55 protein-coding genes, 2 tRNA genes and 2 pseudogenes (2 of these 59 cut by a window edge) are annotated in these 57,671 nt (G+C 34.4%); 34 read left to right on the forward strand and 25 right to left on the reverse strand.

Annotated elements, in window-relative coordinates; genetic code table 11:
• The 4 genes in view from O6P34_RS01430 to O6P34_RS01445 are tightly spaced (at most 25 nt apart) and all read left to right on the forward strand, a layout consistent with a single transcriptional unit that may run on beyond the window.
• Positions 1-789, forward strand: the 3' portion of a protein-coding gene (locus O6P34_RS01430) for a SusC/RagA family TonB-linked outer membrane protein (RefSeq protein ID WP_269685557.1). 2,349 nt of this gene lie to the left of the window's left edge; the window shows 789 of its 3,138 coding nt (coding positions 2,350-3,138); the start codon falls outside the window, past its left edge; the stop codon is at positions 787-789.
• A gap of 19 nt (positions 790-808) precedes the next feature.
• Positions 809-2,230 (forward strand): SusD/RagB family nutrient-binding outer membrane lipoprotein, encoded by a 1,422-nt coding sequence (locus tag O6P34_RS01435; RefSeq protein ID WP_269685558.1) that lies wholly within the window; start codon positions 809-811, stop codon positions 2,228-2,230.
• 25 nt (positions 2,231-2,255) lie between these two features.
• Complete coding sequence (locus tag O6P34_RS01440; protein ID WP_269685559.1) at positions 2,256-3,188, forward strand: hypothetical protein; 933 nt, start codon at positions 2,256-2,258, stop codon at positions 3,186-3,188.
• A 16-nt stretch (positions 3,189-3,204) separates the two neighbouring features.
• Entirely contained in the window at positions 3,205-4,458 is a 1,254-nt protein-coding gene (locus O6P34_RS01445; protein ID WP_269685560.1) for a hypothetical protein, read from the forward strand.
• Between the two features lie 305 nt (positions 4,459-4,763).
• Here the strand turns inward: O6P34_RS01445 and O6P34_RS01450 are convergent, their stop codons facing one another.
• The 4 genes from O6P34_RS01450 to O6P34_RS01465 form a co-directional block, all read right to left on the reverse strand.
• Positions 4,764-5,723: a transporter family protein gene (locus tag O6P34_RS01450; RefSeq protein ID WP_269685561.1), complete on the reverse strand. Its 960-nt coding sequence runs from the start codon at positions 5,721-5,723 to the stop codon at positions 4,764-4,766.
• Positions 5,724-5,805: 82 nt separating this feature from the next.
• Positions 5,806-6,843, reverse strand: a complete 1,038-nt coding sequence (locus O6P34_RS01455; RefSeq protein WP_269685562.1) for a cytochrome-c peroxidase — start codon at positions 6,841-6,843, stop codon at positions 5,806-5,808.
• Between the two features lie 58 nt (positions 6,844-6,901).
• The gene (locus O6P34_RS01460) at positions 6,902-7,699 is read right to left on the reverse strand and encodes an MbnP family protein (RefSeq protein ID WP_269685563.1); all 798 of its coding nucleotides are present in this window, start codon (positions 7,697-7,699) and stop codon (positions 6,902-6,904) included.
• A gap of 135 nt (positions 7,700-7,834) precedes the next feature.
• Positions 7,835-8,209: a protein kinase family protein gene (locus O6P34_RS01465; protein ID WP_269685564.1), complete on the reverse strand. Its 375-nt coding sequence runs from the start codon at positions 8,207-8,209 to the stop codon at positions 7,835-7,837.
• 344 nt (positions 8,210-8,553) lie between these two features.
• Here O6P34_RS01465 and O6P34_RS01470 point away from each other — a divergent pair, with 344 nt between their 5' ends.
• Complete coding sequence (locus tag O6P34_RS01470; RefSeq protein ID WP_269685565.1) at positions 8,554-9,177, forward strand: murein L,D-transpeptidase catalytic domain-containing protein; 624 nt, start codon at positions 8,554-8,556, stop codon at positions 9,175-9,177.
• An 85-nt stretch (positions 9,178-9,262) separates the two neighbouring features.
• On the opposite strand, the gene O6P34_RS01475 is transcribed toward O6P34_RS01470, so the two are convergent.
• The 11 genes and pseudogenes from O6P34_RS01475 to O6P34_RS01525 all read right to left on the reverse strand — a co-directional run bounded on the left by O6P34_RS01475 (position 9,263) and on the right by O6P34_RS01525 (position 19,169).
• Positions 9,263-9,826 carry an SCO family protein gene (locus O6P34_RS01475; RefSeq protein ID WP_269686712.1) on the reverse strand — a complete coding sequence of 188 codons (564 nt, stop codon included), beginning with the start codon at positions 9,824-9,826 and terminating at the stop codon, positions 9,263-9,265.
• Positions 9,827-9,905: 79 nt separating this feature from the next.
• Complete coding sequence (locus O6P34_RS01480; protein WP_432419590.1) at positions 9,906-10,637, reverse strand: formylglycine-generating enzyme family protein; 732 nt, start codon at positions 10,635-10,637, stop codon at positions 9,906-9,908.
• Positions 10,638-10,738: 101 nt separating this feature from the next.
• Positions 10,739-11,065 (reverse strand): annotated as a pseudogene (locus tag O6P34_RS01485) (c-type cytochrome); the annotation flags it as partial.
• A 97-nt stretch (positions 11,066-11,162) separates the two neighbouring features.
• A complete protein-coding gene (nirK, locus tag O6P34_RS01490) occupies positions 11,163-12,650 on the reverse strand; it encodes a copper-containing nitrite reductase (protein WP_269685567.1) in 1,488 nt (495 codons plus the stop codon).
• A gap of 93 nt (positions 12,651-12,743) precedes the next feature.
• Positions 12,744-12,995, reverse strand: a complete 252-nt coding sequence (locus tag O6P34_RS01495; RefSeq protein WP_269685568.1) for a cytochrome C oxidase subunit IV family protein — start codon at positions 12,993-12,995, stop codon at positions 12,744-12,746.
• A 3-nt stretch (positions 12,996-12,998) separates the two neighbouring features.
• A complete protein-coding gene (locus O6P34_RS01500) occupies positions 12,999-13,580 on the reverse strand; it encodes a cytochrome c oxidase subunit 3 (RefSeq protein ID WP_269685569.1) in 582 nt (193 codons plus the stop codon).
• Positions 13,581-13,605: 25 nt separating this feature from the next.
• A complete protein-coding gene (locus O6P34_RS01505) occupies positions 13,606-14,571 on the reverse strand; it encodes a DUF438 domain-containing protein (RefSeq protein WP_269685570.1) in 966 nt (321 codons plus the stop codon).
• A gap of 8 nt (positions 14,572-14,579) precedes the next feature.
• On the reverse strand, positions 14,580-16,355 hold the full coding sequence (locus O6P34_RS01510; RefSeq protein WP_269685571.1) for a nitric oxide reductase activation protein NorD: 1,776 nt from the start codon (positions 16,353-16,355) through the stop codon (positions 14,580-14,582).
• A 43-nt stretch (positions 16,356-16,398) separates the two neighbouring features.
• Positions 16,399-17,178 (reverse strand): CbbQ/NirQ/NorQ/GpvN family protein, encoded by a 780-nt coding sequence (locus O6P34_RS01515; protein ID WP_269685572.1) that lies wholly within the window; start codon positions 17,176-17,178, stop codon positions 16,399-16,401.
• Positions 17,179-17,293: 115 nt separating this feature from the next.
• The gene (locus O6P34_RS01520) at positions 17,294-18,628 is read right to left on the reverse strand and encodes a cbb3-type cytochrome c oxidase subunit I (RefSeq protein ID WP_269685573.1); all 1,335 of its coding nucleotides are present in this window, start codon (positions 18,626-18,628) and stop codon (positions 17,294-17,296) included.
• Between the two features lie 106 nt (positions 18,629-18,734).
• The gene (locus tag O6P34_RS01525; protein ID WP_269685574.1) at positions 18,735-19,169 is read right to left on the reverse strand and encodes a c-type cytochrome; all 435 of its coding nucleotides are present in this window, start codon (positions 19,167-19,169) and stop codon (positions 18,735-18,737) included.
• A gap of 307 nt (positions 19,170-19,476) precedes the next feature.
• Between O6P34_RS01525 and ric the strand changes: the two genes are divergently transcribed.
• From ric to O6P34_RS01580, 11 genes and pseudogenes are all read left to right on the forward strand, one after another.
• Complete coding sequence (ric, locus tag O6P34_RS01530; protein WP_269685575.1) at positions 19,477-20,208, forward strand: iron-sulfur cluster repair di-iron protein; 732 nt, start codon at positions 19,477-19,479, stop codon at positions 20,206-20,208.
• Between the two features lie 39 nt (positions 20,209-20,247).
• Positions 20,248-22,563, forward strand: a pseudogene (locus O6P34_RS01535) (ribonucleoside triphosphate reductase).
• Entirely contained in the window at positions 22,547-23,236 is a 690-nt protein-coding gene (locus O6P34_RS01540; RefSeq protein WP_269685576.1) for an anaerobic ribonucleoside-triphosphate reductase activating protein, read from the forward strand. Before O6P34_RS01535 ends, O6P34_RS01540 begins: the two are co-directional and overlap by 17 nt.
• Positions 23,237-23,238: 2 nt before the next feature.
• The gene (locus O6P34_RS01545) at positions 23,239-24,471 is read left to right on the forward strand and encodes a hypothetical protein (protein ID WP_269685577.1); all 1,233 of its coding nucleotides are present in this window, start codon (positions 23,239-23,241) and stop codon (positions 24,469-24,471) included.
• Positions 24,472-24,505: 34 nt separating this feature from the next.
• Positions 24,506-24,940, forward strand: coding sequence for an RrF2 family transcriptional regulator (locus tag O6P34_RS01550; RefSeq protein ID WP_269685578.1), 435 nt, complete (start codon positions 24,506-24,508; stop codon positions 24,938-24,940).
• Between the two features lie 412 nt (positions 24,941-25,352).
• The gene (locus tag O6P34_RS01555; protein ID WP_269685579.1) at positions 25,353-26,207 is read left to right on the forward strand and encodes a L,D-transpeptidase; all 855 of its coding nucleotides are present in this window, start codon (positions 25,353-25,355) and stop codon (positions 26,205-26,207) included.
• 48 nt (positions 26,208-26,255) lie between these two features.
• On the forward strand, positions 26,256-26,429 hold the full coding sequence (locus O6P34_RS01560; protein WP_269685580.1) for a hypothetical protein: 174 nt from the start codon (positions 26,256-26,258) through the stop codon (positions 26,427-26,429).
• Between the two features lie 130 nt (positions 26,430-26,559).
• The gene (locus tag O6P34_RS01565) at positions 26,560-26,892 is read left to right on the forward strand and encodes a hypothetical protein (protein WP_269685581.1); all 333 of its coding nucleotides are present in this window, start codon (positions 26,560-26,562) and stop codon (positions 26,890-26,892) included.
• Positions 26,893-27,240: 348 nt separating this feature from the next.
• Positions 27,241-28,170 carry a quinolinate synthase NadA gene (gene nadA, locus O6P34_RS01570; protein ID WP_489886163.1) on the forward strand — a complete coding sequence of 310 codons (930 nt, stop codon included), beginning with the start codon at positions 27,241-27,243 and terminating at the stop codon, positions 28,168-28,170.
• A complete protein-coding gene (gene nadB, locus O6P34_RS01575; protein WP_269685582.1) occupies positions 28,170-29,705 on the forward strand; it encodes an L-aspartate oxidase in 1,536 nt (511 codons plus the stop codon). The genes nadA and nadB overlap by 1 nt, the downstream gene beginning before the upstream one ends.
• A gap of 68 nt (positions 29,706-29,773) precedes the next feature.
• Entirely contained in the window at positions 29,774-30,193 is a 420-nt protein-coding gene (locus tag O6P34_RS01580; RefSeq protein ID WP_269685583.1) for a DUF4890 domain-containing protein, read from the forward strand.
• Between the two features lie 60 nt (positions 30,194-30,253).
• Here O6P34_RS01580 and hemL read toward each other — a convergent pair whose 3' ends face one another.
• The 4 genes from hemL to O6P34_RS01600 form a co-directional block, all read right to left on the reverse strand.
• Positions 30,254-31,540 carry a glutamate-1-semialdehyde 2,1-aminomutase gene (gene hemL, locus O6P34_RS01585; RefSeq protein ID WP_269685584.1) on the reverse strand — a complete coding sequence of 429 codons (1,287 nt, stop codon included), beginning with the start codon at positions 31,538-31,540 and terminating at the stop codon, positions 30,254-30,256.
• Between the two features lie 65 nt (positions 31,541-31,605).
• Entirely contained in the window at positions 31,606-32,478 is an 873-nt protein-coding gene (locus tag O6P34_RS01590) for a glucosaminidase domain-containing protein (protein ID WP_269685585.1), read from the reverse strand.
• Complete coding sequence (locus O6P34_RS01595; RefSeq protein WP_269685586.1) at positions 32,471-33,370, reverse strand: 1-aminocyclopropane-1-carboxylate deaminase/D-cysteine desulfhydrase; 900 nt, start codon at positions 33,368-33,370, stop codon at positions 32,471-32,473. Before O6P34_RS01595 ends, O6P34_RS01590 begins: the two co-directional genes overlap by 8 nt.
• A 5-nt stretch (positions 33,371-33,375) precedes the next feature.
• Positions 33,376-33,711 (reverse strand): hypothetical protein, encoded by a 336-nt coding sequence (locus O6P34_RS01600; protein WP_269685587.1) that lies wholly within the window; start codon positions 33,709-33,711, stop codon positions 33,376-33,378.
• A gap of 115 nt (positions 33,712-33,826) precedes the next feature.
• Between O6P34_RS01600 and O6P34_RS01605 the strand changes: the two genes are divergently transcribed.
• From O6P34_RS01605 to O6P34_RS01635, 7 genes are all read left to right on the forward strand, one after another.
• The gene (locus O6P34_RS01605; RefSeq protein ID WP_269685588.1) at positions 33,827-34,003 is read left to right on the forward strand and encodes a C1orf53 family protein; all 177 of its coding nucleotides are present in this window, start codon (positions 33,827-33,829) and stop codon (positions 34,001-34,003) included.
• Positions 34,004-34,070: 67 nt separating this feature from the next.
• On the forward strand, positions 34,071-36,047 hold the full coding sequence (gene hutU / locus O6P34_RS01610; protein ID WP_269685589.1) for a urocanate hydratase: 1,977 nt from the start codon (positions 34,071-34,073) through the stop codon (positions 36,045-36,047).
• 42 nt (positions 36,048-36,089) lie between these two features.
• Positions 36,090-36,626, forward strand: coding sequence for a DUF4136 domain-containing protein (locus O6P34_RS01615; RefSeq protein ID WP_269685590.1), 537 nt, complete (start codon positions 36,090-36,092; stop codon positions 36,624-36,626).
• A 60-nt stretch (positions 36,627-36,686) separates the two neighbouring features.
• Positions 36,687-37,073 (forward strand): group III truncated hemoglobin, encoded by a 387-nt coding sequence (locus O6P34_RS01620; protein WP_269685591.1) that lies wholly within the window; start codon positions 36,687-36,689, stop codon positions 37,071-37,073.
• A 78-nt stretch (positions 37,074-37,151) separates the two neighbouring features.
• Positions 37,152-38,285, forward strand: a complete 1,134-nt coding sequence (locus O6P34_RS01625) for an esterase-like activity of phytase family protein (protein ID WP_269685592.1) — start codon at positions 37,152-37,154, stop codon at positions 38,283-38,285.
• 56 nt (positions 38,286-38,341) lie between these two features.
• Positions 38,342-39,121: an acetolactate decarboxylase gene (budA, locus tag O6P34_RS01630; RefSeq protein WP_269685593.1), complete on the forward strand. Its 780-nt coding sequence runs from the start codon at positions 38,342-38,344 to the stop codon at positions 39,119-39,121.
• A 69-nt stretch (positions 39,122-39,190) separates the two neighbouring features.
• Positions 39,191-40,936 carry an aromatic amino acid hydroxylase gene (locus tag O6P34_RS01635; protein ID WP_269685594.1) on the forward strand — a complete coding sequence of 582 codons (1,746 nt, stop codon included), beginning with the start codon at positions 39,191-39,193 and terminating at the stop codon, positions 40,934-40,936.
• A 66-nt stretch (positions 40,937-41,002) separates the two neighbouring features.
• On the opposite strand, the gene O6P34_RS01640 is transcribed toward O6P34_RS01635, so the two are convergent.
• The 3 genes from O6P34_RS01640 to alaS form a co-directional block, all read right to left on the reverse strand.
• Positions 41,003-41,623, reverse strand: coding sequence for a DUF4230 domain-containing protein (locus tag O6P34_RS01640; protein WP_269685595.1), 621 nt, complete (start codon positions 41,621-41,623; stop codon positions 41,003-41,005).
• A 2-nt stretch (positions 41,624-41,625) separates the two neighbouring features.
• Positions 41,626-42,576: a GSCFA domain-containing protein gene (locus O6P34_RS01645; protein ID WP_269685596.1), complete on the reverse strand. Its 951-nt coding sequence runs from the start codon at positions 42,574-42,576 to the stop codon at positions 41,626-41,628.
• A gap of 140 nt (positions 42,577-42,716) precedes the next feature.
• Positions 42,717-45,353 (reverse strand): alanine--tRNA ligase, encoded by a 2,637-nt coding sequence (alaS, locus tag O6P34_RS01650; RefSeq protein WP_269685597.1) that lies wholly within the window; start codon positions 45,351-45,353, stop codon positions 42,717-42,719.
• 334 nt (positions 45,354-45,687) lie between these two features.
• Here alaS and O6P34_RS01655 point away from each other — a divergent pair, with 334 nt between their 5' ends.
• The 8 genes from O6P34_RS01655 to O6P34_RS01690 all read left to right on the forward strand — a co-directional run bounded on the left by O6P34_RS01655 (position 45,688) and on the right by O6P34_RS01690 (position 53,204).
• Positions 45,688-46,665 carry a M23 family metallopeptidase gene (locus O6P34_RS01655; RefSeq protein WP_269685598.1) on the forward strand — a complete coding sequence of 326 codons (978 nt, stop codon included), beginning with the start codon at positions 45,688-45,690 and terminating at the stop codon, positions 46,663-46,665.
• Complete coding sequence (locus tag O6P34_RS01660; RefSeq protein ID WP_269685599.1) at positions 46,665-46,997, forward strand: MerR family transcriptional regulator; 333 nt, start codon at positions 46,665-46,667, stop codon at positions 46,995-46,997. Before O6P34_RS01655 ends, O6P34_RS01660 begins: the two co-directional genes overlap by 1 nt.
• Before the next feature lie 12 nt (positions 46,998-47,009).
• Positions 47,010-47,591, forward strand: a complete 582-nt coding sequence (locus O6P34_RS01665) for a LemA family protein (protein WP_269685600.1) — start codon at positions 47,010-47,012, stop codon at positions 47,589-47,591.
• Positions 47,592-47,685: 94 nt separating this feature from the next.
• Positions 47,686-48,123 (forward strand): TPM domain-containing protein, encoded by a 438-nt coding sequence (locus O6P34_RS01670; protein ID WP_269685601.1) that lies wholly within the window; start codon positions 47,686-47,688, stop codon positions 48,121-48,123.
• Positions 48,123-48,923 carry a TPM domain-containing protein gene (locus O6P34_RS01675; RefSeq protein WP_269685602.1) on the forward strand — a complete coding sequence of 267 codons (801 nt, stop codon included), beginning with the start codon at positions 48,123-48,125 and terminating at the stop codon, positions 48,921-48,923. Before O6P34_RS01670 ends, O6P34_RS01675 begins: the two co-directional genes overlap by 1 nt.
• A 146-nt stretch (positions 48,924-49,069) precedes the next feature.
• A complete protein-coding gene (locus O6P34_RS01680; protein ID WP_269685603.1) occupies positions 49,070-49,483 on the forward strand; it encodes an RrF2 family transcriptional regulator in 414 nt (137 codons plus the stop codon).
• 246 nt (positions 49,484-49,729) lie between these two features.
• On the forward strand, positions 49,730-52,285 hold the full coding sequence (locus O6P34_RS01685) for a TonB-dependent receptor (RefSeq protein ID WP_269685604.1): 2,556 nt from the start codon (positions 49,730-49,732) through the stop codon (positions 52,283-52,285).
• A 178-nt stretch (positions 52,286-52,463) separates the two neighbouring features.
• Entirely contained in the window at positions 52,464-53,204 is a 741-nt protein-coding gene (locus O6P34_RS01690) for a DUF2490 domain-containing protein (protein WP_269685605.1), read from the forward strand.
• Between the two features lie 35 nt (positions 53,205-53,239).
• Here O6P34_RS01690 and der read toward each other — a convergent pair whose 3' ends face one another.
• Positions 53,240-54,550: a ribosome biogenesis GTPase Der gene (gene der / locus O6P34_RS01695; protein WP_269685606.1), complete on the reverse strand. Its 1,311-nt coding sequence runs from the start codon at positions 54,548-54,550 to the stop codon at positions 53,240-53,242.
• Positions 54,551-54,658: 108 nt separating this feature from the next.
• On the opposite strand from der, the gene O6P34_RS01700 reads away from it, so the two are divergent.
• Entirely contained in the window at positions 54,659-55,156 is a 498-nt protein-coding gene (locus O6P34_RS01700) for a hypothetical protein (RefSeq protein ID WP_269685607.1), read from the forward strand.
• Positions 55,157-55,317: 161 nt separating this feature from the next.
• Here O6P34_RS01700 and era read toward each other — a convergent pair whose 3' ends face one another.
• Positions 55,318-56,199, reverse strand: a complete 882-nt coding sequence (gene era, locus O6P34_RS01705) for a GTPase Era (protein WP_269685608.1) — start codon at positions 56,197-56,199, stop codon at positions 55,318-55,320.
• Between the two features lie 117 nt (positions 56,200-56,316).
• Here era and O6P34_RS01710 point away from each other — a divergent pair.
• Positions 56,317-56,389, forward strand: a tRNA-Met gene (locus O6P34_RS01710).
• A gap of 32 nt (positions 56,390-56,421) precedes the next feature.
• Positions 56,422-56,494, forward strand: a tRNA-Met gene (locus O6P34_RS01715).
• Positions 56,495-56,893: 399 nt separating this feature from the next.
• Here the strand turns inward: O6P34_RS01715 and O6P34_RS01720 are convergent.
• A protein-coding gene (locus tag O6P34_RS01720) for an MFS transporter (RefSeq protein ID WP_269685609.1) crosses the window boundary here: on the reverse strand, positions 56,894-57,671 show its 3' portion. Its footprint extends 389 nt past the window's final position; only the last 778 of its 1,167 coding nucleotides appear in the window; the start codon falls outside the window, past its right edge; its stop codon occupies positions 56,894-56,896.

The raw sequence follows: 57,671 nt of genomic DNA on the forward strand, positions 1-57,671 counted from the left end.
GCTATAAAAGCTAAAGATTTCAGTTTTGACATTGATTTAAACTTTGCAAAAAACAACAACAAAGTAACTTCATTAGGAGGTCTTGATACTTATATCTTAGGATCTCAATGGGGTATAACTTTGGAAGCTAGAACTGGAGAAGCTTATGGTTCATTAGTTGGTAGAGGATTTGCAAAAGATCCTGAAGGAAATGTAATTTATGAAGATGGATTACCTGTTATCGAATCTGACAAAAAAATACTAGGGAATATTGCTCCAGATTGGACAGGAGGAGCAAACTTTACTATCAAATATAAAGGATTTGATTTCAGTACATTAATTGATGCCAAAGTTGGTGGAGATGTACACTCAATGACTTATGCTTGGGGTAGATATGCAGGTACTCTTGAAGAAACATTAATCGGTCGTGAGACTGGTGTTGTTGGTAATGGAGTAATGTCTGATGGTGCAGGTGGATATGTTCAAAATAATGTTGTTGTTGGTGCAAAAGAATTTAACCAATCTTCATTTGGAAATACTATTGAAGAAAGTGCAATCTTTGACGCAACTTATGTAAAATTAAGACAAATGTCTTTAGGATACACATTCCCAAAACAATGGTTAAATGGAACAACACTTCAAGACTTCAAGTTTTCTATAGTTGCTAGAAATTTAGCAATCTTGTACAAAGCTACACCTCATATTGATCCAGAAACTGGTTTCAGTAGCAGCAATGGTAATCAAGGTATGGAATTTGGACAAATTCCTTCAGCAAGGTCTTATGGGTTTAACGTATCAGTTAAATTTTAAATCTAATAATTAGAAAATTATGAAAAAAATATCAATATTATTTATTGCATTAATTGCGCTTTTTAGTGCAAGTTGTGATAAAGACTTCGAGACAGTTAATACAGACCCAAATAATCCAGTTGCAGTTCCTGCACACTTATTATTAGGTAGTATTGTTCGTGTGAATCAAAATGCTATTTATGGCATGCAACAAGGTGGAGATATGGGGATGTGTTGGGCTCAGCATGTGTCTAAAGTACAATACAATGACGAAGAAAAATACATTCCTCGTAGAGGTGCTATTGATGGGATATGGAACACTCTTTACGCTTCTGTAATTGCGGACTCTCAATCTATGTATACTTTAGCTGAAAGTGAAGGAAACACAAACTTACAAGGAGTTTCTTTAATTTTACAAGCTAATGGATTTCAAATCTTAACAGATCTTTACGGGCCAATTCCTTACACTGAATTTAATAAAAGTGGAAATTTAAAACCTGTTTATGATAGTCAAGAAGTTGTGTATGACGGAATAATTGACTTACTTACACAAGCAGATGCTCTTTTAGCAAGTGGATCTGGCGATATTCCTGCTAGTTCTGATTTAGTATATGGAGGTGACGTTACAAAATGGAGAAAATTAGCAAACTCTTTAAAATTCAAAGCTTTAATGAGAATTTCAAAAGTAAAAAATGTTAATACACAACTCCAAGCATTAGTTAACAGCGGAAAACTGATGTCTTCTAATTCTGATAGTGCTCAAATTAGCTATTTAGCCGCTCAACCGGATGCTAATCCTATTTATGAAACTATTGTATATGGTACAAGAGCTGAATATAAAATGAGTTCTGTATTAGTTTCTAAATTAGAATCTCTTAACGATAGCAGATTAAATGTTTTTGCAGCTTTAAATAATGATGACGAATTTGTTGGAAATATTCCTGGTGAAGAAAACCCTGGAAATTATAATGGATTTTCTTCTTTAGGTTCTTTTTACTTGAATCCAAAACTTCCTGGTGTTATTCTATCAAATGCTCAAGTTCAGTTTTTATTAGCTGAAGCCGCAAATGAAGGATATATTTCTGGAGGAAGCGAAGCAGCAACTACATACTACAACAATGGTATTAATGCTAATTTTACATTTAATGGTATTGGAGCATTAGCTGCAACTTACATAACACAAGGAAATGTAATATTAGGAAATCAAGCAGATTCAAGACAAAAAATTGCAGAACAATCTTGGATTGCACTTTTTGGTCAAGGTTTCGAAGCTTGGACAGAATGGAGAAGAACAGGATATCCTGTATTATCTCCTGTTGTTGGTGCTGCTGAATCTAGTATTCCTTCTAGACTGTATTACAATTCACAAGAAATCTCATTAAACAAAGTTAATTATCAAGCCGCTGCAGCTGCATTAACTGGTGGTGACAAATTAACATCACCATTATGGTGGATGAACTAACTTAATAAATTTAAAAAATTTAAAAATGAAAAAACTTAAAATATATTATTTAGCGCTTTTTCTTTTAGCAGGATTCACTTTTGTGTCTTGTGAAAAAGATAGTGATGAGCTGACAGGTGATGCTGAATTAGGAGGAGAAGTAATATTCAAATCAGAAAATTTAGGATATGTAGTAGGTAATGGTAAAGACACTGATTACATAGGTGAATTTTCAGTTTTTCAAGGTCCTGAAAAAATAGAAAGTATAGATATTTACAAAACTTTTAGTACAAAAGATGAAGAAGGTAACATTATAACTTCAAACAAAAATTTACTAAGAACGATTACTATACCAACTGCTAATCAACACACAAGTGTGCCTTTTGCAGTGACTTATAATCAATTGATAGCTGGATTAAACATCAGCGGGTCTGCATTATCTTCAGATGATGGAAGCCTTCAAATTGGCGACTATTGGACATTAAGCTTTGTTTCTCATGTATCAAATGGTTCAGTTCATGAAAACAGTCACAAAGTAAAAATTGCAGTTGGAACAAGATTCTCAGGAACATACAAATGTGTAGATGCAACTTATTACAGAATCGGTGTTTTAACCTATACTGCGGCTGATTGGCCTGCAAAAACTGTAATTGAATCTGTAGATGCTACAACTTACAAAGTAAATGACTATTTAGGACCATTTAGTGCAAATACATATTACTTTGTTATCGATGCAGATGACAATATCACAATTCCAGCTTTCGCTCCAGACGGAGTTACAGCAAACGTGGGTAACGGATTACCTTTAATTTCTTGTCAAACCAACCCTAATGATTTAACACTTTCAAAATGTGCTACATCTAATGTGGTTGTAAGAGATGATGTAAATGGTAGAGACCAATTAAAAATGACATTAGGCTACCTTGGTAGTGGAGGTTCTAGAGAATTTTATCAAGTATTAGAAAAGATAGTTGAATAATATAAAAACAAAAAAGATGAAAAAAATATATAAACAATTTTTATTTTCAGCACTTTCTTTGACTGCATTACTTTTTGTAAGTTGTGATAAAGATGACGCGACTGGAAAAAGTACTCTAGAAGTTTCGCAAAACGTGAAACTTAGTGTGACTACAGATTTTGCATCTCCAGTTACCATTATTGAGGGTGATAATGAATATAAATTCACAGTAAATATTGACAAACCACAAAGTGTGGATGTAGTCGTAAAAGTGTTCCAAATTGCAGGTACTGCATCTGGAACAGATTACGCTGTTGATAGTCAAATAACTATTCCTGCTTATCAATTATCTGCGACTGGTACTCTTACTATTCTAAAAGATAAGTTAAAAGAAAGTATAGAAACATTGACTTTACAAGTTGGAGACGTTACAACATCAAACGCTTCGTTAACACCAATTACTGTTTCATTTAACATTCAGAATTATACTGAAGGTTCTCTAATTGCCGATTTATCATGGAGTACTTCTATTAAAGATGTTGCTGGTGATTTAATCAAACCAACTGCTGCTGCAGATTTTAAACTTAGAATAACAAACTTGGATTATTCTGATGTGAAATCTATCGATGATTCTAAAACAGCATTTGAATCATATGAAATGTTATCTACTTTAGAAGATGGTGATTATTTAGTTGTAGCTGAAGCTGTATCATTTAAAGACTTGGGGTCTCAAGGTAATTTTGACATTGATTTATCTGTGACATTTAATCAAGCAGGGATATACAATGATGAAACATTCACCTTTACAAAAGCAATTACTACTGAAGCTAAAACTGCTTGTGGTTTCTCAGGATTTTACAAACTTGCACAAATAACAAAATCTGGATCAACTTATACTTTGTCAGAAATTGGTGCTTCAGAAAAATTCCCTGTAGCAGCAAGTTCATTTAGTGGCGATTACAAAGTTACTAAAGATGCTTGGTCAGATTATGCAGTTGGTGATATTGTTCCTGTAGAATACAATGCAGCTGATGGAACGTCTACATTCAGAATCAACAATGTAAATCATCCTTATTTAGTAAATGCAGCCACTTCTTATTTATTAGTTACAATCAATGCAGATGCAACTGTTACAGTTGTTGCTAATGAAGATTACAATTATGGTGGAGGAGATGTAACAAGTGTTAATGGTACTGGTACAGTTGGTTTCTGTGGAAGTTCAATTAATTTAACTTTAAAATTCCCTGCCTTTACTTCAAAAGGATACGCCTTTACTTTAGTTAAAAACTAATAATTTTAAAAAGAGCATTTAATTACTATTGCTTTTAAATAATTATAATAAAAACTAAAACCACCCCTAATAACGGGGTGGTTTTTTTTATTATAATTATTCATTAATAAAATAGCATCAATTATTTTGAAATAAAAAGTCAAAAAAACTATTAATTAAACAAACAACAGGCTAAACATTTATAAAATTAAAGAACTTTATATAATAAATACAATTAGTAATTTAACTATCTCCAAGGATTCTTAAGTTGTCTAAAGAAAAACAATTAAATATAAAATACAAATGTTCTTCTTGAAACTCTTTGATTACAAACTATAATTGAAATTAATACTCCAACGATAATTTGCTTCAACATTACCTCCTGTCAAATTTTGATAGATTGGAAGCATTGCATTAGCTCCAATAGAAAACCTATCCTTGCCAACTTCAAACCCTAGTTTGCCAAAGAGTATCTCACCAGATGTATCCTTTAATTTTTGACTGTGTTGATAGTTACTTTCGTAAACCTCCCCTGCTAAACCCAATTGTGGTACAATCGAAAAATCATTCTTCTCATACAAATAGAAAAAAGTTCCCGCATAATTAAACTGGTTACCAAACCGATAATTCTTTTGATTCTCCGTTTTCAAAACATAATTGAACATAGCATTTAAACCAAATTGCTTTCTTCTAAGAATATATTCCGTTGCCAAAAGGTAATCCCAACTCCCCGTTCCTACTTGAAAACTTGGATTCAGACTACCTGAATTTACCTCATTAAATTTACCTGTAGGCATTTTTATTCCACCTCCCATTTGTAATGTATGCACAAAAAAAGTACTGTCTTTATGCGTTTGATAAAGACGATACATAGCCAAAACTGTAACATCACCAACCCCATCAATATTTTTATTTCCTGAGCTAGTTTCCTTATCGTGAAAATGATATGGTATCAAAGCAGATATTTGTATATTCTCACTAACAGGAACTCTAGCCCAAACCTGAACTGTATTAAAATTTTCCTTATACCAAGGAGAATTACTATACAAACCATCCGAACTTTTATATTGCTGATTAAAATACCTGACACCAACAAAATTAGAATTCAACATTGACGCAAATCCCATACTTCCTCCACTGGCAGAACAACCACAAGCATCACAATCATCCTCTTCTTCAAGAAACAAATGATATTTTGAAAATGGATTAACACTAATTAAACTGTCTTTTTCGGCAGCATTTGCCATTTGAAAAATCACAAGAAAAAGAATTATTATATTTTTCATTTAAAATAAATTATTTTGAAACATACTAAGAATTAAAGAAATAGAAGACTTATCTATTTTATAAAAAAAAGTATGGTTATTATTAATATTCAGAAAACCGTTTATCAGTTAAATACTGGCTATCCGTTAAGGTTTTTAGAAAAGCAATTATTTGAGTTTTTTCAACTTCAGTCATCGGAATCCCGAGTTTCCCGTTAGCTTTAAGCAAAGGGTCTAAAGTATTAGAATTTACAACACCCGAATTATAATACTCCATAACAGCCTCTAAGGTAAATAAACGCCCGTCATGCATATAAGGTGCTGTTTTTTCTATATTGCGTAAACTTGGCACTTTGAACTTGTATACATCCTGATCTAACTGAGTTACACGATAGCGTCCAATATCATTGATTGCAGGATTTACTTGCAACCCGTTATTTCTAAAAGAATTATCAGTAAACAAATCGGTTGCATGACAACTCGCACATTTTTGATTAAAAAGAGTATACCCCGCTTGTTCTTGTTGAGATAATATTCCACCAGCTTCATTTCTGCGAAATTTATCAAAACGAGAATTTGAAGACGTTACCATAACCATAAACTGTCCTAGTGCTTTAAGCATGTTTTCAGCATTAATCTGTCCATCAGTAAAAGCTATTTTAAATAACTTTTGATAGGTCTGATCAGCTTTCATCATAATAATTACATCAGAAAAATTACCGTTCATTTCGATAGGACTTGTAAACGGAATGATGGGTTGCAAATCTAAATGTGTTGTCGCTCCATCATACATAAAAGCAGTTTGATAAGCTAAATTTTGAATTGGAGGAGTATTACGAGTCCCTACTTCATTATTAACACCATGACTAACAGTATGACCATGATGTGTAAAAGCATCGGCTTGAATATGGCAAAATCCACAAGACACAATACCATCAGAGGCCAATCGACCATCATAAAAAAGTTTTTTTCCCAGTTCAAATCCTTTTTCAGTGGGCGGATTATTCTTTAAATCATAAGCCAATGGAGGAAAATTTGATGGAACATTAAAAACCAAAGGTATATTTTCATAGTTATCATCTTCATCTGTACAACTCCAAAAAAACGGCAAAATGAGTAACAATAAATAGATTGCTTTCATTTTATTTTATTTTTATAAAAAGTGGCCAGAACAATACTGACCACTTTTTTAATTAAAATTAATCGTTGTGAACATGATTTACACTAAACATACCATTTAAATTGGCAGTTATTAAAGGTAAATTAGCACCTCCCATAATCATTGCTCCCATTCCTCCCATATTATTATCCGAAAGCTTTACTTTATTTGTGCCATCGATAATTTTAGCCACGTCCGCAAAAATATGAACGGCAGGTGTAATATTTGTTCTTACTAAGGCATTTGAAGGCAAATCAAGAGTGATTTCCGTATAATTATAATCTGTTCCGGTTTGACCAGTATGCACCATAAACATAGTTTCAGATGTCACTGTTGAAGAAGTAAACATTCCTTCAAAAAGAACAAATTTGTATCCTGCTGACCAAGACCACATCATTCCTGCATCTTGCGCTGCTGTCAGAAAATTGCCTTGTCCCGTAGCTCCCAAATCGAATTGAGCTTTATCAACTCCGATTCCAAATGTTACTTTAGTATAATCACCAGCAGGAACATTCTCTAATTCAACTTCATGAGCTAAGACATCAGCTTCATTTACGATAAAATAACTGCTGCTTTTAGGATATACATACTTTGTACCGTCTTTTTTAGTCAAAATAATATTACTCACAATATATTTTACATCCGAAATTTTCACAGTCTCCCCTTGTGAAGTCAAATTACTTTGTGTTCCAAGAATTAAATCAGTGCTACCAAAAACGTTATCAAATTCTAATACCAGATTCCCATTTCCTGTAATCGCTTCATCATCATTTGAACAAGAGAATAATGTAAATGCTATAGCCACAACAGCCAATAAATTTTTTAATTGAAATTTCATTTTTATAAAGTTTTTATTTTAAAATAGTATTTGCGTTTGCCTGCCATTTTCAGAATTAAATAATTCTAAAAACAGCATACAGCAATTCATCCGTAGAAAGAAACGGACAAAAAAAGCACAATAGTGCTTAAAACTCTAAGAAATGAAAATAGGTGGATGAAAAACAGTATCGCTATTCAAGTAAAAATACAGATTTGAATAGGAATGATTTACTTTTTCTTTGGTACCAAAATGGATTGGAGTAATTGTAAATGAGTCTATTTTTTCAAAAAATAAAACTTCAAATACTGGAGAAATTGATTTTTTATCAGAAGAAATCGGTTTTTCAGCATCGGATGCTTTAGCTAATTCTTGCATCAAATGACATTTTCCATTACAATGCATTTTGGGTTTATCCTTATTGATACAAAGTACTTTTGAAATGTATTCATAATTCATCACATACTCTAAAACCGGAAGTACTGGCTTTACAAGTATGATTATAACTATTATGAATATGATTTTTTTCACGGTACAAAAGTAAATTTATTTTTTGTATTCCAAAGATATTAAATGAAGTCATCAAAAAATAATGAAATTACTCCTATTATATCTCCTCCAAACTCATTTTATAATGCGTCAAAGGAAAAAAAATTAAAATAAAGAGAATACTCAAACTGTAATAACAAAAAAACAACGCCTTTAATTTGTTAATAAAACACTAATAACCAACACAATACAAAATAATAGATTATTTTTGCATAACGTTATCAATTAGTCCGTAAAAAAATATTGTTTCTGTAAGAATATTTATAATTGATATATATTGGTAAACCTTAATTAAAAAAAGAGCCTAAATATTTAAGATTAAAAAAATGAGAAGACTAATTTTCGTTTCATTATCAATTGGATTATTATTTTTTAGCATTAAAATTTTATCAAAAAATAGTAAAACCAACACTTCAAAACATTCGCTATCGTACAATTCAACAGAAGAAAAACTCTTGAATCGAGTTGATATGATTAAAAAATTCATTTCCAATAATCCAAAATACAATTCGGAAATAGCTTTTCTTGTTGACATGAAAATTATGTCCGGAAAAAACAGATTCTTTGTTTACGACTTAAAAAATAATATAATAATTGATCAAGGTTTAGTTGCTCATGGTTTAGGTTCCGGAACAAAAATTCAAGGACAATTAAAATTTAGTAACACTCCGAATTCTTTTTGCACTTCATTAGGCAAATATGCTATCGGTAACAGCTATACCGGAGAATTTGGCAAAGCCTATAAATTATATGGTTTAGAACAAACTAACAACAATGCTTTTGCCAGAAATATTGTGCTTCACAAATATGACAAAGTACCTTATAAAGAGCAAGAAAAACCAATATGTCAAAGCTTGGGATGTCCAATGATTAATGCCGATTATTACAAAAGAATTGAAAAACTGATTGACAATTCAAAACGCAAAATCATTTTAGATATTTACTACTAGAATATATTTGGAGTGTAAAAATTAGTATTTAACGATAATTATTAAATTTATAACAAACCTATTCTTTTGAATCTTTTGAGTTATTTTAATTTAGCTTTTCAGCTTCTTCTGTAATTTTTTTTATAGTTTCATCAGAATTCACACCTAATCCTTCTTGTTGGTATGCCAATTCGCCATCGGCATTAAAAACACTTATAATATTAGAATGAGAGAAATCTAAAGGGGATATTTTTTTATAATTTACAGCTAAAACTGCTGCGAATTCTCGCGTATTTTCTTCAGAAGAACGCAAGAAAAGCCATTGATTGCCTTCCATTTTATTTTCGATAGCAAATGCTTTTAATCGTTTTGGAGTATCCACCGCAGGATCAATACTGACTAAAACTAACTTTACATTTTCTTTGATGTTCTCTGGCAAACGTTGTTCAATATTGCGCATATCAGCCACTAATCTGGGACAAGCTGATTTGCAGGAAGTATAAATCATAACCATAACAAGCACTTTACCTTTTAAATCTTTCATCTCCAAATTTTCACCATTTTGACTGGTCCATTTTGAAGGTAGGTTATAAACAGATAAATCTGAAATGGGTTTGTCTTTCAAATCAGGTTCCGATTTTTTATTACAGGCTTGAAGGAACAAAACCATTACCATACATCCAAAAATTATATTTTTACTACTAAACTTCATGATTTTCCACTTTGTTGGTATTCGTAAATTTTTGATTTTATTTCTTTGAAATTTGGGAAAGATTCGGTGGCTGTTTTTTATCATCTGCACATCGAAATCCAAGGTTTTTTGTAGTATATCTTGCTTTCAAACTCCCCCTGAAAGCATATCGCATGAAAGCAGCATAATTCATCAAATCCGATGCATTGACTGAGCCGCTTCCGCAAAAAAGATTCTTATCGGTATCTTTATCTTTTCTGGATTCTCCAGAGAGAAAAATACTGTTGAAATCAGCAGTCCATTCCCAAACTAATCCGTGCATATCATAAACACCCCAATAGTTTTTATAGGTTTGCCCTATCGGATTAGCATAAGTTTTAGGCTTTTCATACCATGACATGATGTATTTGTTAAAGTCTTCTTTGGTTCTGGCATCAATTCTTTTTTCATCAGCCATAGCGACATATTCCCATTCATCCATGGTAGGCAAACGCTTCCCCTGACACTCACAATATTTTTTGGCAGCAAACCAGGAAACATTGGTTACAGGTGCAGTACTCAAATTATTTTTTCCATAATCATAATCACTTTGCCAATGTGACAAATAGCTTTTATCGGCAAAAATACCCTTCATTTTAGAACGTGTGTACGCTGGATATTTTTTTATAAAAGTTACAAATTGAGCATTTGTAACCGGATAAACATCCATTTCAAAAGCAGCAATCTCAACTGGTTTTTTATCTGTGGTCCCGTAAAGGGGAACATAAGCTCCCCTTTTTATAGAAACCATCGGTGCATTTTGAGACCATAGCGATGTTGCTATTAATAATAGAAATGATAATTCAACTATTCTACTTTTCAACATGACTAACTGCTTTTTAAATACTTTTATTATTTTCTTTGGGCTTTTACCATAGCTGGTGTAACTACAGTTTTATTATTCCCCCAACTGGCATACACATAAGTAAATACATCTGCTATTTGTTGATCAGTCAAAGTAGATTGAGCCGGCATAGCACCATTAAATTTTTTACCATTCACTGTTATGGGTCCAGTCAATCCTTTCACCACTCCTTTGATGGCACGATTAGCATCTTTATTCAGATAATCTGATTTGGCTAATGGAGGAAAAGCTCCCGGAATTCCCTGACCAGTAGCCTGATGACAGGCAATACAAACCTTATCATAAACAACTTTTCCTTTAGTGGCTTGTTGGCTGTATCCTTGTAAAGCCAATCCCATCATTGCGATTGCAAAAACATACTTTTTCATACTATTTAAATTTATTTTAGATTTTAATTAAATCCTATTGTTATTAATGAACTGCTTGAGCTTTTGGAGTTGGTTTTGCTCTAATTGCTTTCACTTTTGCTGGAGTTACGACTGTTTTATTATTTCCCCAACTGTTGTAAACATAAGTCAATACATCTGCAACTTCTTCATCGGTCAAGTTCTGGCTGGTCATAACATTGTTGAATTTTTTACCATTAACAGTAACTTCGCCACTCAATCCGTGTAATACTGCATTGATTGCTCGGTCTGGATTTGCATTCAAGAAATCAGATTTAGCCAATGGAGGAAACGCATTTGGAACACCTTGTCCTTCTTGTTGGTGACAGGCAAAACAAGTTCTTCCGTACAATTCTTTTCCTGATTTAACTTGCTCAGGAACCGTTTTAGCCACAACGCTTTTGGCTGTACCATTCACTTTGGGCATATTTTGTATGGTTCCTCCTTCCGGCAAATAAATTCCTTCTTGAACAGTTCCTGAATACAGTTTTTTATTCTCATCTCCTTCTACTTTTAACATACCAAGTGCTCCTTTATTGAAAGCTCTAAAAATAGAGTGATCGACCAATATGAAAGTTCCTGGAACATCTACTTTAAATTCCACAATGGCAGAGCCACCAGCAGGAATCAAAGTTGTTTGAACATTTTTGTTAATCATTTCTCCTCCTTCAATATGAACTTTATCAAAAATCTCACCAATAACATGGAACGATGAAACTAAATTTGGCCCTCCATTACCCATATAAATACGAACGGTTTCACCCACTTTGGCAGTAATTGCCTTATCACCGGCTACGGCTCCTACTTTTCCGTTGAAAACTACATAATCTGGCTCTTCTTTAATGGCTTTATTCATATCAAACGGTTGATTACCTTGCTCTCCGTAACTTCCTTTAGTATAAAAATCACCTTGCATAATGTAGTATTCTTTGTCTACAGGAGGCAATCCACCTTCTGGTTCTACTAAAATCAGACCGTACATTCCGTTAGCAATGTGCATTCCAACTGGTGCTGTAGCACAATGATATACATACAACCCTGGATTTAATGTCTTGAAATTGAATACTTTTTCATGTCCCGGCGCTACCAAAGAAGAGGTTGCTCCACCACCCGGACCTGTTACAGCATGCAAATCGATATTATGCGGCATTTTATTATCCGGATGATTTTTTAAATGAAACTCTACCTCATCACCTACTCGGGTTCTGATAAAACTTCCGGGAACTGAACCGCCAAAAGTCCAATAGGTATATTTTACTCCATCAACCATTTCACCTTCTTGTTCTTTAATTTCCATATTTACAACCAATTTCATCGCAGGACGATCTCCTATTGGTTTTGGAACTAAAGGTGGCGCAGTCAATTCAGCCTCTTTCTGACCTTCTACTTTAATATTCTCATAATATTTTGCATCCTTATCCTCTTTTTTAGAACAAGAAAAGAAGCCAAAAACTAAAAAGAAAACAAGAATTAAGGTATTCCTTTGTGTGTTAAGTTTAAATGTAATTTTCATAATTATCAGGTATTAAATTTGTCATAATTTGATAGTGTAAAAATAAAAGACATTTTTATCTTTTATTATGATATTTATCATGTTCATATTTTTTTATGAAGTGATTCTAATGAAAAGAATACTCAAAATAATCAATCCCAAAACTGAAATTAAACTCCCTTTCCAGAAAGAATTCGCTTTTTTTAACTCCATGAATTCGAAAGAAACCAAAAAGAATTTCAGCACAGATAATACCATAATAAAAGCAATTGCAACTTTAGAAACAGCCATTACATTCGAAATCAAAGCCGTTGTAATCGTCAATATAATCAACAAACCATAGGTAAAAAATAATGTTTTTTTCATCTTCTAAAAAATTAAATAAAGAACAGGAAACAATAACAGCCAAATCAAATCACACATATGCCAAAAAGCAGCACAAGCCTCAACATCTTCAATTCCGGTATCCGAATTTTTCTTTCTCATTCCATAATTCGTCCAACTCAAAATAATCAGCCCCATTACCACATGAATCAAATGAAATCCGGTTAATAACCAATAAAAAGTAAAAAACATATTGGTATCCAATGAAATCCCTGATTGAATTTTATGATAATATTCAATTCCTTTTAAAAGTAAAAATAATGTTCCGCCGAGCATCGTCAGCTTAAAATACAAAGAGGATTTTTGTATGTTGTTTTCTTTAAACTCATGTACCGCATTAGCCATACATAATCCACTGGACAGTAAGAAAATAGTATTTATTGCACCAAAAGTAGTATTCAATTGCACCCTCGATTGATGAAATAATTCGGGCTGTTCTTTTCCATAAAAAACAAAAGCCACAAGCGCCATCCCGAACGTAATTAGTTCCAGGAAAATTATAATCCACATCAGGATTCCTCCCGGTGGATAATAGATATTTTTGTAATCGATTTTAAAGGTAGTCATTTTTAAGATTTGTTTAACGATAATGTTATTCCCAATCCAGCAAGCGTTTTTCGCCTTCAATCTTCTTGATATCGGTAATATCTTGTGACATTTCTATTACACCTTTGTAGTTTTTATTCGCATCTCTGACTGCGAAATAACGGATATAAATGAGGCGTTCTTTATAATTTATCCAAAATGAAGATTCATTTTTGGTTCCTTTTCTGAATTCTTCTAAGATTTTAAGAACTGTTCCTACACTCTTTGGAGGATGACAAAATTTAACTTCACGTCCAATAATTCCGGCACTCCTTGGAAACACACGCTCTTCTCCTCTATTGTAAAAAATAACTTTATCATTCTCATCCACAAAAGTTAAATCCAAAGGCATCGTTTTAAAAAGCAAATTCACCTGCTCCAAAGTCATATATCCTTCATCATAATGAGAAGTGTTTTCCAATGAAAAAGTCAGTTCTCTGGGACTAACATCTTCACTCGGATGAACATATGCTGCAGCTGGAAACGGTACGGGAAGATTTGGAAGCATCCAACCAATTTCGGATTCCCCTTTGCGCATTTCAATCCAATCTGATTCTTTTAAAATCTCTAAAGCATTTGGAAATAAAACGGACTCTTCCACCTCCATCAATCTATAAATTCCATTCACTAAAAAAGAGGTGTTTATAGTAACTTTTTCAGCGTTTTTTGTTTTTAGATAATACTGAATCAACCGAAATTGCTCTCTCAAATTGTCGTGAAAAGACCACATTCCCTGTGAAGGTCCTGTCCAGCCATTTTTTTCCAAAAAAGGGAAAAGCTGATTTTCTTTTCGGGCAAATCGCTTTTCTATAGTATGGAGCTGGTTAAAAATATTAATGTATTGCTGCAAATCAACCGTTGTATCTACTGCAGATAATTCCTCCAAAAGAGAATGAATTAAATCTTTTTCCTTATAATATATCTGTACCGGATGTCCTTCCGGAAGTATTGCTGTATCTATGTTATTGTTCATCTTTATATTTATTTTTGATGTTTAATTTTTTCATACAATCGAACTAACGATTGTAATAATTCTACTGGTGTTGTTAAAATTTGATAATGATTTTGTCCAAACATTTGTGGCAAATAGTATTTCGCTTCGGCTTCGATGGCCAATGCATACGAATTAATATTTCTAGCATTAAGTTCTCTGAGCGCTTGCTTGACATCGTTAATTCCGTACTTCCCTTCGTATTTATCATAATCGTTAGGTTTGCCGTCAGAAATCACAATCACCCATTTGTTTTTAGTATTTCGCTTATCCAATCGGGCTCCGGCATGACGCAAAGCGGCTCCAATTCGGGTATAACCATTCGGTTCAACTGCTCCAATTTTATGCTTGGCGATATTCCAATTTTCGTCAAAATCCTTCACCGTTAAATACGTAGAAAAGTTGCGCGTTTTGGAATAAAAACTGTCAATTGAAAAATCAATATTGAATTCATTCAGGATTTCTCCAAAAAGAATCGAAACTTCTTTCTCCACGTCAATTACCCGATTTCCAGCGGCATAGCCATCACTGGAAAGGCTAATATCTAACAGAATTAAAATCGATAAATCTTTTTCTTTTTTTCGGTTTGAGATGTATATTTTTTCCGAAGGCGTACGCTGAGAATGAACATCTACATACAAATCAGTGATGGCATCAATATCGAATTCATCGCCTTGGGTTTGGCGTTTTTGCTGCTGCATCTTGTTGTTCACATTGGTCAACATTTTGCGCAAGCCTAACAAAGTAGAAGCGTTTTTTGTAATCGTATTTCTGTAATAATTTGGATCTATTTTCTGTTGTAATTTTGGATATACTTTACAAAAATTCTGTTTGTAAATGCGTTTACTACTATCCCATTCGTCATAAGTTAGATGAAATCCTTTGGCATCAACTTCTGCACTTTCGGATATAGAAGTGTTCTCAATAAAATCTGCCTGATACACTGAATGCGCTGTGTCATCAACACGAACAGTAAATTTCATATTCAATTCTTCCAAGGCTTCCTGATGCTCTTCGAGTTCATCTGAACCATCAAAATCTCGCCAGGTTCCATTGAACTCTTCGGCCGTTTCTACCTTTTCAAAATTATGAAGTAAAACGTAATCTTCCTGTTGTTTTTTGTCTAATTCTACCGTTTTAACTTCTTCAACCGCAGATGATTTCAAGGTAGTTAAAGGCTGATTTTCGTTCACTTTTTTAACTTTATCAGAAAAATTTTCGAGTATTGTTTCTGTATTCTGTTCTAACTCATTTTGCATCCATTTGCCATAAAGCCATGAGAAATCAGGCACCTTTTTTTCGGTTGCTTTCTGAATAAAGTGGCGCTTTGCATCGTTATAAAATTGTTCGTCAATTGCAAATTCTTTAAATAGAATATTCAAAATTTGACTGGATGATTCCAATGCTTTTTGTTGAGAAACTAATAATGGCTGTTCCTTTTCTTCAAAAGTCCAATTGAGATTCAAGCGTTGTTGCACACTCAGGAACAAAATTCGAAACAGATAAAAAGTATGATTTTCGGCTTTGGTCGGTAATTCTGCAAAAGAAATCGGGAGAAAAAAATTATTGTTTTTATAACCTCCTTCCCGTTCGGCAGGGAAAATTTCGATTGGTTTTCCTGTCAAAGCACGTGCCAAAATAGTCAGTCGTGGTTTGATCTCGATGAGCGTAACCGTTCTGGCAAGGATATCAGGATTTACTTTTTTACTTTTTTTTAAGTGTTTAAAGAATTTCCCGACTATATATTCATCTATTTCAAAACCCATTTTTTAATTATTTGTATGTAGGGACAACTTGCAGTTGTTTATACTAGATCATCAAATTACACAAATCTTTTAGTGCTTCTACCGTTTGCAAATCATCCGTCAAGGGTTCTAGAACTGCAACATGAACGGACAATCTTTTAGGTAATCCGCTATGAATAATTTTTGCGGCATCGACCAGTAATCGTGTAGAAACCGTTTCAGTTAATCCTAATTCGGTTAGATTTCTGATTTTGTTTCCAATGGCAACTAGTTTCTTTGCCGTGTCGTGGTCAATTTGAGTTTCATTAACTAAAATATCGGTTTCAATTTTAGCCTCGGGATATTCAAATGAAACTGCAATAAAACGCTGACGAGTAGATGGTTTTAGTTCTTTAAAACCTCTTTGATAACCGGGATTAAAAGAAGCAACCAGCATAAAATCGTTATGTGCTTTTACGGTCTCACCTAATTTATCGATAAACAATTCGCGGCGGTGATCCGTCAAAGAGTGAATCGCAACAATCACATCGGGGCGGGCTTCTGCAACCTCATCCAGATAAATTATCGCTCCTTCTTTTACAGCAGTCGTCAACGGACCGTCAAGCCAAATGGTTTCAGCCCCTTTGATAATAAATCGTCCGATTAAATCGGTTGAAGAAGTTTCTTCATGACAACTGATAGTGATGATTTTTTTATCTAATATATGCGCCATATATTCCACAAAACGGGATTTTCCTGTGCCCGTTGGCCCTTTTAGCAAAAAAGGAATTTTATTTGCATAGGCGTGATTGAAGACCTCTATTTCTTTGCCAACGGCATGATAGAATGGTGTGTTTTGTAACATATTTTTTTAATTTTAGAAAAAAACCAGCACACTGAAACTATTGTTTTTCTGGAAATGCAGTTCTAAAAAACTTTAATTAAAGCGTACTGGTTCAAAAAAAAGGCGAATTAGTAACTTATTTTATATCTAAAGCTTCATCTGTTGGTCTACCGTATTTAAAGAAATCATAAATAAAGAGACTTATTCCGGTGGTAAACATCGTGGCACAAATCAAAAGCACAACAAAGTGAATGCTGATTTCGTTTTGAACAACCATAAAATCCATTTTCATTTTACGTTCCATATAAACTTGTGCAACACCTGCCACTCCAAAAGCTACAGTCATTCCAAGCATTCCAATATTGGACAACCAAAATGCCATCATTCCTTGTGAGCTTTCGTAGCGTTTACGACCAGTTAAGTTAGGCAATGCATAACTAATCATAGCCAAAACAATCATTGCATAAGCTCCCCAAAACGCATAATGTCCATGCATTGCGGTCACTAAAGTTCCATGTGTGTAAAGATTAGTTTGTGGTAATGTGTGTGCAAAACCAAGTAATCCTGCACCAACAAAAGAAACAATAGACGAACCAATAGTCCAGAATAAGGCAATTTTGTTCGGATGACTTTTTTCACCTTTTCGATACATATTCACCGCAAATAATGCCATCGCCAAGAACGCTAATGGTTCAAGAGCAGAGAAAATTCCCCCTACGATTAACCAAATTTTATTTACACCTATATAATAATAGTGATGTCCTGTCCCCAAAACTCCCGAAAGGAAAGTTAATCCAACAATTACGTACAACCATTTTTCGATAACTTCTCTGTCTACTCCGGTTAATTTGATTAATAAGAATGAAAGAATACCTCCCATAATTAATTCCCAAACTCCCTCAACCCACAAGTGAACAACCCACCAACGGAAGAAGGAATCCATTACCTGACTGTCAAACCAAATCATTCCGGGAATATAAAGTAAGGCAGCAAAAAGCAATCCCATGGATAAAACTAAAGCTGTAGTGGTTTGACGCTTTCCTTTGAAAAGTGTTCCTAAAATTAAACCTAGAAAAAGCAATACGTTTACAACAACGAGATAATCTAATTCTCTTGGAATTTCAAGAAATTTTCTGCCTTCCCAGTGGTTAAAGTGAAAGCCAACAACGGCAACAACACCTACTATTGCTAATGATATCAACTGAACATATGCCCATTTTACGCTGATTAATTCGCGTTGTGCTTCCTCGGGAATGATGTAATAGGCAGCACCCATAAAACCGGTTAACAACCAAACTACCAGCAAATTGGTATGAACGGCTCGCGCCACATTAAAAGGAATAACATCATGTAATGCCTGAATTCCTATTCGGTCAAAGCCCATAATAAAGCCATAAATAATTTGCAGAGAGAACAAAAGCATACACAATGCAAAAAACCAATAGGCTACTTTTTGTGATTTATATTTCATTTTTGTAAATTTTATTTGTTGAATGTCAAAAATGTTATCGCCTTTTTATTTATTGGTGTTTGCATACGCAAACTTCTAGTTTTTGGCGATTTCATAATACGTTATTTTAATTATTTGCTTTAGATAAAGGTGAAACCACTCGGTCAAAACCGTTTAAATCAATTTTTCCAACCCATTTTAAGTAGGCAACTACAGCATCGGCATCTTTTTCATTCATGTTATAAACAACCATTTTTCGTCCATTTGGAGCCCATGGAACCGGCGACATCAAAACAGCCTTGATATAACCTTCTCCACGACGGTCAATTACTTTTGTCAATTCAGGAGCATAATAACCTCCCTCTCCCATAATGGTATGACATCCCATACAGTTATTGGTTTCCCAAATTTCTTTTCCCCGAACTACATTTTTATCAATCTTGGTGTAATTCGTTTGATCATTTCTGGGCATGAACGAATAAATGGTCAATCCGATAAAGATTAGAAAGGTGACCAATGTTCCTCCCAAAAAAAATGCTCTTGCTTGTGATTTTGAAAGCATAAGTATCCGTTTTTGTTAGTTAATAAAATTACTTGATTTTCAAATAAAAGATAAATTTGTCTTTTATTTATTTGATGCAAATTAAAGTTTAAAAAAATGGAGGAAACATGATAAAAATCAGTTTTTAAATATTTTTTTAATCGTAAAATTATAGTCAGGAAAAAAGGTCCAAAAAAAAACACATCTCCCTGATAACGATACATTTAAAAATAAAATAAATTTAAATATTTAATTTCGGATAATTTTGTCTTTTATTTAAAATAATGATTATTTTTGTACCATAAATTTTAAATAAAAAACAAATAATATGGAAGTTTTAGAAAAAATAACTATCGGAGAATATGTGGCTAAAGATTTCAGAACAGCAGCCATTTTTTCAAAATACGGCATCGATTTTTGTTGTAAAGGGAATAGAACTATTGCAGAAGCTTGTGATAAAAAAGACATCGATACCAACCAATTGATGAAACAGTTAAACACTGTTTTAAAAACTAAAGATGATAATAGTATCGATTTTAAATCATGGCCTTTAGATTTATTGGCGAATTACATTGAGAAAAAACATCACCGTTATGTGGAAGAAAAAACACAAGTTATTCTTCCTTTTTTAGACAAATTAGGTAAGGTTCACGGAGCAGGTCATCCTGAATTATTCGAAATTAATGAACTTTTTAAAGGTTGCGCCGGTGAACTTGCACAGCACATGAAAAAAGAAGAACTGATTTTGTTTCCTTTCGTAAAAAAAATGGTAGCAGCATCTCTTACAGATGAATTAATAGTTCAACCTCATTTTGGAACAGTGCAAAATCCTATTGCCATGATGATGGAAGAACATGATAATGAAGGAGAACGTTTCCGTAAAATTGCCTTACTAACCAATAATTATACGCCACCGGCAGATGCTTGTAATACGTATCGTGTGACTTTTTCCATGTTAGAAGAATTTGAGCAGGATTTACACAAACACATTCATTTAGAAAACAACATCTTGTTTCCAAAAGCGGCAGCATTAGAAAAAGAATTTTCAGCACAAGAATAAAAAAGAACCAAATAATTTAACCTTAACTCATCAAATGCTATGGAAAAATATGTTATCAAAAGAAACGGGGAATACAAACCTTTTGAACCTTTTAAAATAAAAGATGCTATTGAAAAAAGCTTCTTAAGTGTTTCCATAGCAATTGATGAATCTGTTTTTGAAAATATTATTACCGACTTACAGACCAAAGAAACTTGGGCTGTAGAAGAAATTCAGGATTTAATTGAGAAAAATCTTTTTGAAAAACAGTATTTTGAAGTCATGCGTTCTTTTATGCTGTTTCGACATACCCGTAAATTACAACGCGAGCATATTCATGGTTTAAATGAAGACACCACTTATGTTGACAGCACACAAACTATCGAAGAGTATATAGAACAAACGGATTGGCGCATCAATGCCAATGCGAATACCTCGTACTCTAATGCCGGATTAGTCAACAATGTTGCCGGAAAAATAATTGCCAATTATTGGTTGGATAAAGTCTATACTAAAGAAGAAGGTTACGCGCACCGCAATGGAGACATTCACATTCACGATTTAGATTGTTTGACAGGATATTGTGCGGGCTGGAGTTTGCGTGTTTTACTCAACGAAGGATTTAACGGCATCCGCGGACGTGTAGAAAGCAAAGCACCCTCTCATTTTAGAGAAGCTTTGGGACAAATGGCAAATTTTCTCGGAATTTTACAAAGCGAATGGGCCGGAGCACAAGCCTTCAGTTCTTTCGATACGTATTTAGCTCCATATGTTTTCAAGGATGATTTATCTTTTGATGATGTGTTGAAAGCCGTTAGAAGTTTCGTTTATAATCTAAATGTTCCTGCACGCTGGGGACAATCTCCTTTCACGAATATCACATTAGACTGGGTGGTTCCGGAAGATTTAAAAACTCAGATTCCAACGAAAAACGACCTACATTTTTTCGAAAATAATTTTCAATATGATCTTTTACTAAGAGCGCAAGAACGCGGGGTTTCTAAACTGACCGATTTGCGTTACGAACATTTTCAAAAAGAGATGAACCTCATCAACAAAGCCTATTATACTGTAATGACCGAAGGCGATGCTAATGGACAACCGTTTACGTTCCCAATTCCAACGGTGAATATTACCGAAGAATTTGACTGGGACGGAGAAAATACCGACTTGCTTTTTGAAAATACGGCTAAAATTGGTTCTTCTTATTTCCAAAATTTCATCGGAAGTCAATATGTATTAGATGAAAACGGCAATAAAGAAGAAAATCCAAATGCTTATAAACCCAATGCGGTGCGTAGTATGTGCTGTCGTTTACAACTGGATTTACGGGAATTATTAAAACGCGGAAACGGACTTTTTGGTAGTGCCGAAATGACGGGAAGCATTGGTGTAGTAACCATTAATATGGCACGTTTGGGATATTTATTCAAAGGAAATAAAACCGAATTATTCGCGCAATTAGACAAATTATTATACATTTCTAAATCAACTTTAGAGAAAAAACGGGTGTTTATTCAGGAAATGTATGACCGAGGTTTGTATCCGTACACCAAACGCTATTTGCAACATTTTAGAAACCACTTTTCTACTATTGGTGTAAACGGAATGAACGAAATGATTGTGAATTTTACCGAAAATAAGGATGTAATTACCTCTAATTCCGGAATCGAATTTGCCTCCGAAATTCTGGATCATATTCGCAACCGAATGAAAGAATTTCAAGAAGCCACTGGAAATTTATACAATCTTGAAGCCACTCCTGCCGAAGGAACTACATACCGTTTTGCCAAAGAAGATAAAAAACGCTTTGCAGATATCATTCAGGCTGGACAAGAAGAAAATATTTATTACACAAATAGCTCCCAAATTCCGGTGGACCACACAGAAGATCCTTTTGAAGCCTTATATCTACAAGACGAATTGCAATGTAAATATACCGGAGGAACAGTTTTACACTTATACATGAGCGAAAAAATCAGCTCTCCCGAAGCCTGCAAACAATTTGTTAAGAAAGTAATATCGAATTTTAAATTACCTTACATCACTGTTACACCAGTATTTAGCGTATGCCCCGTTCACGGTTATCTAAATGGAGAACACGAATATTGTCCAAAATGTGATGATGCTATTATTGAAGAAAATCAAAAAAGTTTAAAGTTGAGCAACTAAACTTTAAATAATAAACTATAAACCTTAAAACTATAAAATATGAAAGTAACCACAAACCCAATTCTAGAACAGAAACAACATTTAAGAACTAAATGTTTGGTTTACACCCGCGTGATGGGCTATCACAGACCTGTAGAGAGTTTCAATATTGGAAAAAAAGGAGAACACAGACAACGCACCCACTTCAATGAAGGAAAATGTTAGTACTCCCATTTACAGCATAACACCTTTTACTTTATTAGATTATGCGCATAAATCAGCCTGCATTCTTTGGTTTGCAGGCTGTAATATGCGTTGTTTATATTGCTACAATCCCGAAATCGTGTTGGGAAAAGGAACTATTTCTTTCGAAAAAGTACTTGCTTTTCTTCAAACCCGAAAAAACTTATTGGATGCAGTCGTTTTTAGCGGTGGCGAATGCTTGCTTCATAAAAACATTCAGGAACTGATTGCTACAGTAAAAAAAATGGGATTCTTAGTCAAAATTGATACTAACGGTTCCAAACCAAAAATTTTGCAAGAGCTGATTGACCAACACTTGATTGATTACGTAGCTTTAGATTTTAAAGCACTACCGGCACATTTCAAAAAAATAACAGAATCGAAGCTTTTTCAACCTTTTGAGAAATCCTTACATTTACTGCTCGAAAGCCAAGTTCCTTTTGAAGTTCGTACCACAGTTCATTCTGATTTAATCAATGAAAATGATGCCCGCCTGATGATTGACTATTTAGAAACCAAGCAGTACATTGGGGATTATTACTTTCAATATTTTATGAATGGTGTTAAAACAATAGGTAAATTAGGATATTCTAGCCGAGTATTGGAACGAGAAACACTTTCGACATCAAAAATTAAAGTTCATTTTAGAGGGTAATTATGAAAAAGAGCTGGTTATTGATTTGTTTTATTAATTTTTTCATTGCTGCTCTCATGGGACTTTTGCTCCGTTTGATGTATGTAGCTCCGGTCGAAAGAATTAATTTTCAATTCTTATTGCATGGTCATTCTCATGTAGCGATGTTGGGTTGGGTGTATTTGATGTTATACTGCTTTATTTTTCATTTTTTTATTCCCAAAGAAGCGCAACAAAAACCCATTTACAACCGATTATTTTGGATTACTGAATTTGCGGTAGTCGGCATGATGATTCGGTTTCCGATGGAAGGATACGCTTTATTTTCGATTGCTTTTTCAACCTTACACATTTTTTGCAGTTACTGTTTCTGTTGGTTAGTTTGGAAGGATTCCAAGCCCGCTTCCGTTCCCGAAAAACAGTTGTTGCAAACCGCTTTATTGTTTATGATTCTATCCACAATAGGCGTTTGGTGTTTAGGTCCTGTTGTAGGATTGTTGGGCAAAGCGAGTCCTTTTTATCAAATTGCGATTCAATTCTTCTTGCATTTTCAATTTAACGGTTGGTTTTTAATTGCCATTTTAGCTTTGTTTTTTCATCAGATAAAAGCTGAAATCAATGCAAACCAGTTTCGTTTATTTTACTTTTTACTCGTTACCGCAACGATTTTAACCTTGGCTTTGCCAGTAAGCTGGTATGTGTCAAATCCCATTTTTTATTGGATAAACAGTTTAGGCGTTATACTGCAACTGTTATCTTTTTTAGTATTTATAAAACTTATTCGCCCTCATTTCTCTTCCTTCTTTATTCGTTTAAAAAAAATGGAGAAAACCGTTTATGGTTTTGCAATAGGATCATTGACCATAAAAGTCGGAATACAATTAGTCGTTTTACTACCCGGATTGGGTCAAATTTCACATCAAATCCGGAATTTTGTAATTGGTTACATTCATTTATGCATGTTGGGCATTATTACAGGTTTTTTATTGGGGTTTGCATTGCAAAATACTTTTGTAAACAGCAAAAACATTTTAGTGAGCTGGGGATTAAAAGTATTTTTATTTGGATTTATTGTAACAGAATTCCTTTTATTTCTTCAAGGAATCTATCTGTTTTTGAACCAAGGAGCATTACCGCTGTATCAGCAATACCTATTTTTGGCGAGTATAGGCTTGCCACTTGGGCTTTTGCTTATGGCAATTGGGATTAATGGTAAACAGTCCCATTTTTCTGACGAAATAATTACCATAGAATGAAACTAATTTCAATAATTTTGTAAAAAAAACAACTATGTTTTCTAAAACTTGTGAATACGGAATCCGAGCCACTATTTTTATAGCCTCCCAATCTTATCAAAACAACAGAGTAGGTCTGAAAGATATTGCGAAAAAGATAGATTCCCCAGAGGCTTTCACCGCCAAAATTCTGCAAATACTCTCTAAAAATAATATTATTCATTCCATCAAAGGAGTGGGCGGCGGTTTTGATATTCCCAAAGAAACCATGAGCCAAATTACCCTTTCCCAAATTGTAACTGCTCTTGAAGGCGACAACGTTTTTACCGGTTGTGGCTTAGGTTTACATCATTGCTCCGAGGAACACCCTTGCCCGATGCATGAAAAGTTTAAGGCGATTCGAAATGAATTAGCCAGCATGCTCGAAACGACTAATCTGGAGGAATTGGCCATAGGAATTAAATCTGGAGATACTTTTTTAAGGTACTGATACAAATCTTATATTTTAAAAAAAAATTGGAATTGGCACAAGTGAAACACTCTCATTAACATTGTAGTATTTTTTAAATTTTTATTGCAAAATTTCTACTGTTGGTAATGCATTGTATTTCAAAGTGCCTCAAAAACAATTGAACACTATTTTTCTAAAATCAACTAATTTACCATTTTGGTATTAGAAGCATTATTCGATGTAATCGTTGATCGTGTGTTCCGGTTGATAACCCCAATCCTAATTGCGAAAAACTTTGAATGATTAGACTCTTACAAATTATTCCTTTGGTAGATGCGTTTGGCATATCTCCTATTTACTACCATTAAACAGTAAATCCAATAACTTATTTAGATAATTATATAAATTTTAGCCAATTAAAAAGTAGAATTTTACAATCTAAATATTGGTTATGAAAAAATCACTCCTTGCTTTATCTTGTCTGCTAATAGTCCTTGTAAGTGCTTGCAAACAAAAAGAAGAAAAAACAGTCCTTAAAACTAAAAAAGTTGTAGTCCGACAAATTCCAAAAACCATTACCTATCAGTTAGCTGATGCGAAACAATGGCTGGCTGCAAATAAGGCTGACAGTACAAAACTTAATATTGCTTTTGCAGTAAACAGAACAGACAAAACTAATTTTGCTGAAATGGATTCTGTAGTGATACCAAAGGTTATGAGCGGAGATATTGCCGCTTACCTCCCGTTTCCTCTTGAAGTTCCTTACTTGAAAGAGGTAAATAAAATTATTTTATTCTCGTACCCAACACAAACTTTTGCTACATATGAAAACGGAGAATTAATCTATACTGGTCCAACCAATATGGGTAGAAAAAAAGATCCTACACCAACAGGACTTTTTTATACCAACTGGAAGGCTGAACAAACTACGAGCACATTTAATGATGAGTGGGATTTACGCTGGAATTTTAATATTGCTAATAAAATGGGAATTGGCTGGCATCAATACAGTTTACCCGGTTATCCCGCCTCCCATTCCTGCTTGAGATTGCAAGAGAAAGATGCCCGTTATCTTTATGAATGGGCAGATCAATGGGTTTTATCTGATTCCGACAGTGTAAAAGTGAAAGGCACGCCTGTACTAGTTTTTGGTTCATATGATTTTGATGCTCCTAAACCGTGGTTGCAGTTAGTTCGTAGTCCGCACGCATTAGACATTTCCAAAAATGAAATCGAAAAACAAATGACACCTTACTTAAATGCGGTTCTTGCACAACAAAAAATCAGACAAAACAGTGTGAAATAATACATCGATAGAAACCGTATCTTTACTAACTATTTAAAAATAAAGACCATGGAAATCAATTGGATATTATTAGGAATCATAGCTGTGTTTGTGATTATTTTGATTCTCTTTATCATTAGAGTCAATCAAAAAGATAAAAAAAAGTACACCAACTTTTTAAATAATGATTTCAAAAAAGAACCCGAAGAAGAGGTAGATTCAAATCACGATAACACCTATTAATTTTACATCTAGAGCATCATATTTTGTATGTCTTTACTTTAGACATCAATAAAAATTGTCCGAAATAATTAAACGACACTTTCCTCCTGATTAGTATTTTTATTATATTTATAAAAAATACAATCAAAGAATGATTCAACATACCCTCATCTTTAGCGCCCCAAAAATTGAAATCCCTTCGACTAAAATAATAGATTTTGTAAAAGATTTGATTAGTGCTAATTTAACCAACATTGAATATTTTGGAACGAAACAAATCAACAACTTAGATTGTTTTAATGAAGAAATGCAAAGTAAAACAGACACTTCAACCTTTATTATTTTTCATTTTGATGATGAAGAAATAGCTTATAAAACTCATAATGAGGGTGCTGTATTTAATATTATTTTCAAAAAATTGAATTTTGGAAAAATAGGACAAGTTCTGGTTAGTGAAACCTCTATTGAGATTTCCGTTCACTAAAAACCAAAAAAAATCTTAGGATTCATTATCTTACAAATTGGACTATACACCAAACAAAAACAAGATATTGACAAAACCAACTTTACACGATTTGGTGTACCATTTAATATTCAAAATAAAAGAATTAAAGCAAGCTCCGTCAAGCGCTAAGAGCATCAGTTAAGTCTGACAAACAAGAATACTATTGGTTTATATTACCTATTTTACAAGATATTTAACAAAATATGTTTTTATATGCTAAAAACAACATGCGCTTAAGTGCTTAGTTTTAACTATTTTTGTGGTCATAAAAAGTGGGGCGGTACAACAAATTCAGTTGCCCGTACTAAAAAAATTAAAAACAAGAGAATGAAAAGTCTTAAAGAACGTATATTGGAATTGAAGAAAGAGAAAAATGCGGTTATTCTAGCCCATTATTATCAAGAAGCCGATATTCAGGATATTGCTGATTATGTGGGTGACAGTCTAGGATTATCACAAGAAGCAATGAAAGTGGATGCCGATATTATCCTTTTTGCAGGTGTACATTTTATGGCCGAAACAGCCAAGATTTTAAACCCTTCAAAAAAAGTAATTCTTCCGGATTTAAAAGCCGGTTGCTCACTTGCAGAATCGTGTCCTCCAGATTTATTCAAAAAATTCACAGACGCACATCCAGACCATATTGTAATCACTTATGTGAACTGTTCTGCCGAAATTAAAGCCTTGAGCGATATTGTTTGTACCTCATCGAATGCTTTGAAAATCGTAGAATCAATCCCGAAAGAAACACCGATTATCTTTGCACCCGATAAGAATTTAGGAAAATACATCATCAGTAAAACAGGTCGTGACATGTTACTTTGGGACGGTTCTTGTGTAGTTCATGAAGCTTTTTCATTAGATAAATTGATAGCCTTACACAAAGAACATCCGGATGCAAAAATCATTGCTCATCCTGAATCTGAAACTCATATTTTACAAACTGCAGCCTATATTGGCTCAACTGCAGGAATGATTGATTATGTCAAAACAAATCCTAATCATAAGTTTATTGTAGCTACCGAAGCAGGAATTCTACATAAAATGCAACAAGAAGTGCCTGATAAAATATTGATTCCGGCACCGGCAAAAGAAAATAATACTTGTGCTTGCAGCGAATGTGGCTACATGAAAATGAACACATTACAAAAAGTTTACAATTGCCTGCTCAACGAAACTCCCGAAATTGATGTTCCGGAAGACATCCGAAAAAGAGCTTTACTTCCTATAGAACGCATGCTAGAATTATCTAAATAATGGTAGTAACAAATTATTTAATCATAGGTTCCGGAGTTGCCGGATTGACTTTTGCTATAAAAATTGCAGACCGATTTCCCGACAAAAAAGTAACCATTGTCACTAAAGCGAACGCAGACGAATCTAACACTAAATATGCGCAAGGCGGTATTGCCATTGTCACTGATAAAGATGAGGATTCGTACCAAAAACATATTGAAGACACACTAATTTGTGGCGATGGTTTGTGTGATGAAGCCGTAGTAAAAATGGTAATTACCGAAGGTCCGAAACGATTAAAAGAACTCATAGAATGGGGCGCTAAATTTGACAAAAATGCTGAAGGAAATTTAGATTTAGGCAAAGAAGGCGGTCATTCTGAGAACAGAGTCGTTCACCATAAAGACCAAACGGGTTCTGAAATTGAACGTGCCATTTTAATGCAAGTCTATCAAAAAGAAAATATTACTGTTTTAGACCATCACTTTGCCATTGACTTAATTACCGAAAATAACTGTTGTTTTGGCGCATTGGTTTTAGACGAAAAAACAAAAAAAACAACGACCTATCAATCCGAAATTACCTTATTGGCTACCGGAGGAATTGGTCATCTTTACGGTCACACCACCAATCCAATAATTGCTACAGGTGACGGAATTGCAATGGCAAATCGCGCTAAAGCAGCCATTAAGGAAATGGAATTCATTCAGTTTCACCCTACTGCTTTATATGATGCTTCCACGGGTTCAAAATTTTTAATTTCAGAAGCGGTTCGAGGTTTTGGAGCATATTTACGTACCAAAAAAGGCCATCGGTTCATGCTTGATTATGATGAAAGAGGTGAACTTGCTTCGAGAGATATTGTATCGCAATGCATCGATTTAGAACTAAAAAAATCAGGAGATGATTGCGTATATTTAGATTGTACTCATTTAGATTTACAGGCTTTTATAAAGCATTTCCCAATGATTTATAAGTATTGTAAAAAAACCGGAATTGATATTGCCAAAGATTGGATTCCTGTCGTTCCCGCTCAGCATTACCTTTGTGGCGGAATTGTAGTCGATAAAAACGGAAAAACTTCTATCGAAAATTTATTTGCTTGTGGCGAATGTTCCCGCACGGGTTTGCACGGCGCCAATCGCTTAGCATCCAATTCCTTGTTAGAAGCATTAGTTTATTCTAATACTATTTATGAATATTTAGCCGATGATACTTTAAAAATCAGCAAACCAAAAAACAATATTACCGATTGGAAATCCGTTGAAAAACCGGAAATAAATTCAGAATATTTGACCGAAATGAAATCGAAATTACAACTTTTGATGCGTCAAAATGCTGGAATTGTTCGAAATGATTCGGATTTGCTCAAGGCAAAAAAACAACTGCTGCTTTGGCAAACCGAAATGGAAGAACTAGAAAAAACCCATTCCATCAGCGTCGCTTTTTACGAGTTACTCAATATGATTGCAATTGCGCTTTTAATAGTACAACAGTCGCTTGACAGACAAGAGAATCGTGGTGGTTTTGTAAAATTGCAATCGGATAAAGTATAAACTTTTGTTAACACTTAAACCTTTGATACTTAATGCTGTCTTATTTCTATAACTTAAAAACAATAGAAATGAAAAAATTATTTATTGCCGCATTATTAATCGTTGGAATGACCAGCTTTGCCCAAGACAGAAAAGAAAGACCTGGAAGAGAAGCCATGGAGAATTTAACTCCGGATCAACGAAATCAACTAATGTTAAAAAAGATGACATTAGAGTTAGACCTGACTGCAAAACAACAAGAACAGATGAGTAAAGTCATTGCGGAACAAACTGCCAAAAGAGAAGCGATGAAAGCCAGTCGAAAAGCAGCTACGGAAAAACCGACCAGTGACGAACGTTTTGCAATGAAAAACAAAATGTTAGACGAACAAATTGCAATGAAAGCTAAAATGAAAGGTATTTTATCTCCGGAACAATTCATAAAATGGGAAGCCATGAAAGAAAAACACCAAGGAGACAGAGGTGATCGAAAAGGACCAAGAAAATAATTTAAAACAAAAAACTTCCGGCGAAAACCGGAAGTTTTTTGTTTTTAAAAGCTTTTATAATTAAAAAGTTTTAGACACTTTATTTACCGCTTGAATGGTAAAATCTAAATCTTCATACGTAAGCGCATCCGTAATAAACCAAGTTTCATATGCTGATGGCGCAATATAAATTCCTTCCTGCAATAAGCCGTGAAAGAACTTCTTAAAAGTTTCATTGTCTCCTTTGGCAGCACTTTGAAAATCAACTACAGGATTTGCATCAAAATGTACGGAAATCATAGACCCTATTCTATTGATTGTAAAAACTACATTATTTGCTTTCAAAACCCTTTCGATTCCGGCACCCAAATAGGCTGTTTTTTCTTCTAATCTTTTAAAAATTTCGCGATCAGTATCTAAAGCCTGCAACATTGATAATCCTGCAGCCATAGCTAACGGATTTCCTGACAATGTTCCTGCTTGATAAACCGGTCCGAGTGGAGCCAGATAATTCATTATTTCGGCACGGGCGGCAAAAGCACCAACCGGCAAACCACCTCCAATTACTTTTCCGAAAGTTACAATATCAGCCGTAATGTTGAATAATTCCTGAACACCGCCACGAGCAAGACGGAAGCCAGTCATTACCTCGTCAAAAATTAAAAGAATTCCATTATCAGTACACATTTGGCGTAGCCCTTCTAAAAACCCTTTATTAGGCGGAATACAACCCATATTTCCGGCTACTGGCTCAACAATTATGGCAGCAATTTCGTTTTTATTCGCTTCAATCAAAGCTGCAACATTATCTAAATCATTGTATTTGGCCAGCAAAGTATCTTTTGCAGTTCCTTCGGTTACACCAGGACTATTTGGTGTTCCAAAAGTAATTGCACCACTACCCGCTTGGATCAAAAATGAATCCGAATGGCCATGATAACAACCCGCAAATTTGATTATTTTATCTCTTTTTGTAAATCCACGAGCCAATCGTACGGCACTCATACAGGCTTCGGTTCCTGAGTTTACAAATCTGATTTTATCAATATTCGGCACCATAGAAACGGCCAAAGCTGCAATTTGAGTTTCTAATGCTGTAGGCATTCCGAAAGAAGTTCCCAATTTTGCTTTTTCGATTACTGCTTGTACAACTGGTTCATATGCATGACCCAGAATCATTGGTCCCCAAGAATTAATATAATCTATCAAACGGTTTCCGTCTTCATCATACAAATAAGCTCCTTTTGCACTTTTAACAAAAATTGGAGTTCCACCTACTGCTTTAAAGGCGCGAACTGGCGAATTTACACCTCCAGGAATTACTTTTTCTGCTTCAGCAAATAGCTGACTACTTCTTTGATACATCATTTTTTTATGATTCTGATTTATGATTTTATAATCGACTACACTCTTTTCAGACTGTCCTTTTTTTTTTACTTCACTATTAATTTTTGACCAATCGAAATAGAAAAGTCCGCAAGATTGTTTTTTTGTTTTAAATCTTCAACTAACACATTGAATTTTTTAGAAATAGAATACAACGTATCTCCTTTTTTAACTTCATAGGAATCAACATCTATAACTTCCTTTTTAGCTGGCGGTCTTATAGTTTGGTTTTCATTTATAACATATTCCTTGCCCAAAACCTGATTGTCATATTGGTACAAGTTATAGCGTTCTATATAACTGATTAATTTTTCAGGATATCTCGGATCGGTTGCATAACCTGCTGCGCGAAGTCCTTTGGCCCAAGCCTTATAATCATCTTTTGGCAATTCAAATAATACTGCATATCGGCTTCTGCCAGATAGAAAAACCGCATGATCTTTAAAGGATTCCGATGGGTCATTATACTTTCGAAAACATTCCTGCTCAGCATCATCGTCTTGTTTTACACTGTCACCAGTCCATTCTTTATGGCATTTTATCCCAAAATGATTATTTGCATTCACTGCCAAACGTCCTCTTCCCGCTCCAGATTCTAAAATTCCTTGAGCCAAAATAATACTTGCCGGAATACCATAATTTTTCATGTTACTCATGGCAACACCCTTAAATTGAAAAATATAATCATTAACTAAATCACTTGTCACAACGGTTTTTGAAGTAGATTCTATTGTTTCGACAACTGAATTGTTTTGCTCTTTTTTTGAAAATTTAGAAGAAGAACTTGACTTTTTGGGTGTTTTAACAGCTACTTTTTTCGAAGAATGAGCCGTCGTTTTTTTGGTTACAATAACCGGTTTCGAGGCATTACAACTGGCCAAAATGATGAGTATAAAAACTAGCAGGATTTTTTTAATCATAAATATTGATTATTGGTAATTTTTTATTTTTTAATTTGATATTCATTCCTTTAACCCCTTGAATTCCGCCGGTATGAATGAGTAAAATTTTTGAATTTTTCGGAAAATAATTTCTTTTAATCAAATCTATAACGCCAAAAACCATCTTTCCAGTATAAATGGGATCCAATGGAATTTTAGTTGTCGCATAAAACTGATTTATAAAATCAATTAATTCAGGACTAATTTTTCCGTAACCGCCAAAATGATAATCGGTGATTAGCTCCCAGTTCGTATTGATGCGCACAAAATTACGAATTTCCTCTTTTAAAAAATCACCTTTTAAGGACGGAAATCCTAAAACTTTCTGATGTGGCAAGATACTGTTTATAATCCCCGAAATAGTTCCGCCGGTTCCTAGAGAACAACACACAAAATCGAACACAGCATCATCGTCGGTTAGAATTTCTTCACATCCTTTTACCGCTAATTCATTTGTACCTCCTTCGGGAACCAGATAAAATTGCCCGAATTTTTGTTTTAAATCAGCAATAAACGAAGGTTCATTTTTTAATCGATAGGATTCTCTGGAGACAAATTCGAATTCCATTCCACATTCTTGAGCAAAAAGTAATGTAGGATTTTCAATAATTTTCCCCCGCAATTCATCGCCTCGAATAATCCCGATGGTTTTAAATCCCTGCTCTTTTCCGGCATATGCCACAGCTGCAATATGATTTGAAAATGCGCCGCCAAAAGTCAGTAGCGTTTCTTGCTTTTCGGATTTTGCCTGAAGCAAATTATACTTTAGCTTTCTGAACTTATTTCCCGAAATAAAAGGATGAATCAAATCTTCCCGTTTGATGGTAAGCTTGATTGCGTTAGGAAATTCTATAGAAATGGATTGGTTCAAAATTATTATTTTATATTCAAATAGTTTAAAAATCTAAAAAAAGGTCTCTTCTTCAAATACGATAAATCCGTTTCGTTTGAATAGGCTTCACGTTCAAAACTGATATTTCTATAGGCTAAATTAGCATTTTTAAAGTGTAACAATAGCACGAAATATTCTAAAAAATACCAAATAAAAAAAGGAAGAATCAACATTTCTAATTGCTGACGCAAATGTATTTTTTCATGATTCACAAAAACTGGATTTCCTTTATCCGATTGGTATTTTACGAATACAAAAGGATAAGCAGCCCAACCACGATATCCGTTCGGAATTAAATATTTAGCAACTATAAGAAACATTCACTATAAAATTTATAAATTTGTAAAGAGATAACAGCTTAATTTAGAGAAAAACACAATACTAAAGAGTAGCAAAATCTTCATAACAAACTTAAATTAGAATACCATCAGCTATATGATTGAGCAAAGTAATGAAAATAAATCGTTCGAAGAAGAAGATTTTTATTATACCCCCGAAGGCTACAAGTGCTTCACCGAAAAATACCATCTGAAACGAGGCTATTGTTGCAAAAGTGGTTGTCGCCATTGTCCGTATGGATACGATAAAAAAACAGGTGAAATAAAAAAGTAATACAAGTAAATTTCAAGTTTCAGGCAGCAATTCTCAACTATTTTCAATCCTTTAATTTTAAATTAAAATGACTTTCCAAGAACAAATACAGCAAGGAATCCCAACTATTTTACCGCTGCCAAAACCATTTGATACAGAAATTAATCATGCCCCAAAGCGAAAAGAAATTCTTTCTTCAGAGGAAAAAAAATTAGCTTTGCGCAATGCCTTACGTTATTTTAAACCGCAATATCATCCGGAATTACTACCTGAATTTCGATCAGAACTAGAAACATACGGGCGTATTTATATGTACCGTTTTCGTCCGGATTATAAAATATATGCCAGAGCTATTTCTGAATATCCCGGAAAATCTGAACAAGCCAAAGCAATCATGTTGATGATTCAAAATAATTTGGATACTGCTGTAGCACAACATCCGCATGAATTAATTACGTATGGCGGCAACGGAGCAGTTTTTCAGAACTGGGCACAATATCTTTTGACCCTGCAATACTTATCCGAAATGACCGATGAGCAAACCCTCACCATGTATTCCGGACATCCTATGGGATTATTCCCTTCTCACAAAGAAGCTCCTCGGGTGGTTGTAACCAACGGAATGGTAATTCCTAATTATTCGAAACCCGATGATTGGGAAAAAATGAATGCACTTGGTGTTTCACAATACGGTCAAATGACTGCCGGAAGCTACATGTACATTGGTCCGCAAGGTATTGTTCACGGAACTACAATTACCGTTTTGAATGGTTTCCGAAAAATAAAACGCAGCCCAACAGGAGGATTATTTGTCACTTCGGGATTAGGAGGCATGAGTGGCGCACAACCAAAAGCCGGAAATATTGCGGGTTGCATCACTGTTTGTGCCGAAGTCAATCCAAAAATTACCCATATTCGGCACAGTCAAGGCTGGATAAATGAAGTTATTGAAAACCTTGATGAATTAGTAGAAAGAGTTACTTTGGCGAAAGCCAATCAAGAAATTGTTTCTATCGGATATTTAGGAAATGTAGTGGATGTTTGGGAACGCTTCTATCAAGAAAATCTTTATATTGATTTGGGTTCCGACCAAACTTCGTTGCATAATCCTTGGGCCGGTGGATATTATCCGGTTGGAATCACTTTTGAAGAAGCCAATGAAATGATGGCTTCAAATCCACAATTATTCAAAGAGAAAGTACAGGAAACCTTACGCCGTCATACTGCCGCAATAAACAAACATACCGCCAAAGGAACCTATTTTTTCGATTACGGAAATGCTTTTTTACTGGAAGCTTCACGAGCCGGCGCAGACATTATGGCCGAAAACCATATTGATTTCAGGTATCCGAGTTATGTACAGGACATTATGGGGCCCATGTGTTTTGATTACGGTTTTGGTCCATTCCGATGGGTTTGTGCTTCTGGAAAACCAGAAGATTTAGCCAAAACAGACACAATTGCCTGTCAAGTTCTTGAAGAAATGACAAAAACGGCACCAAGCGAAATTCAGCAACAAATGCAGGATAACATCAAATGGATAAAAGGCGCTCAAGAAAACAAATTAGTAGTAGGTTCTCAAGCCCGAATCCTTTATGCAGATGCAGAAGGACGTGTAAAAATTGCCGAAGCTTTTAATCAGGCTATAGCCAAAGGTCAAATAGGAACCGTGATTTTAGGTCGGGATCACCATGATGTTTCCGGCACTGATTCTCCATACAGAGAAACTTCAAATATTTATGACGGTTCCCGCTTTACTGCCGATATGGCTATACAAAACGTCATTGGAGATAGTTTCCGTGGCGCCACTTGGGTATCCATTCACAATGGCGGTGGCGTGGGCTGGGGAGAGGTAATTAACGGCGGTTTTGGTATGGTTCTTGATGGTTCAAAAGAAGCTTCAAAGCGTTTAGCATCAATGCTTTTCTGGGATGTCAACAACGGAATTTCCAGAAGAAGTTGGGCTCGAAATGATGGAGCAATTTTTGCCATAAAAAGAGCCATGGAATCAGAACCTTTATTGAAAGTGACCCTTCCAAACAGCGTTAATGAACAGTTATTGTAGCACAAACTATTTATACCTTAACCTTTTAAAAAAGATTGAAACATGAAAACAACTAAACTATTGCCCTTATTGCTTCTTTTTATTGTAGCATCTTGTAGTTCTGTAAGTGTCAACTCAGACTATGACAAAAATGTAGATTTTTCGTCTTATAAAACATATGCTTTTTTTAAAGCTGGAATCGATAAAGTAGAAATTTCTGACTTAGACAAAAGAAGAATTCTACGTGCCATTGATGAACAGATGGCAGCCAAAGGTTTTACAAAAAGTGAGAATCCTGATTTATTAATCAATATTTTTACTAAATCACGCGAACAAGTCAACGTAAATCAATTTAATGCCGGTTGGGGTTACGGATGGGGATTTGGATGGAATCCTTACATGATGGGCGGTAGCCAAACTAATGTTTCCACATCTACCGAAGGAACTTTATACATTGATTTTATTGATGCAAAAAAGAAAGAAATGATTTGGCAGGGAGAAGGAAACGGAACTTTGACTAAAAACACAACGAAAAAAGATGAACGTATTACAGAATTTGTGGGTAAAATATTAGCGCAATATCCACCTGTTAAAAAATAATTTTAACCCATTTTCAAACAGAATCGCCTACCTTTGTGTAGGCTTTTTTTATTCCCAATTATGACCCCAACAAAAGATATTACAGACTTAGAAGACATCAAATTATTAGTAAATACTTTTTATGCCAAAGTGCAAAAAGACGAATTTATCGGACCCATTTTTAATGAGAAAATAGGCAATCGCTGGCCAGAACATTTAGAAAAAATGTATCGCTTTTGGCAAACTATTTTACTCGAAGTACACAGTTATTCCGGAAGTCCGTTTCCGCCGCACAAACAATTGCCCGTTGCAAAAGAACATTTTCAACGCTGGATGGAAATTTTCACCGAAACGACAAATAGTTTCTTTAAAGGTCCATTAGCTGAAGAAGCTAAACTCCGAGCGCAAAACATGGCCGAAATGTTCAATTATAAAATTGAGTATTTCAGAAATGCCGAAAAAAACTAAAACTTTTCAAATCATAAATATCTTTAATTGCTAACTAAAATACATTAATTGCATTTGAATCGTTTTAACCAAAATAGTATGCGTAAATTTTTGTTACTTGTTGTTTTACAAATAGTTTTTCTTTCATGTTCGAATTTAAAACAAACCAACGAAAACCAACGAATTCCCAGTTTGAAACTAATCAGTTCTTTAGAAATTCCTTACGACGAACTTTTTCAAAATACAAAAATTGGTGGTTTATCCGGAATTGATTATAACGCAAAACAAGATCTTTATTATTTAATAAGCGACGATAGATCGGTATTTAACGATTCGAGATTTTATACAGCAAAAATTCATTTGGTCGAAAATAAATTAAAAAGTATCGATTTTCAAACCGTTACCACTTTAAAAAACGAAACAGGAAAAGAGTATGGCAATTGGAATACAAGTCCAAACACGTCTACAGATCCAGAAGACATTCGATTTAATCCTAAAAATAATTCCTTGATTTGGAGCAGTGAAGGTGCTCGTGTACTTAGCGCAGATAAATTAGTTTTGCAAAATCCCGCAATAAATTTCATGGACTTGAATGGTGTTTTTTTGAATACCGTAACCGTTCCTGAAAATTTAAAAATGCAGAAACAAGGGGCTGGCCCGAGAAATAATGGGACTTTAGAAGGAATTACTTTCGACAAAAAATACAAAACCATTTACACCAATATTGAAGAACCTCTAATTGAAGACGATAATTCCGCCACAACTGAAAAAGGTGGATTGGTACGATTTTACAAATTCAATGAAAAAACAAAAAAGAATACTGCACAATACGCCTACTCATTAGAGCCAATTGCTCATGAAGCGAATCCAAAAAATGCTTTTGCCGTTAACGGAATTTCGGCGATTCAATATTACAAGAAAAATCAACTGCTGGTGGTGGAACGCTCTTATTCTACCGGTACACAAGCCTGTACCATAAAAATATTCCTCTGTAACTTGAAGAAAGCGACTAATATTAAAAAATATGCTTCATTAAAAAATAAACAATTTAAAATTGCCTCCAAAAAACTGGTGCTCAACATGGATGATTTGGGAATTTTTATTGATAATATCGAAGGACTTACTTTTGGACCAAAACTCAGTAATGGAAACCAATCCTTACTTTTTGTTTCTGACAATAATTTTTCAGACAAACAAAAAACACAACTATTAGTATTTGAGTTGGTGAATTAGAAACTGAAATTTGCATTACTTTTGCTTTATGCAAAAAACTAACACCAGCAATTAAAATGCAATATCATCTTAAAATAATTAGTTCGCTATGCTTGTTTTTACTGCTTAATTCCTGTAAAACACAATCCGATAAAAACACAAAAGTATATCAATACGCAACCATAAACGCCTTAATGGAAAGCGCATACGATGGGGAATTAAAAATGAAAATACTTCAAAAAAAAGGTTCTTTTGGCATTGGAACTTTTAATGAATTAGACGGCGAAATGATTGGTTTAAACAACCATTTTTATCAAATAAAATCAGATGGAAAAGTATATCCTGTGAGCAGGAACCAGCTAACTCCTTTTGCAGTTGTCACTGATTTTGCGTCTGACAAAGAATATACTTCTTCTAAAAATTTACAGCTAAAAAACCTCTACTCCCTTTTGGACAGCTTAACGCCAAATAAAAATCTGTATTTCGCTTATAAAATTAAAGCACAATTCAACACGATTAAAACCAGAAGTGTTTCTAAACAAATCAAACCGTATCCGTTGATGGTTGACGCTGTCAAAAAACAATCTGTTTTTGAATTGAAAAATGTAAAAGGAACTTTAGTGGGGTTTCGTTTTCCGGAATATATGAAAGGACTTAATGTTACGGGATATCATTTTCATTTTATTGCAGATGATAAAATATCGGGAGGCCATGTTTTGGATTTATCAGGTACTGATTTTAAAATTGCTGTAGACTCAATTTCAGATTTTGAACTTAAAATTCCTAACAATCCGGAGTTCAACAAGCTCAATTTAACCAAGACAAAATTAGAAGATTTAGAGAAAGTAGAGAAATAATTTTAGACAAAAGACTAAAAACAGCTTTCTAAAATTGTACTTTTACAGTAAATCTACAACGATTTCGTTATGAACACAACCATAGAAAGTAATCCTTTATTAGACCGTTTGCCCAAGCATTTAAAACAGTTTATAAAACCCCAAGATTATAGCGATTACACTCCTATAAATCAAGCGGTTTGGCGGTATGTGATGCGCAAAAATGTCAATTATCTTTCGAAAGTAGCACACAGTTCTTACTTGGATGGACTTAAAAAAACAGGTATAGAAATCGACCACATTCCCAGTATGTATGGCATGAACCGTATTCTTTCCGAAATAGGCTGGGCAGCTGTTGCTGTTGACGGATTTATTCCTCCAAATGCATTCATGGAATTTCAGGCGTATAATGTACTCGTTATTGCTTCGGATATTCGACAATTAGAACACATCGAATATACGCCAGCTCCAGATATTATTCACGAAGGTGCCGGTCACGCTCCAATTATTGCCAATCCGGAATATGCAGAATATTTGCGTCGTTTTGGAGAAATTGGTTGCAAAGCCATTTCATCGGGTAAAGATTATGAAATGTATGAAGCAATCCGGTTACTTTCTATCTTAAAAGAAGCAGAAGACACGCCACAACATGAGATTGATAGTGCCGAAAAAGCCGTAGCCGATTTGCAAAATAACATGGGCGAATTGTCCGAAATGGCACAAATCAGAAACCTACATTGGTGGACTGTAGAATATGGCCTGATTGGAACTGTAGAAAATCCTAAAATTTACGGCGCCGGTTTACTTTCTTCTATTGGCGAAAGCGCTTGGTGCATGACCGAAAATGTGAAGAAACTACCGTATGATATTTCGGTAGCGAATCAGAGCTTTGACATTACAAAACCACAGCCACAATTATATGTAACGCCTGATTTTGCTTATTTAAGTTTAGTTTTAGAAGAATTTGCCAATAAAATGGCGCTTCGCACAGGAGGTTTATCCGGCATACAAAAACTGATTCATTCTAATGCTTTAGGAACAATCGAATTGAGTACAGGATTACAAATTTCAGGTATTTTTACTGCTGTGATTGAGCAAGAAGGAAAGCCAATTCACATACAGACTTCGGGAAAAACAGCTTTGTCTTACCGAGAAAAAGAATTAGTAGGTCATGGCACAAACAAACATTCCGAAGGTTTTGGCAGTCCGATAGGAAAACTAAAAGGAATCAATCTCGCCATCGAAGACATGAGTCCACGAGATTTGAGAGCTTATGCCATTTATGAAAGTGAAAGTGTTATCATGGAATTTGAAGGCGATATTACTGTAAAAGGAGAAATCATAACCGGCTCCAGAAACCTTCACGGAGAAATTATTTTGATTAGTCTTAAAAACTGCACCGTAACTCATGGAGAAAACATACTATTCCGGCCAGAATGGGGAAATTATGATATGGCGGTAGGCAAAAAAGTAGTTTCAGCGTTCTCGGGTCCGGCAGATGTAAACAGTTTTGATTTGATTTCACATGTGCCTTCCAGCAAAACCATTAAAGCAAAACATACTGCAGAACGGGATGATTTAGAGCTATTGTATCACAGTGTTCGAAAAATAAGAGAAACTAAAGATACCACAACGTCATTAGAACCAATTTTCAAAGATTTAAAGGAAAATCATCCTAACGATTGGTTATTGGCAGTTGAAATTACCGAAGTCTTGAAAGACAGAAACGAACCACAATTATTAGACGAAATTCTACTTTATCTTGAACAATTAAAAGAAACCAGACCCGAAGTCGCACATTTAATTACTGGAGGTTTGGGCTTGATTTTTTGGTAAAAATTAGCGAAATTTTATCTTGGAATTCTGTATTTAAAATGGAGAATTCCGGGATGAAATTTTAAATTATAATTTTATATTCTGATTAAAATCTTTTTCGCTTTCAATTACTTTGCCTTCATATTGTAATTTCCAACCCATAGTATTAGTCAAAATCAATATTTTAGATAACTCACTGATTAAACGATTTTGAGCATTCGATTTTAAGGAAGATTTTTCTATTTTCTTTGCCAGATTCGCTTTAACCGATTTGTTTATTTTGTTGTAGTCATCTCCCGTAAACGGATTGAGTTTGCTTTGTTCTACATCATAAAACTGAATATCGGGACTGATTTTAATTTCTTCTTTTGGAATACTTAATATTGTAATCGTTTTGTTTTTCTCGTCGATATCATATTTCATTTGATGCAAATCATACGACACAGTCACATCAGCATTGACAACAATTAATGCTTTTTTCTCGAAAGAAAGAATATCCATCAGGTATTTTTGCTGATTCTTATACGTTACTACTTCGGAGAAATGGCCTTCGGTAACCACTAATTTTCCCACATTAACAATTTGCTGCTGAATAAGATTCGTATTGTAATTTAAATCCGAATCCTCTTCTTTTTTGAAATCACAATATTTAAATGCTAAGACGACCGCTATTATTACTCCAACAAAAACTAAAATCCTTTTTTGCATAATTAAAATTTCATAAATGAATACTGAAACTGTAAGTTAGTCATTTTTTGTTTCAATTTGGATTCAAATTTGAAGTGACTTTCAGAATTTGGATTAAATGGTTTATGCGACAAACTTTTCTGAATACTGTCGACCTGCTCCATAACCGGGAAATCGCTTTCTGCAATCGTACTTTCCTTGAATTTAGACCAAATGTAATCAATGGCTACTGCACTTGGATGCAACATATCCTCGGCATAAAATCGATAATCGCGAAGTTCGTCCATCATGATTTCGTAGCTGGAAAAATAATTAACAGCGGGTAATTGAGGCTTAATGGCATCATGAATTGCTGTAATTAAATGAGATTTACTTCTTTGATTTTCGACAAAACCATCTTTGAGATGACGAACTGGTGAAACAGTAAAAATAAAATTACAATCCGGATTAATTTTTTGGATTAAATCAATGGTATTTTTAATAGAATTCCCAATTGTTTCCACCGACAAAATTTCTTTTTGAAATTGATTTTGTGGCAATTTATGGCAATTGGCAACGATAGTGTTACTTTCAAAATTGCGATATACCCAAGATGTTCCAAAAGTGATAATAACATGAGAAGCCTGGAATAGTTGGATTAATGAACGTTTTAAAATAACGTTCAAATTTTCAAGAAATTCTTCTTTATTTGCATTGCTCAAATCAGAATGAACCTCAAAACAATGCCAGCGTTCATTATGAAAAAAAATATCTTTTTCCGTAAAAAAAACTTGATTCACAATACGATAAATCAGTTTTTCAATCGAAACAGGATTAAAAATAATTCCGAAAGGATTTACCGAATTCTGAAATTTATAATACTCGAATTTCTCCGCCATATTAACCGCAAAACAAGAGCCCAAAGAAACAATTTTAGAATTGTAATCTATAGGATTTAAATTTTGGGGAATAGGAATTTGAGTTCTAAAATTCATCTTTATTTTTTGCTAATATTAAAAAAATCTCGCAAAGTCACAGCGTCACAAAGCTACAGTTAATGGATATTATAAAAATTCACACAAACACTTTGCATCTTCTGAGTCTTTGCGAGACTACTATTTAAGAGCTTCGCTATCTATTTTAAAAAGTCGACGGCTTTAGTCAAAGCTTCCTGAATTCCTTCAGCGTTTTTACCTCCGGCAGTAGCAAAGAACGGCTGTCCTCCTCCTCCACCTTGAATATATTTTCCTAATTCGCGAACAACTTGACCGGCATTCAATCCTTTTTCGGCAACTAATTCTTTAGAAATATAACACGTTAACATTGGTTTTCCTTCTTCGGCTGTAGCCAAAACTAAAAACAAGTTATTCCCTAAATTACCTAACTCATAAGCTAAATCTTTTGCTCCTTCCGGATTTAAATCGACTTGTTTGGCTAAGAATTGCACGCCGTTTATTTCCTGAATTTCAGCAATTAAACTCGCTTTCAAATTTTTGACTTTATCTTTTACCAAAGCTTCTATTTGTTTCGCCAATTTGGTATTTTCTTCTTGCATCGAATGAACGGCTTTCAGAATATCCTGAGGATTTTTCAAGGCTAATTTTACTTCATTCAATGTGTTTTCATACGAAGCAAAATGTGCTTTTACGGCATCACTTGTAATCGCTTCGATACGACGAATTCCTGCAGCAACCGCTCCTTCTGAAACGATTTTGAAATGCCAGATTTCAGCTGTATTTTTCACGTGAATTCCACCGCATAATTCCATGCTTTCGCCAAATTTAATCGCGCGAACCTCATCGCCATATTTCTCTCCAAAAAGCGCCATTGCTCCTTCTTGAACTGCTTGCGCAAAAGGAATATTTCTTCTTTCAATAAGTGGTAATTGCTCTTGAATTCTTGCATTTACAAAATCTTCCACTTGTTGCAATTCGGTTTCCGTCATTTTAGCAAAATGTGAAAAGTCAAAACGCAAATAGTTTGGATTTACTAACGAACCTTTTTGTTCTACGTGAGTTCCAAGAATACTTCTCAATGCTTGGTGCATCAAGTGCGTAGCCGAGTGATTTCTGGAAGATAAACTTCTCAAATCCTGATTCACTTTAGCCACAAAACCAGCGTTAACATTCTCTGGTAATTGTTTTGCAAAATGCAAAATCAGGTTATTTTCTTTTTTAGTATCGATGATTTCAATAGTTTCATTTGCAGAAACCAACGTTCCTTTATCACCAACTTGACCTCCACCTTCTGGATAGAATGGCGTGTTATCTAAAACGATTTGGTATAAAATCCCATCTTTTTTACTGTCCACTTTACGGATGCGAGTGATTTTCACGTCACTTTCAGTTTGATCGTAGCCTACGAATGTTTCTACATTTCCGGGAATCAACACAGACCAATCTTCGGTAGAAACTTCTGATGCAGCACGGGAACGCGCTTTTTGATCTTGCATTGCAGCGTTAAAACCAGCTTCGTCCAATTCGAATCCTTTTTCTCTCAGGATTAAAGCTGTTAAGTCAATTGGAAATCCGAAAGTATCATACAATTCAAATGCTTTTGCTCCTGAAACGGTTGAACCTTTGGTTTCGGCAACTACATTTTCTAATAATTGCAATCCTTGGTCTAATGTTCTCAAAAAAGAGGATTCTTCTTCACGAATTACATTCGTAACCAATTGCTGTTGCGATTTGATTTCCGGGAAAAATTCACCCATTTGATTCGCCAAAACAGCAACCAATTGATTGATGAAAGGTTCTTTGATATTCAAGAACGTAAATCCGTAACGAATGGCACGACGCAAAATTCTACGAATTACATAACCAGCACCTGTGTTTGAAGGCAATTGTCCGTCGGCAATAGCAAAAGCCACTGCACGAACGTGATCGACCACTACACGAATGGCGATATTAGTTTTGTTTTGCTCTTCGCTGATATTTAAAACTTCGTTTGAAGTATATTTTAATCCTGTAATTTGCTCTACTTTTTCAATAAGTGGCGTAAAAACATCGGTGTCATAATTCGAAGTTTTTCCTTGTAATGCCATACACAAACGTTCGAAACCCATTCCGGTATCCACGTGTTGCGCTGGTAATTTTTCTAAAGAACCATCGGCTTTACGGTTGAACTCCATGAATACATTGTTCCAAATTTCCACTACTTGCGGATGGTCATTGTTTACTAAACTTTTTCCTGAAACTAAAGCTTTTTCTTCTTCTGGGCGTAAATCAACGTGAATTTCTGAACAAGGTCCACAAGGCCCTTGGTCTCCCATTTCCCAGAAATTGTCTTTCTTGTTTCCAAGAATGATTCGGTCTTCGTCAATCAATTCCTTCCAAATATCCCAAGCTTCTTGATCAAAAGGTACGTTTTCATCCGGATTTCCTTCGAAAACGGAAACGTATAAATTTTCCTTTGGAATTTTATAGACTTCTGTCAAAAGTTGCCAAGCCCAGTTGATGGCTTCTTTTTTGAAATAATCACCAAAAGACCAGTTTCCAAGCATTTCAAACATGGTGTGGTGGTAGGTATCAAAACCTACATCTTCCAGATCATTATGTTTTCCTGAAACACGAAGACATTTTTGCGTATCGGCAATTCTATTGCTTTTTGGTGTGGCATTCCCTAGAAAATATTCTTTGAATTGGGCCATTCCTGAGTTGTTGAACATCAGTGTTGGATCATCTTTAAGAACTATGGGCGCCGATGGAACGATTAAATGTCCATTTGATGCGAAAAAATCCAGAAATTGTTTACGTACGTCTTGTGATTTCATTTTTATTGTTTGTTCGGTTATTGGTTAATTTGGTTAATCGGCTGCATCGCATAAACGAATAACCAAATTAACGAATTAACATTTTTTTGCCCCAGATAAAAGTGAAAAGCTTCGAGATTTATAAATTTATTTTTTCTTGAGGTGGCAGAGCGACCGGAGGAAGCTCCTGCTGGCTCATTAGAAAAAAAGATTTATAAACGAGAACTTGTAACGAATAGCTGGAATAGGCACATTATTTTATTTATTATTGAAAAAAGCATGCAACAAATGAAACATTTATTAAATTTGTTCGTCTAACACTTTTACAGTGTGCAAAAATAGGGTATTTTAAAATATGTCGAAAGTAAAATATTATTACGATTCCGAAAATTTAGCGTATCGAAAAATAATTACACGAAAAACAAAGAAATTTGGTTTCGCTGCCTTGTTTTTATTGGCTTCGGCTTTGTTTGGATTCATCTGTTTTATTGTTTTGTTAAACACTCCTTATTTTGAAACTCCAAAAGATCGATTGCAAGCACGTGAAATTGACAATTTGAAATTGAATTATGCTATTTTGGAAAAAAAAATGGATCAGCTTGATGCTGTTTTAGAAGACATTGAAGATCGGGATAATAATTTGTACCGCGTTTATTTTAATACAGCGGCAATTGCAAAAGAGGAACGCAAATCCGGTTTTTCTGGCGACAACAGATATGTAGCGTTACAAGGATATGACAATTCGCAACTGGTAATTAATACCACCAAAAGAGTAGATATATTGAGTAAGGAATTGGCCATTCAATCAAAATCATTGGATGCCATTTTAAAATTAGCAGAAGCAAAAAATGACTTATTAGCAGCTATTCCTGCCATTCAGCCAGTACGAAACGAAAATTTAAAACGCATGGCATCTGGTTTTGGATACCGTTCTGATCCTTTTACAAAAGCGCGAAAAATGCATGAAGGCATGGATTTTACAGCAAAAACGGGAACTCCTATTTTTGCGACAGGTGATGGAGTGGTGTCGAAAGCTGATAATACAGTGTCAGGTTTTGGAAATCATATTGTAATTCGGCATGGATTTGGATACGAAACTTTATATGCCCATTTGAGCAAATACAAAGCCCGAGCGGGACAACGTGTGAAACGAGGCGACATTATAGGATATATAGGAAGTACCGGGAGATCGGAAGGGCCGCATTTACATTATGAAGTACATAAAGATGGAAAAGTGGTGAATCCGCTTAATTTTTATTACGGAAATATTTCGGCAATTGAGTATGTTGCTATTTCGAAATTGGCTAACCAAGAAAATCAATCATTAGACTAATGCATATAGAATTATCCGCAGAGAAAAGATATTACAGTATAGGCGAAGTGGCCAAAGCATTTGATGTAAACGCTTCCTTGATTCGTTTTTGGGACAATGAATTTGATATTCTGAAACCAAAAAAGAATGCCAAAGGAAACCGTATGTTTACGCCGGAAGATATCAAGAATTTACAATTGATTTTTCATCTGGTAAAAGAAAGAGGTTTTACGCTGGAAGGTGCCAAAACCCATTTAAAAGAAGGACAAAAAAAGACGTTAGATAAATTTGAGATTATCAGCAAACTGGAATCAATACGAGTACAATTAACAAATATTAAAAATCAACTTTAAAATTAAATAAACATGAAAAGATTTTTGCCTTGGATTATCGGAATTGGATTAGTCATTATCGTTGCTTTTTGGGTGATGGGCTTAAAAAATACTGCCTTAAAACACAACCAAGCAGTAGGAAAAGAGTGGGGAAATGTTGATGCTGCTTACCAAAGAAGAAATGATTTGATTGGTAATCTTGTTAATACGGTCAAAGGTGCAGCTGATTTTGAAAAAAGCACACTGACTGCTGTAATTGAAGCCAGAGCAAAAGCGACATCAGTAACGGTAGACCCAACAAACATTTCACCGGAGCAATTAACTCAATTTCAACAAGCACAATCTGGATTATCATCTTCATTGTCACGATTATTAGTGAGTGTTGAAAGATATCCTGAATTAAAAGCGAACGCCAATTTCTTGAAATTACAAGACGAATTAGCCAGCACAGAAAATCAGATTTTAACCGCCAGAACGCGTTTTAACGAATCGGTTGAAATCTATAATGGTTATGTTTTAGGAATGCCACAAAGCTTTTTCTTAGGTAGTTATAAAGAAAAACCATTTTTCAAATCTGTTGAAGGAGCTGATAAACCCGTTGAAGTAAAATTCTAAAAAAACAACCCTAAAGTTCACAAAGCCATTACCAGAATCACTAAAAGTGACTACTGAAAACTTTGTGAACTTTATGGTTAATAAAAATAAAAGTATGTCAAAAGTAGAAAATTTTTTAACCCAAGAAGAAGAACAAGAAATTGTTGAAGCTATTCGCGTGGCCGAAAAAAACACTTCTGGCGAGATTAGAATTCACATCGAAAAATCAACTTCTAAAATTCCTTACGAAAGGGCTTTGGAAGTTTTTCATGAATTAAAAATGGATGAAACACAGCTCCAAAATGGAGTTTTGATTTATCTTGCTGTTGCCGATAAGACTTTTGCAATTTGCGGCGACAAAGGAATAAATGATGTTGTCCCTGCTGATTTTTGGGACTGCACCCGTGATGCTATGGTCATACAATTTAAACAAAATCAATACAAACAAGGACTTGTTGATGGAATTTTGAAAGCAGGAGAACAACTGAAAAAACATTTTCCTTGGGCATCAGATGACACTAACGAATTATCAAACGAAATCTCAAAAGGATAATGATCGTACTACAAAAAAATACCCGAATATTCCTGAAATTAATTGTTTGTTTATGCTTTACACAAATTGGTTTTGCACAATTTACTATTCCTGAAAAACCAAGTTTTCAGACTTCGGTATATGATTATGCCAAGGTTTTAAGCGAAACTGAAAAAGCACAATTAGAAGAAAAACTCATCAAATATTCTGATTCTACGACCACTCAAATTGTAGTAATCACTATTGAAAGCCTAAAGAATGAAGACATTGGGATTTTGACTCCAAAATGGGCACAACAATGGGGAATTGGCGGAACAGAACAAAATGACAATGGGGTTCTTATTTTATTGGCTAAAGCCGAAAGAAAAATATGGATTTCACCCGGATATGGACTTGAAGATCGATTGACCGCTGGAATAGGTGGTGAAATTACCCGAAATATTATCATTCCGGAATTTAAAGCTGGAAGTTACTACAAAGGATTAGACAAAGGAACCGATGCTATTATTGATGTTTTTAAAGGAAAATACAAAGGAGAACGCAAACAGGCAAAGGGAAAAGACTTTCCAATTTTACCACTTATAGTCATTGTTGTTATCCTATTAATCCTTATATCTAAAAATAAAAAAGGCGGTGGAAACTCCGGTAATTCTGGCGGAGGCGGTCCAAGTTTACTGGACGTAATCATTTTAAGCAACCTTGGAAGAGGCAGCGGAGGTGGATTTGGAGGTTCTTCGGGAGGAGGATTTGGTGGAGGCGGTTTTGGTGGAGGATTTGGCGGAGGAGGTTTCTCAGGCGGCGGATCTGGAGGAAATTGGTAATTATCACCGACCATCAAAGTCAAAAATTAGAGTTCCTTTTAAATTAGAAATAAAAATAGTTTATATTTGTTTTCATTTCGTTAACTAACACATTACGAATGCGCCTAATTTAAACCTTAGTTTCAATTAACAAATTAATCCAACTAATGCTTTCACATAAAACCAAATACGCTCTTAAAGCATTATTATATTTAGCACAGCAAGAAGAAGGGCATATTGCCAGAACTATCGAAATTGCGGAGGGAGCTAATATTCCCAAAAAGTTTTTAGAACAAATCTTATTGGATCTAAAGAGAGGTCATTTTGTAGGCAGTAAACAAGGAAAATACGGCGGTTATTATCTCATAAAATCAAAAAACACCATCACATTAGCCGATATTCATCGATTATTTGACGGTGCAATTGCCTTATTACCTTGTGCTTCTTTAAATTTTTATGAACCTTGTTTGGATTGCAAAACAGAGTCTGAATGCGCATTAAGACACGGATTAATAGCCATTAGAGAAAAAACTTTGGCTGCAATGGAAGGCATTACTATTGCTTCATTAGTAGAAAAATAAAATATTTATCTTAATACTCTATTACTTTAATAGAATTTATATATATTTGCATTCGAATTTAACGCACTATTAACAATCTAAAATTTAGACGTATGAAAACGTATCGAAGTAAGTCATTTGTATCTAATGCACTATCTCAAAAGAAAAATCTAATTACCATTGAAAAACAAAGCAATAAAATAATGTGCATGTGTTAGTTAAAAAATTTGATTTTAATTCTACTAATTACATATATCATACATAACAATGAAGACATTACTAAACAAAAACTTTATAACGACCTTATTTTTATTTTCTATTTCGTTTTTATTTGCACAAAATAAAATAGAGGGAATCGTAACCAACGCTCAAAACACACCCTTACAAGGAGCAACTATTTTGATTAAAGAAACAAAACGCAACACAAATTCTGATTCAGAAGGAAAATTTACTTTAGAAGTTCCTAATCCATTGCCACTTACAATTGAAATACAACTAGAAGGATATCAAACGGAAACTATTGTAGTTTCTGAAAAATTAAATATTCCATTAGAAATAAAACTTAACGAAGAAAATAAACTGGTTGAAGTTGTTATTACATCTAGAAGAAGGATAGAAAAAATACAAAATGTACCTATTCCGATATCAGTAGTAAGCGGAAAACGAGCTGAAGAAGCAGGAGCATTTAATCCAAATCGTTTAAAAGAATTGATCCCATCAGTACAATTATATTCATCTAACGGACGAAATACAACTCTTAACATCCGTGGTTTAGGTTCTTCTTTTGGACTAACTAATGACGGAATTGACCCCGGAGTTGGCTTTTATGTAGATGGTGTTTATTATGCAAGACCTGCAGCAACAGCAATTGACTTTGTGGACATTGAACGTATTGAAGTACTTCGTGGACCACAAGGAACACTTTTTGGAAAAAATACTACAGCAGGAGCATTTAACATCACGACAAGAGCCCCAAGTTTTACATCTGGAGCAAGCTTTGAAACAAGCTATGGAAATTATAATTACATTCAGGCTAAAGCTTCTATTACAGGACCTATCAGTAAAAATTTAGCAGCTAGAGTTTCCTTTTCAGGAACTCAAAGAGACGGAACAGTTTTCAATACAACAACATTAAAACCAACAAACTCATTGAATAATGTAGGTTTTAGAGCTCAGTTACTTTATACCCCATCTGAAAACGTAAATATTACTTTTGCAGGAGATAATGCACGCCAAAGACCAGACGGAAATGCAACAGTTGTAGCTGGAGTTGTAAAAACAAAACGTGCTGCTTATCGTCAGTTTGATGCCATCATTGCCGACCTAGGTTATAAATTACCTACAACAAATCCATTTGACAGAATAACGGACGCGGATGCCCCTTTACGCGTTAACAATGATTTTGGAGGTGCTTCGATTAATGTTGACGCCAAAATTGGAAAAGGAACGCTTACCTCAACTTCTGCTTGGCGTTATTGGATTTGGGATCCAACAAATGACAGAGACTTTATTGGTTTACCAGTATTAACAAAATCTCAAGGAAACTCAAGACATGATCAATGGACACAAGAAATTCGTTATGCAGGAGAGTTTTCTAAAAAATTAAGTGGTGTTTTTGGTGTGTTTTTGATTGACCAAGATTTAACTTCTGACCCTGTTCAAACCGAAGAATCAGGTTCCGCACAATGGAGATTTGCTCAAAACACAACTTCAGAATTATGGAAAACTCCTGGATTATTTGACGGTTTTGGAACAAAAACTACTTCAAGACTTAAAACTTTAGGTGCAGCAGTATTTAGCCAAGTGGATTGGTCAATTACAGAAAATTTACATTTATTGCCAGGTCTTCGTTTCAACTACGACAAAAAAGATGTGGATTATAAACGCGAAACATATGGCGGATTACAAACAACCGATCCTGCTTTATTAGCCTTAAAAAATGCACTTTATACCAATCAGGCTTTCAACTTTAGCGTAAATGAAAACAACTTTTCGGGACAAGTGACTTTAGCCTATAAGCCCACTAAATCTGTAAACACATTTGCTACTTTTGCCAATAGCTACAAACCAGTTGGAGTCAACTTAGGAGGTTTACCAACGGCAAGTGGTGTAACATTGATTGAATTAGCCAGAGTTAAACCTGAATATGTGACGCACTATGAAATTGGGGTAAAAACAAAACCATCTTCTCAATCCATATTAAATATTACTCTTTACAATACTGATATTAAAGACTATCAAACACAAGTTCAAACGGCTGAAGTTGGTGTTAACAGAGGTTATTTAGCCAATGCTGAAAAAGTAAGAGTAAAAGGGGTTGAAGTCGAAGGAAGTTTAAGAGCAAGTAGTCATTTCGCATTTAACGGAGCGCTTTCTTATACTGACGGAAAATATGTATCCTTCAAAAATGCCCCTGTCCCATTGGAAGAAACTGGAGGAGCATCCGCTTTCAAAGACGTTTCAGGTGGGGATTTACCTGGGATTTCAAAGTGGTCCGGTTCGCTTGGTGGAGAATACAATACATCAGGTAAATTCTTAGATTTAAAAGGAAATTATTTTATTGCTCTAGATTCTTATGCGCGTTCAACATTTTCTTCAAGCGCTTCGCCATCGCAATATTTAAACATTGAAGGTTACGCATTATTGAATGCCAGAGTTGGTTTCCGTGCTGCTAATGGACTATCCGTTTTAATATGGGGACGCAATGTATTGAATAAAGATTACTTTGAACAATTATTACCTGCTGCTGGAAATGCCGGACACTATTCGGCTGTATTGGGAGATCCAAGTACGTATGGTATAACTTTGAAATATACTTTATAGAAAATTATAAAAGAAACTTTTTTAAAAAAAGAGCCTTCAAATTAAGTTTTGAGGGTTCTTTTTTTTAGATTCAAATGAAGTACTGACTGGTTTTAAATATTTCAAACCATAAAAAATAAATTAATCCTATCGTTTTTATAGCGTTTGTTTAAATTTGCAAAAATTTGAATAAATTTTCATGAAAATTACACCCATACTTTTTATATTCATCGGATGCTTTTTTTCCTATGGACAAACCGAAAAAAATGTAGATCATCAAAGCATACTTTGGACACGGTACTATAACCAATTAACGATTAATGACAAATGGTCTTTGCATTCTGAATTTGATAATCGAGCATTCTTAAAGCCAATCACCCAAAATCTATATGTGATACGTGTACAAGGACGATATAAAATCAATGAAACTTTAGAAACTGGAACTGGATTCAACTATTTCTCTGTCGCCACACAAGATCCTGAAGCTACAACAGATTTTAACACTCCCGAATACCGTGGACAACAAGACATTACCTGGAAACAAAATTTAGGCAAAATCACCTTAAATCAACGGTTTCAAGTAGAAGAACGATTCATTCACAATGCCAATAAAACAGAACTACTTCCCGGAACTACTTTTTCATGGAGATTTAGATATCGAATGCAAGGTGATTATACTTTTTGGAAAGCAGAAAACCGATTTTTAAAAGCAATTGTTTCAGATGAAATTCTGATAAATGCAGGAAAAAGCATAATCAAAAATACTTTTGATCAAAATAGAGTATACACAGCTTTACAATATGGAGCTAATAAAAACATTGTTTTAGAGCTGGGCTATTTAAATAGTTTTCAACAAAGAGCCAGTGGAATTGATTTTTTCAATCGTGACATTATCCGATTTAGTTTTATTCATAAAATAAAACTGAACAAGAAAGTTTAAACCAAAAAAAGTCCCGATTACTCGGGACTTTTTTTTTATTTTTCTCTAATATAAATATCTATTGGCACTCCTGAAAAGTCCCAGTTTTCTCTGATTTTATTTTCCAAATAGCGCTTGTAAGGCTCTTTAACATATTGTGGCATATTAGCAAAAAACACAAATTGTGGTGTTGGTGTTGGTAACTGCATACAATATTTAATTTTCACATATTTCCCTTTGGTTGCTGGCGGAGGATACGCTTCAATCACTTTCAACATAAACTCATTGAATTTTGAAGTAGCAATATGTTGCTTTCTATTTTCAAAAACTTGAACGGTAGCTTCCAAAGCTTTCAACAAACGTTGTTTAGTCAAAGCAGAAACAAAAAGAATAGGCACATCTGTAAATGGCATTAATTCTTCTCTAATTTTAGCTTCGTAATCACGAGTTGACATGGTATCTTTTTCGACCAAATCCCATTTATTTACAAGAATTACAACACCTTTTCGGTTTTTCTCGGCTAACCAAAAAATACTTTGGTCCTGCCCTTCAAATCCACGAGTAGCATCAATAATCAAGATACAAATATCCGAATGTTCAATCGCACGAACCGAACGCATTACTGAATAAAACTCTAGATCTTCTTTTACTTTCGCTTTACGACGAATTCCCGCAGTATCCACCAAGTTAAATTCAAAACCAAAACGATCAAATTTAGTATCAATAGCATCACGCGTAGTTCCGGCAATATCCGTAACTATGTATCTATCTTTACCAATTAAGGCATTAATGAAACTTGATTTTCCGGCATTAGGACGACCTACAACCGCAAAGCGAGGTAAAACTACTTCTTCTTGAGTTGGTTCTGGTTTTATAGGAAAAGCATCAATCAATGCATCCAACAAATCTCCTGTACCACTTCCCGAAATACTGGCAAACGTAAAATATTCTCCTAAACCAAGGTTATAAAACTCAATTGCATCTTTCTCACGCATCGCATTATCTACCTTATTTACAGCAAGTAAAACAGGCTTAGTCACTTTACGTAACAATCTCGCAACGGCGTCATCCATTGGTGTTATACCTTCTTCAACATCCACCACAAAAATAATAACATCAGCTTCATCGATAGCCAATTCTACTTGTTTACGAATTTCGCCTTCAAAGACGTCATCCGATCCACGCACATATCCACCGGTATCAATTACAGAAAACTCTTTTCCGTTCCACTCGCTTTTACCGTAGTTTCTATCTCTGGTAACCCCAGAAACCGAATCCACAATAGCTTCTCTTCTTTGTATCAGCCTATTAAAAAGGGTTGATTTCCCTACATTAGGTCTTCCTACTATCGCAACAATATTGTTCATAATCCTAAATTCAAATATTTTGCAAAGGTAGTGTTTAAAACCATGACTATCAATTTTTTTGCTATATTAGCTAATCGTTACTTTTTTTATACTTATAAGTTTCCTCTTATGAATACTACAAATGACATCCGACTTCGACTTCGTTTTTATAAAGATCTCAATGAAAACGTTGATGCATTACGCCAAAAGTTCGAAAAATACACCACCATAAACTCCAGTGATTACTTCGTAAAAATAAGGGGTTATCACATCTGGCTAAACATCAAAGGCACTAAAAAAGCCTATTGGTCACCACATTTGCATTTAGAATTAGAACCAAAAAGCACTACCGAAACCCACATCCGGGGACTATTTGGCCCAGACCCAACTTTATGGACCTTCTTCATGTTTTTGCACTTTATGATAGGAGGAACTTTTTTAATTTTTTGCGGAATCGCTTATTCGGATTATGTCTTGAAATCACCCGTTCGAAACGACCTTATCGTTATGACTTTAATGGTAATTGCCTGGATTTTACTTTACTTTATTGCCAAACAAATCAGAAGCAACGGCCATCAACAAATGAATGATTTAGAAGCCTTATTTCTAGAAATAATAGCATCCTGATTATTTTCGGGAGCTATTTCCTGCTATCCGTTCTATCTTTTGCGCCGAACGCCGGCACAAAAGGATGCCACTTCTATCAGGGCTAAAAAAAAAATCAGACAGCAGCATCAGTAAAACCGATCACCTCTATCTGAAATTTATTATTTAAATCCGTAGTTTAACTATTGATTATAACCAAAACGCTTTAACATATTTGCGTTACTTCTCCAGTTTTTATTTACTTTCACGTACAATTCGATATGAATTTGCTTTCCAAAAAATTTCTCTAAATCAGCACGAGAATCCATTCCTACTTTCTTCAAAGCAGCCCCTTTATGCCCGATAATGATTCCTTTTTGAGTATCACGTTCTACCATAATCAACGAACGAATGCGAATAATATTCTCATCTTCAAAAAATTCTTCGGTTACAATTTCAACCGCATACGGAATTTCTTTACTGTAATTCAATAATATTTTTTCACGAATAGTCTCATTTACAAAGAAACGTTCCGGTTTATCCGTCAATTGATCTTTCGGATAATACGCTGGAGATTCCGGTAACAATTCGATTATTCTTTGAAAAACTTCAGGAACATTAAAATTCTGCAACGCAGATATTGGATAAATTTCCGCATTTGGAACTTTGGCAGTCCAAAACGCCACTTGGGTTTCTAATTGTTCTTGGTTTGAATTATCAATTTTGTTCAATAGCAACAAAACTGGAATTTTTGAATGGATGATTTTATTAAAGAAAGCTTCATCTTTCAATTCTTGTTCACCAATTTCGACCATGTAAATCAAAATATCCGCATCTTCAAAAGCAGACTTTACAAAATTCATCATCGATTCCTGCATTTCATAAGCAGGTTTAATGATTCCCGGAGTATCGGATAAGATTAATTGAAAATCTTCTCCATTTACAATTCCAAGGATTCTATGACGCGTTGTTTGTGCTTTTGACGTAATAATTGATAATCTTTCTCCAACAAAGGCATTCATTAGAGTTGATTTCCCAACATTTGGATTTCCTATGATGTTTACAAAACCTGCTTTATGTGACATTTCTATACTAATTTATCGTGCAAAGGTAGACATATCAAGTCAATAGACGAAATAAAACATTTTTTAAAATTTTCATTGAATTTGTGAAATTTCGTTGTACATTTGCACCCGAAACAACGCGGGATAGAGCAGTAGGCAGCTCGTCGGGCTCATAACCCGAAGGTCACAGGTTCGAGTCCTGTTCCCGCTACTAAGAATTTTATTGAAATTACAAACGCACATCGCGGGATAGAGCAGTAGGCAGCTCGTCGGGCTCATAACCCGAAGGTCACAGGTTCGAGTCCTGTTCCCGCTACTAAGGATAACCCATCAACATTTTGATGGGTTTTTTCATTTAAGGTAATTAAATATCTTACGCTCATCGTTTCTTGATATAAGGATTCCACTTAGTTGCAGCTTAGCTATAATAAGAAATACTTGGAACGGCAGTACATTCGTTTTTTTGAACAAAAAGAAATAATATCGTAAAGAGCATTAGTGACATTAAGAATTCTTTTTTCATTTTATAGAAGATAATAAAAGCTATAAAAATTCACTTTTAAAGATTTGATTTATATAAACGATAAATGTGAAAAAGCAGCAACATTAAAAGAAAACAAAAAAAACACTATTCAATTACAATTGAGTAGTGTTTTTTTTTAAGAATATTTAATTCTCAGTTTTTTTGGTCTATAGTAAAATACTATTTCATGAATCAATTTGCAGCGGAAGAAGAGCCTAACTTAAAAGAACAGAATAACAAATAGCTACCACAAATTAATAATATTAGTATTGATCCTTGTTGGGAACCTAAAGCGTCAGTTGCAAAACCCATTAAAGGCGGAAAAATTGCACCTCCTGCAACACCCGTTATCATTAAACCTGATATTTCATTAGTTGCTAAAGGTTTTGATTTAATCGCAAGGGTATAAATGACAGCGAAAATACTAGACGAAGCAAAAGCGACAACACTTACCAAAATCAAAATCATTATTTGACTTTGAACAAATAACAAACCTACAAGTGCCATTGCCACCACTATCATATTCACTTTAAAAAAAGATTTTTCTGAAAACTTTGACAAAAGTAAAACTCCAAAAACTGTACCTATAGTTCGTGCTGCAAAATACCAACTTGATCCATACGTAGCAGCTTCTTTAGCGAGTCCTACTCTTTCAATTAATAATTTTGGAGTTACGGTATTCATACCTACATCTAAACCTACCATACATAAAATCCCTAAAAAAGACAATAAAATATTTTTATCTTGTAATAATCCAATTGTTTTTCTAAAACTTGCTGTTTGTTTTTCTAGGACTGTTTCTTCAATCTTTGTAAAAAATAACCAAACTAACGACAAAGAAGTTATAGCTGTATAGACATAAAAACTTTTTTCCCATGAGCCATAATGCAAAGAAAAATAACCTACAATTAATGGTCCTGTAAATGATGATATTGCTTTGACAAACTGTCCTCCTGTTATAAAACTCGTG

Source organism: Flavobacterium lacustre (genome assembly GCF_027474525.2).
Classification (GTDB): domain Bacteria; phylum Bacteroidota; class Bacteroidia; order Flavobacteriales; family Flavobacteriaceae; genus Flavobacterium; species Flavobacterium lacustre.

What these genes read in the sequence shown, in the direction of transcription:
- O6P34_RS01435 (WP_269685558.1), top strand. Translation starts at nt 809, where the DNA reads ATGAAAAAAATATCAATATTATTTATTGCATTAATTGCGCTTTTTAGT.
- O6P34_RS01440 (WP_269685559.1), top strand. Translation starts at nt 2,256, where the DNA reads ATGAAAAAACTTAAAATATATTATTTAGCGCTTTTTCTTTTAGCAGGA.
- O6P34_RS01445 (WP_269685560.1), top strand. Translation starts at nt 3,205, where the DNA reads ATGAAAAAAATATATAAACAATTTTTATTTTCAGCACTTTCTTTGACT.
- O6P34_RS01450 (WP_269685561.1), bottom strand. Translation starts at nt 5,723, where the DNA reads ATGAAAAATATAATAATTCTTTTTCTTGTGATTTTTCAAATGGCAAAT.
- O6P34_RS01455 (WP_269685562.1), bottom strand. Translation starts at nt 6,843, where the DNA reads ATGAAAGCAATCTATTTATTGTTACTCATTTTGCCGTTTTTTTGGAGT.
- O6P34_RS01460 (WP_269685563.1), bottom strand. Translation starts at nt 7,699, where the DNA reads ATGAAATTTCAATTAAAAAATTTATTGGCTGTTGTGGCTATAGCATTT.
- O6P34_RS01470 (WP_269685565.1), top strand. Translation starts at nt 8,554, where the DNA reads ATGAGAAGACTAATTTTCGTTTCATTATCAATTGGATTATTATTTTTT.
- O6P34_RS01475 (WP_269686712.1), bottom strand. Translation starts at nt 9,826, where the DNA reads ATGGTTTTGTTCCTTCAAGCCTGTAATAAAAAATCGGAACCTGATTTG.
- O6P34_RS01480 (WP_432419590.1), bottom strand. Translation starts at nt 10,637, where the DNA reads ATGGTTTCTATAAAAAGGGGAGCTTATGTTCCCCTTTACGGGACCACA.
- nirK (WP_269685567.1), bottom strand. Translation starts at nt 12,650, where the DNA reads ATGAAAATTACATTTAAACTTAACACACAAAGGAATACCTTAATTCTT.
- O6P34_RS01495 (WP_269685568.1), bottom strand. Translation starts at nt 12,995, where the DNA reads ATGAAAAAAACATTATTTTTTACCTATGGTTTGTTGATTATATTGACG.
- O6P34_RS01500 (WP_269685569.1), bottom strand. Translation starts at nt 13,580, where the DNA reads ATGACTACCTTTAAAATCGATTACAAAAATATCTATTATCCACCGGGA.
- O6P34_RS01505 (WP_269685570.1), bottom strand. Translation starts at nt 14,571, where the DNA reads ATGAACAATAACATAGATACAGCAATACTTCCGGAAGGACATCCGGTA.
- O6P34_RS01510 (WP_269685571.1), bottom strand. Translation starts at nt 16,355, where the DNA reads ATGGGTTTTGAAATAGATGAATATATAGTCGGGAAATTCTTTAAACAC.
- O6P34_RS01515 (WP_269685572.1), bottom strand. Translation starts at nt 17,178, where the DNA reads ATGTTACAAAACACACCATTCTATCATGCCGTTGGCAAAGAAATAGAG.
- O6P34_RS01520 (WP_269685573.1), bottom strand. Translation starts at nt 18,628, where the DNA reads ATGAAATATAAATCACAAAAAGTAGCCTATTGGTTTTTTGCATTGTGT.
- O6P34_RS01525 (WP_269685574.1), bottom strand. Translation starts at nt 19,169, where the DNA reads ATGCTTTCAAAATCACAAGCAAGAGCATTTTTTTTGGGAGGAACATTG.
- ric (WP_269685575.1), top strand. Translation starts at nt 19,477, where the DNA reads ATGGAAGTTTTAGAAAAAATAACTATCGGAGAATATGTGGCTAAAGAT.
- O6P34_RS01540 (WP_269685576.1), top strand. Translation starts at nt 22,547, where the DNA reads ATGAAGGAAAATGTTAGTACTCCCATTTACAGCATAACACCTTTTACT.
- O6P34_RS01545 (WP_269685577.1), top strand. Translation starts at nt 23,239, where the DNA reads ATGAAAAAGAGCTGGTTATTGATTTGTTTTATTAATTTTTTCATTGCT.
- O6P34_RS01550 (WP_269685578.1), top strand. Translation starts at nt 24,506, where the DNA reads ATGTTTTCTAAAACTTGTGAATACGGAATCCGAGCCACTATTTTTATA.
- O6P34_RS01555 (WP_269685579.1), top strand. Translation starts at nt 25,353, where the DNA reads ATGAAAAAATCACTCCTTGCTTTATCTTGTCTGCTAATAGTCCTTGTA.
- O6P34_RS01560 (WP_269685580.1), top strand. Translation starts at nt 26,256, where the DNA reads ATGGAAATCAATTGGATATTATTAGGAATCATAGCTGTGTTTGTGATT.
- O6P34_RS01565 (WP_269685581.1), top strand. Translation starts at nt 26,560, where the DNA reads ATGATTCAACATACCCTCATCTTTAGCGCCCCAAAAATTGAAATCCCT.
- nadA (WP_489886163.1), top strand. Translation starts at nt 27,241, where the DNA reads ATGAAAAGTCTTAAAGAACGTATATTGGAATTGAAGAAAGAGAAAAAT.
- nadB (WP_269685582.1), top strand. Translation starts at nt 28,170, where the DNA reads ATGGTAGTAACAAATTATTTAATCATAGGTTCCGGAGTTGCCGGATTG.
- O6P34_RS01580 (WP_269685583.1), top strand. Translation starts at nt 29,774, where the DNA reads ATGAAAAAATTATTTATTGCCGCATTATTAATCGTTGGAATGACCAGC.
- hemL (WP_269685584.1), bottom strand. Translation starts at nt 31,540, where the DNA reads ATGATGTATCAAAGAAGTAGTCAGCTATTTGCTGAAGCAGAAAAAGTA.
- O6P34_RS01590 (WP_269685585.1), bottom strand. Translation starts at nt 32,478, where the DNA reads ATGATTAAAAAAATCCTGCTAGTTTTTATACTCATCATTTTGGCCAGT.
- O6P34_RS01600 (WP_269685587.1), bottom strand. Translation starts at nt 33,711, where the DNA reads ATGTTTCTTATAGTTGCTAAATATTTAATTCCGAACGGATATCGTGGT.
- O6P34_RS01605 (WP_269685588.1), top strand. Translation starts at nt 33,827, where the DNA reads ATGATTGAGCAAAGTAATGAAAATAAATCGTTCGAAGAAGAAGATTTT.
- hutU (WP_269685589.1), top strand. Translation starts at nt 34,071, where the DNA reads ATGACTTTCCAAGAACAAATACAGCAAGGAATCCCAACTATTTTACCG.
- O6P34_RS01615 (WP_269685590.1), top strand. Translation starts at nt 36,090, where the DNA reads ATGAAAACAACTAAACTATTGCCCTTATTGCTTCTTTTTATTGTAGCA.
- O6P34_RS01620 (WP_269685591.1), top strand. Translation starts at nt 36,687, where the DNA reads ATGACCCCAACAAAAGATATTACAGACTTAGAAGACATCAAATTATTA.
- O6P34_RS01625 (WP_269685592.1), top strand. Translation starts at nt 37,152, where the DNA reads ATGCGTAAATTTTTGTTACTTGTTGTTTTACAAATAGTTTTTCTTTCA.
- budA (WP_269685593.1), top strand. Translation starts at nt 38,342, where the DNA reads ATGCAATATCATCTTAAAATAATTAGTTCGCTATGCTTGTTTTTACTG.
- O6P34_RS01635 (WP_269685594.1), top strand. Translation starts at nt 39,191, where the DNA reads ATGAACACAACCATAGAAAGTAATCCTTTATTAGACCGTTTGCCCAAG.
- O6P34_RS01640 (WP_269685595.1), bottom strand. Translation starts at nt 41,623, where the DNA reads ATGCAAAAAAGGATTTTAGTTTTTGTTGGAGTAATAATAGCGGTCGTC.
- O6P34_RS01645 (WP_269685596.1), bottom strand. Translation starts at nt 42,576, where the DNA reads ATGAATTTTAGAACTCAAATTCCTATTCCCCAAAATTTAAATCCTATA.
- alaS (WP_269685597.1), bottom strand. Translation starts at nt 45,353, where the DNA reads ATGAAATCACAAGACGTACGTAAACAATTTCTGGATTTTTTCGCATCA.
- O6P34_RS01655 (WP_269685598.1), top strand. Translation starts at nt 45,688, where the DNA reads ATGTCGAAAGTAAAATATTATTACGATTCCGAAAATTTAGCGTATCGA.
- O6P34_RS01660 (WP_269685599.1), top strand. Translation starts at nt 46,665, where the DNA reads ATGCATATAGAATTATCCGCAGAGAAAAGATATTACAGTATAGGCGAA.
- O6P34_RS01665 (WP_269685600.1), top strand. Translation starts at nt 47,010, where the DNA reads ATGAAAAGATTTTTGCCTTGGATTATCGGAATTGGATTAGTCATTATC.
- O6P34_RS01670 (WP_269685601.1), top strand. Translation starts at nt 47,686, where the DNA reads ATGTCAAAAGTAGAAAATTTTTTAACCCAAGAAGAAGAACAAGAAATT.
- O6P34_RS01675 (WP_269685602.1), top strand. Translation starts at nt 48,123, where the DNA reads ATGATCGTACTACAAAAAAATACCCGAATATTCCTGAAATTAATTGTT.
- O6P34_RS01680 (WP_269685603.1), top strand. Translation starts at nt 49,070, where the DNA reads ATGCTTTCACATAAAACCAAATACGCTCTTAAAGCATTATTATATTTA.
- O6P34_RS01685 (WP_269685604.1), top strand. Translation starts at nt 49,730, where the DNA reads ATGAAGACATTACTAAACAAAAACTTTATAACGACCTTATTTTTATTT.
- O6P34_RS01690 (WP_269685605.1), top strand. Translation starts at nt 52,464, where the DNA reads ATGAAAATTACACCCATACTTTTTATATTCATCGGATGCTTTTTTTCC.
- der (WP_269685606.1), bottom strand. Translation starts at nt 54,550, where the DNA reads ATGAACAATATTGTTGCGATAGTAGGAAGACCTAATGTAGGGAAATCA.
- O6P34_RS01700 (WP_269685607.1), top strand. Translation starts at nt 54,659, where the DNA reads ATGAATACTACAAATGACATCCGACTTCGACTTCGTTTTTATAAAGAT.
- era (WP_269685608.1), bottom strand. Translation starts at nt 56,199, where the DNA reads ATGTCACATAAAGCAGGTTTTGTAAACATCATAGGAAATCCAAATGTT.